The following is a 57,671-nucleotide window of genomic DNA, read 5'->3' as shown; positions in this document are numbered from 1 at the left end:
CGGTACAACATCCTCGTCCGATGGTATGAGAATGCAGATAGGTGTTTCATCGCTACATGCAGATGCAAACCCACATTATGGAACTGGAAAAGGAGCCACCATCTATCGTTTTACAAGTGATCAATTTTCTTCTTATTACACAAAGATTATTCATACTAATTCAAGGGATGCGATTCATGTTTTGGATGGTTTGTTACACCATGAGACGGATCTAAATATAGTAGAGCATTATACAGACACGGCTGGTTACACAGACCAAATATTCGGACTGACCCATTTATTAGGATTTAAATTTGCTCCAAGAATACGAGATTTATCAGACTCGAAATTATTTACAATAGATAAGGCAAGTGAGTATCCAAAATTAGAAGTCATTTTACGTGGACAAATAAATACAAAGGTCATTAAAGAGAATTATGAGGATGTTTTGCGATTAGCTCATTCTATAAGGGAAGGAACAGTTTCAGCATCCCTTATTATGGGGAAATTAGGTTCTTATTCAAGACAAAACAGCTTGGCTACAGCCTTACGTGAGATGGGCCGAATAGAAAAAACGATCTTTATTTTGAATTATATTTCGGATGAATCATTAAGAAGAAAAATACAAAAAGGATTGAATAAAGGAGAAGCCATGAATGGACTGGCAAGAGCTATTTTCTTCGGAAAACAAGGCGAGCTTAGGGAACGAACCATACAGCATCAATTGCAAAGGGCCAGTGCCTTAAACATAATTATCAATGCCATCAGTATCTGGAATACTTTACATCTAACAAAGGCAGTTGAATATCAAAAACGGTCAGGTAGTTTTAATGAAGAATTATTGCACCATATGTCACCTCTAGGTTGGGAACATATTAATTTACTTGGAGAATACCATTTTAATTCGGAGAAAATGGTCTCGTTAGATTCTTTAAGACCCTTGAAACTTTCTTAACGTTGTTAAAACTGGGGGAATCGTCTTGAAAATGGGCTTAGCGTTGTAAATCCGCATTTTCCTGACGCTACCCCTAATAACAAGAAAATTGAAAGAAAAACCGTTGATAAAAGTTTCATCCACTTAAGATTCATCTTACCGCCGCCCTTTCGATTGTAGTAAATTCTAAATTATTTTCTAGGTTGGTTAACAACTAACCAACCTTTTGTCTCGCATAACTATTGTTGTTTTACCTTGAGTTTATTCTTCTTGAACACGTGTTCTTTTATTGTATTACATTACCTCTATATGGATCTTGACTTTGCATGTAGTTAGAAAATTGCTGAACCGATTGTTGAATAGTTTGTGGAGTTTCTTTTTCCAAACCGTACCATCCGTTTTTAAACATTAAGTTATATAGATTGCGGTGACAGTCTTCTGTTTCTTGGGAAACAGACGCTATTGTACGATACAACGATTCATGGCTAGCTTCTTTTAATGCAGTCGAGTATGAGGAAGATATATATTTTTCCGTAGTTAAGGCATCGTTTAGAAAATCTCTATCGTTCATTTGCGGCGTCTTAGGGACTGGTGTTTCAGGATTTTTAATCCTGTTTGGAGTATTATTTTCCACTATAGTTTCCTCCCTCTATAAATGTTGATTTAGCAACAGTTTAACCCGTTGCTGGGGTGTCAAAAAAATATTTTTCGACACGTTCCCTAACAATATTTTTATATTATGTGAATCTATTCCAATACATGGGTACGCTACGCGGTCACTACTGGGTAATAGTGGTAAGTAGTGTTAGGGAATTATTTGATGCACAATGGATCTCTGCGTAACTTATGATGACGTACCCTCCCATGTCTCTGGGCATCAATGTGCCTACATTCCTTCGTTCGGTCTAGTCATAAGGCAGAGGCTAGCGAAGCTCCTTTAGGGACTCAAGGTCGAATGGAAAAAATATTGCCAGCTTCTCCGTGTCATCCTATTGTCTAGGTCTTTTAAGGGGATGTAGAACTTTACATAGCCTCTGCGAGACTAGGAATATCCTTCATCATTCGCTGTGCGTCAAACGCTTTGTGCTTTGTACAGATTCCATGTAACACTTTTAATAGTTTTCCGCATAGTACCACGATGGATTGCTTCTTGCGTAACGGATTTTCCTTACGGTTTGTGTAATACTCATGTAGTTTTCTAAAAGCTTCATTATGGCGAATCATCGGCATCATCACCCGGAAAAGGAGGGCGCGTAGCCTTCTTCTGCCTCTTTTGGAAATGCGCTTCTGTCCTTTGTGTTGCCCAGAGGAATTTTCACGTAATGTTAGTCCCGCAAGTTTCATGATTTGGCGTGAATCTACATAGTGTGAAAAACTACCGATTTCAGCTAATAAATCGACAATTGTAACATCTCCAAGTGCTTGAACTGATGAGAGCCATTCGTACTCTACGGATGTTTGTACAAGTTCAACCAAGTGCTGTGTAATGCTTTCAATATCTTGTTCCAACTGGTGATAACGGCGAACGAGTGTGGCGATTTCAATACGGGCCATCTCACGTCCCTCTGTTACTCCTATGGAGTTAGCAGCGACTTCAATGAGACGCATTGCTTTCGGTCTCTGGGGGGATTTGAGTCCCTCAACCTGACGATAAAGAGTTAAAACTTCATCGGGTTGTTTCTGATGAAGATCACTTGGAAATGGGGTACATTCAAGTACAGCCATAGCCATTTTTCCGAATGATGGAAACACCTGGGTAAACTCAGGAAAATAGCGATCTAACCAGCGAATCATCATATTTTTGACAGCTCCAAGTTCCTCTGTCAATTTACTCCTAAACGTTGCTCCCACACGGAGTTCAGCTTCCTTGTCTTTCAAGATACGTGGATAACTGAAGCGCCCATCTTTTATGAGTCGAGCGATTACCAGCGCATCTTTGCGGTCATGTTTGGTTGGCAGATTGTCATCTAACTCTTTTGACCGTTTGACATGCATAGGATTGGCCATAACTAGGGGGATGCCCCGTTCCTCTAGAAAATAGGCTAAATTGAGCCAATAATGGCCAGTAGGTTCAATCCCTACGATGACTTCCGTTTTCTCGTGTTCTTTCATTTCAGTTAGAATACATTGATAGAAAAGTTCAAACCCATCTCGAGACTGAGAAACAGAGAATGACTTTCGGAGCACCCGTCCGCGATCATCCACAAAGCAAGCGTAATGAATCCTCTTGGCAATGTCGATTCCGACTACAAGTGTTTTTTCGGTGACTTGATTTATTTTATGATTTTGTTTAAAATCCATATGGAGTCCTCCTTGGTTAACTAAGTTAGGGGTCATCTCGGCATACGATTTGACACCCCGTATCATACCAAGAGGGCTCTTTTTTGTTCAAGTCCCCGATAATCCTTCTAACAGGAATGCTCCTTATTGATTCATATTTTGTGAAGGTTGAGTTACATACTGTTGCATCTGTTGAAGCAGCCGTTGATAGTGTCGATCATGCATTTGTCCAGCTTGTTCAAGTGCTGCTCTTACTTCGGGATTTTGACATTGTTGAGCGAAAAAATGCATTTTCTTCATCGCAAGTAAATTCCAGCTTAACATATCGTTTACATAGAGATGATCCTTTGTTGACATTATTTCAGGCGGTTGTGTCATTAAAGCTTGTGCTTGTTGATTATTCATACCCGTCTGCATTTGTTGCATGATGTTTCCTCCTGTTAACAATGTTGTAATCACTTTAGGTAGATTGCCACACAGCGGTCAAAAATATGCAGGTATTTTAGACTAGTTTTAAAGACCCCCCACCTCTAGATAGCATTAAATACTCCCCACCTATACGTAGGTGGGGAGTATTTGTGGCTAAACTAAATATTAATTTATCCTATTCCAGACCCTGTTTAAATCTAAGGGGACATAGACTTTATCACCATGAATTTCCTTATGTATGATAGGATTGGTAAAACTTTCATCTAAATAATTTTCAATTATTTTCTTATGTCTAGCTCGTGGTTTTGTTCCTAAAATATTTTCAGTATAGTCCTTGTACATTACTAATGTATACCTCGCTTTTTTCACCATTTTCTTGTTTATTGAAAAAATATTAATGAGACAAACAAATTGTAAAATACTCCATTGACAAGTCCTTCACTGTGTTTGAAAAGGAATTCCCTGCAATGTAACAATTTCCAAGACACCTAGTAACTACGAATAAATTTTCTGTATTTTAATCCGTTTATTAATAACTTAATTGTCCATTTTCACTATCCTCCTCTCATCGCTTTTTCTTACATGTGTATCTTTTCCAAAAGCAGTGGAAAATTACATATCTAAATTTTTAAATATTTAAAGTCTGATAAAATTCAATGAATAAAAATCTTTTAATACTGCAATCTAATAAAGGTCAAAATAAAATATAGGAGGTGTTATTCATGACAGTCATCAATGACGTTAAAACAGCTTTAGCAGGATTAAAAAGCGCTCAAGCTAGCTTTGAAACATTTGCTCTCAGTACGGATAATCAACAAGCTAAGCAACTTTATCAAGATGCTGCTACACAAACCCAATCTGTTATTGATAATGTTGAACCACGTGTTCAACAAATCGAACAAGAAGAACCTCAATACAAACAACAATAATGAGTATGGCGAAAAGGTTGGTTGAGAGGCCAACCTTTTTTAGCATCCCAATACTGGTAAAACATGGAGGTGATTTCATGAAAGTGAAAATATTATTTTTCATTTTAATCCTTATCGGAATGGGTTCAGGGTGTAACGGAAACCAAAATCAGTTAGATAATTATAATGATTTGAGTATTTCACAAGTACATACAAGTAAACCAATTGATCAATCTGTTGCCAATCATGCTAAAGAAAAGATTATCACTAAGGAAGAAATTTCGGATGTAAAGGCTGTGAATACAAATAATGAGCTTTTAGTAGCGATAAAAGTCAGAAATTTCAACCGTTTCCGATTAAAAAATATCGAGAAGTCAGTTAAATCTGACTTAAAAAAAATGTATCCAGATCACAATGTATTTGTTTCGAGTGATAAAAAAATGTTCTGGGAACTTGAAAACATAGAACAGAGACTGAAAAAAAACGATACGAATGAGAAAAACTTAAAAAAGGATTTAAATAAACTGAAAAGTCTAATGAAGGAACAAACATAAAGAGAAAGGATCGAGTTATGTCTAATAATCAAAAGAAACAACTTACTCCTGTGCAACAGGAATACCAAAAATTGCAAAAACAACGAGAGATTAAAAGACCGGTTGTTAAAAATTGTATAAAGGCCTTTATAACTGGTGGTCTTATCTGTCTGATCGGTCAGTGTATTTCTGACTTCTACATTTATTTTTTTGATTTTACTGAGCAAACGGCCGGAAATCCGACAGTGGGTACGTTAATTTTTATTACGATGCTTCTTACTGGTTTTGGTGTATATGATCGAATGGCCCAATTTGGAGGGGCTGGAACAGCTGTACCCGTAACTGGTTTTGGCAATGCGGTCATATCACCTGCCATTGAGCATCGTTCCGAAGGATTTGTACTGGGCGTAGGCGGCAACATGTTTAAATTAGCAGGGGCGGTTATTTTATTTGGTGTTTTTTCTGCTTTTGTCATTGCCCTCATCAAAACCATTTTAATCCAGTGGGGTGGTTTATAATGCTGGCAGGTCATCGTACATGGATTTTTGAACAAAAACCAGTGATACTTTCAACTGGAACAGTTGGAGGACCATTTGAAGCAAACGGAGCGATCGCAGAAGATTTCGATCTCCTTCATGCTGATTTATGGCTTGGACAGGATTCCTATGAAAAGGCACATAAAGTCCTTTTTGAAGAAGCCTGTCAAAAAGCCATGGAAAAAGGGGGCATCCAAAAAGATCAAGTTCAATTTATCCTAGCTGGGGATCTGATCAACCAGATAACTCCGACAAGTTTTGCTAGTCGAACAATTGGAGCTCCGTATTTTGGTTTATTCGGTGCCTGCTCTACGTCTATGGAAGGACTGGCTCTAGGTGCTTATATTGTGAATACGAAAGGAGCGAAATATTTATTAACAGGAGCATCTAGTCATGATACAGCTGTTGAAAAACAATTTCGTTATCCAACTGAGTACGGCGGTCAAAAACCACCTACTGCACAATGGACTGTTACTGGTGCAGGTGCCGCCCTTTTATGTGATTCTGGGGAAGGACCTCGTGTCACTTCTGCCACAATTGGACGTGTGATTGATATGGGCTTAACAGATCCATTTAATATGGGAGGAGCAATGGCGCCAGCTGCGGTTGATACCATTGAAGCCCATTTAAAGGAACGAAATATTGAGCCATCTTATTACGATTTAATTGTAACCGGGGACCTGGGCCAGATTGGACAGGAAGTTTCCATGGATCTATTTAAAAAGCACGGAATCCCTATTAGTGAAGAACAATACCAAGATTGTGGCCTTATGATTTATCGGGAAGGACAACCCGTTCTTGCAGGAGCAAGCGGTGCAGGCTGTTCAGCAACGGTAGTTTATGGGCATTTATTAAACCGCATGAAAAATGGTGAATTTAAACGCATGTTAGTTGTGGCTACAGGTGCTTTGCTTTCACCATTGTCCTTTCAGCAAAATGAAACAATTCCTTGTATCGCCCATGCAGTGTCAATTGAATACGGAGGTGAACAATTAACATGATCTATTTTTGGGCTTTTGTCGTAGGCGGTTTAATTTGTATCATTGGGCAAATTATGTTTGATGTATTTAAATTGACACCAGGTCATACCTTAAGTGCTCTTGTAGTGATTGGGGCGCTTTTAGATGGATTTGGACTATACGAGCCTTTAATTGATTTTGCTGGGGCAGGGGCTACCGTTCCGATTACAAGTTTTGGGAATTCGCTTGTTCATGGTGCGATGCAGGAAGCTGAAAAACATGGGTTAGTTGGTGTAGTGACAGGAATGTTTGAAGTAACTAGTTCTGGTATTTCAGCTGCCATTGTTTTCGGCATGATAGGAGCTTTAATTTTTAAGCCAAAAGGATAAGGAGAATTAGGATGACAGTAGGATCAGATGTTAAACAGTGTTTTGCCAGTCTAAAAGGGGTAGAAGTAAGTCTCTCAAGTTTAGCATTACGGACTCTTGATGATGAATCGAAGCGAACTTTGCATGAGGCTATGATGGTCGTACACGAAGTAACAAAAGATTTTAAAAAAAGAGTAGGAGAACTAGAAGGAGAGGAACTTCAGTACAAAGGTTTCTAGAAAAACTATATTTACAGGAGGTGTAAGCAGTGCCTGAATGGTTAGATATAGCTGTACGCTCAGCATTTTTTGTTACTGTTTTATTTTTCATTACAAAATGGTTAGGGAAAAAGCAAATTTCCGAACTAACTTTCTTTGAATATGTCACCGGTATTTCTATTGGGAATATTGGTGCAGAAGTGGCTATTGGACTTGAACGGAACATTTTTCACGGAATTATTGGAATTGTCATTTTTGCGGCTATTCCCTTTTTCGGTGGTTTAATTTCATTAAAAAGTAAACGTTTTCGCAATTTTGTAGACGGAAAAGCAACTGTATTTATCAAAGATGGGAAGATTATGGAAGATAATTTAAAAAAGGAAAGATTTACGACAGATGAACTGTTAGATCTCCTTCGCAGGAAGGATGTCTTTCAAGTCTCTGATGTAGAATTTGCTGTTTTAGAGGCAACAGGTGATTTATCTGTGATGCTAAAGAAAGAAAATCAACCTTTAACAGCAAAGGATTTAAACTTATCCGTTCCTTCTATCAAAGAGCCTCAAACTGTCATTATGGATGGGGTCATAATGGATGAACCACTAGCTACAATTGGACGAAGTCGTGCATGGTTACATACAGAGTTAGATAAACTAGGGGTTACGGTTGAAAATGTATTTCTTGGACAAATTAATTCTTTTGGAGAGTTAACGGTTGACCTTTTTGATGATAAGTTGCAAGTTGCATCCCCTCAAGAAAGACCTTTAATTCTTTCAACTCTAAAAAAATGTCAAGCTGACTTAGAGTTGTTTGCTCTTGGAACCGAATCAAAAGAAGCTAAGCAAATGTATAGTAAAAATAGTGAAAAACTACAAGAAGCTATTGATAAAGTGATGCCTATTTTAAAAGGATAATGGTTTATTTCGCTATCTTGGATGATCTTAAGACACATAACAAAAAAGTAGTACCATTTTTTTATATAATATCATTAAGTCGAATCTTGAAAATAAAATCTTTGGAAAAATATTTTTTTAAAATTGATTCGGGTATATGTATATATAGAAAGTTTTTCTTCAGCCGTTAAATTTAAAAACGCTAGGAAATTTTTTCAACTAAATATTCTGCTACAAATGATGTAAATACTCTAGAAGGAAGTCGTGATACCTATTCGTTAGTAGGGAAAGAGCAGAAGTATCAAAATCGTATTTATGTTATCGCCTAGTGTAAAATAAAGGGAGTAAACTGGGAATGCACCTATATCATATATTATAATTGAATAAATTTAATGTCTATCTGCAAAAACTGCCTCACCTCGGGTAGTTTTTTTGTATCATTAATAGACATTTTCCTTTAAACAGGGTTACTTGACCTACAAGGGCTAGGGTTATTAGTTATCGTTTTTTTGCGCTTATGTTGCGTCTACTTGCACTTCAGAAGTTATATTCAGTGAAGTAAAAGTTGTCTATAATGCTAACGTTTTTGGCATATACATAGAACACGTCCATTTAGACAGGAGAGTTCTTAATAAATGCCATATTTTATGAAAGCAGTTGCTATTCTTGTAGGCAGCATGTCAATAGCGTTGGGAATAAATACTTTTTTAATACCAAACAAAGTTTTAGATGGCGGAATTATTGGCCTAGGTTTAATTATTAGTTATTTATTAAATACAAACGCCGGGTTCACGATAATGGTATTGAGCATCCCCATTTTTGCTCTAGCTTGGTTTAAGTATCGTTCATATTTTTTTAATAGTTTGCACGGTATGCTTTTATCATCATTTTTTATTGACCTTTTTCATAACGTTAATCAAGTTCCTATAAAATTTTCACCAATTCTTAGTTCATTTACAGGTGGTGTATTCATTGGTTTTGGCATTGGTCTTATGCTTCGCTTCGAGACAAGCACAGGTGGAACAGATTTATTAGCCCAGTACTTTTCTGAATTCATTAAAATTAATGTTGGGATCATCATTCTCATTATGGATGTTTTTGTTATTTGTCTTGGGGGTTTATTCGTTTCAACAGAAACTTTCTTTCTTTCGGCTATAACTATTTCATCTGGTGGAATAACTACAAGCCTTTGCACTTGGAATTTTAAAAGCAATGATTATTGACCAAGTAATTCCAATTAATAACAATTAGGCAACTGTCTAGTCATTGGACAATCGCGGAGCATATGATGAAATTGTTATTATCAAATAGGTAAAAATCACTAACAAGGATGTTTTAATAAAAGGTTTGTGTCATTTTGAATAATTTACTTTTGATAAGTCTATTATCAATTACCGGAGGCCACTTAACTTTTCATAACCAGAAGTATTAACGAAATTTACCTATTTGTACTTTTAAACATGTCGATTGTTTTTTGAATATTATGGATGAAAATTATGGTCGGGAGATGAAGAGGAGTGGAAGAAGTAGAAGAAATACAATATCGTGAAGAGTTGCTGAAATGGTGTGATAACATTTATTTGCATTGGGAAAGAATGAAACCAAGGTTTTCAAAATTATTTGATTTGAAGACCTTAGAGGAATGGGAAGAGTCATGTCGTGGGTTGAAAGAAAAATTACAGATAGATACAGAAGCTGATCTTGATGAATATCACACAGCAAAAAACTTATATGAACAGTGGGAAATGTTGTATGGAGAATCAATAAGTGGTAAAGAAGACGTTAATTCCGATGTGAGGGAAGGTGTGGAGTTGTCCACTCAATCTGATCGCGAAATCGAATTGTCGGATCGGGAAAGTGATAAAGAGGACGAACTTATACGGGTGACAATTAATTTGGAAATACCGAGACAGGATTTAAGGAAAATTTTATTAGACTATAAAATGGAAGTCTAGCCATCCCAAATAGAGAGGGGTCAATGGCCTATTTGTAATTCGTATAGAGAAAACGCCAAACCCTATGTTCAAGGTGTTGGCGTTTGTTCATTTTTTACTCTTTATAAATAGTTATTTACACAACACTATTATTAAATTCCAAGTATCAAAAACCAGACAAGCAAGATCTCAATCTTCCAGAAAGTCCAGTAGACGTCCCAACATCGTTAAAAATAGATGGGGAAATTTTATGGGATAATTTACATGAACTCGGATTTGATCAACAGTGGTTAGATAACCAATTAACTACTAATGGATATAATAATGTAAAGCGTATACTCTATGCAGATTGGCGAGAGAGTGAAGGCATACATGTAAGTCCTAAATAAAATTTGTTAGGATAAGAGCACATCAATTTTCTTGATGAATATAAACTTTAGTCTTCAACAATCAGGCGCTTTAATGAAGTAACTAAAGCCTAATTTTTCACTTATAACACCGAGAAATTAGACTTTTTATATTTTGATATCCTTAACGTTGTAAATCCGCATTTTCCTGACGCTACCCCTAAGAGTAGATCATTCAGGCATATATGATAGATGTTGAACTTAGTATTTCTTAAAAGCAGCTATGAATTATAGCTGTTTTTTATTTTCTAACCAGCTTTTCTACTCTAAAAATCCTTCTGCACTCTGTTCACCCCTTTTTCCCAAAATCAAACTAAAAACCCAATAAAAAGAAGCAGATAAAAAGTTCATCTGCCTTTCAGCTCCACTCGATAGTCCTTAGGAGTTTTTCCGTATTTGCTTTTAAAAATCCGGTAGAAGTAGCTCATATTATCGTAGCCGACTTCATCAATGATTTTTGTAATGGGCATGTCGGTTCTTTCTAGAAACTCTTTTGCTTTCGTAAGTCTTTTTTCTTGTAGAAGCTCTTTAAAAGTATACTTTGTCGCCTGCTTGATTTGCTTACTGACCGCGTAGTGAGGCTGATTCAATTGCTCGGCTAACTCATAGAGAGAAGCATTTTGGTAATGTTCATCAATATACTTCATCGTCTCGACAAGGATATAATGGTGCTCGGTGCTTAGTTCATTTTGCTTTAACTTATCTGTGTGCTTTAATAGCTCAATCATTAAAAGCCCCATATAAAGCTTTAAGGTCGCCTCTGAAAATAACGATGGTTCCATGATTTCATCGATCATCTTCTTAATTAACTCTTGAATGGCCTCCACATGGGTAACGGCAAAGTACAAGTATTGTCCATTCTGCGTGTGATTATAGAGACTGTTTATAATGAAGTTACTCATTAAATTGGTGGAGGATAAATAGGAAAAAATGAAATCAAAGAATTTTGGCTGAATAATAAAATTAATGATAATATCCTCTTTTGCACAAGCTTCAATTTCGTGTTCAATATGCTGGTTCAAGAATAAAAGTTCACCCTGCTTTAAGTGGACATTCTCCGTTCCAACCTTCTGCTTTAACTCCCCATGGAACACGTAATTAATTTCGATATAATTGTGGCGATGCTTGGGAAAATCAATAAATCGGGTATGCTTTCTCAGCATAATCATCTCGTTTGGATTCAAGAACTTTTCACTTTCAATAATAAAAGACGTTTGATTCGTATAAAGGTCCTTTTTGATTTCACTACTTTGCTCGAGAATCATCTGTTCTTCTTCAGTCATTTCCATCAAGGTTTCAAGAAGATCATTTCCCATATTACACCTCATGAACGTGATTTGTGTTGTCTTTAGTGTAATATAAAAGCTAGTACGGATAAACATTAAAGGTTCTATTTCTACAAATCATGTTGTTTGACATCGTTATTAACACCATTATTATGGGTCTGTCATTTGCTGTGCCGTTTTGAGTACCCATTTTTTTGATCTTCATAAGCTGGTCGATAAAAAGCTGTTGTTTCCCGCATCTAGGATCAAGAGGATGCGCACTTATCGGTTGAGTAATCAGATTAAGCACCCAAGCAGATAGATAGACGGAAAAATTTCGCTTATTTAGTGATTATTATAAAAAATGCTTAAACAGACGGAGAAATTCCGCCTATTGATTCAAAAAACGTGAAAATGGGGAGATTTGCTTTGCATAAACGGAAAATCTCCATTACCATTGCAAAAATATCCACAAGGATACAACGGATTTACTTTTTATGGATTTTATGTATAATTTTTACAGATGTATTTTTCGACTTTGAGCCAAAAAGTTAAGGGGGTTATATTTGAACCCAGTTATCCAAAAAATGGATGTTATTTTCTTTGTTTTTTATATTTTGCCATTGAACTAGTACTTACCCCCACCTGTTTTACAATTGCCACACCTGCATCATGAAGTTCAATTTCATTTGGCGGGTGATGGCTCTTTTGTCTTCCTTTAGATGTTCTTTGTGGTAACCGGTGTAACTCATTGAGAAAACTTTCCCATGTCCTTTCGGCATGGATGCGAAGAAGGGTGAGCACTTTCCAGGTGGTCTTCTTATTATTCTCAACTAACCTAACATATAAAGTGACACAGTACGCCGCCATAGCAAAGAAAATCTGGTTCCAGATTCCTTGAGGTTGGGTACTTTGTAGTTTAACTAGACGTAGATGTTGTTTCATCCACTTAAAAAATAGTTCAATCATCCAACGGTGCCGGTACAATTCAGTTACTTCTTCAGCTTTCAAATCCCACCGATTGGTTACTACACGGTACTCTTTCCCTTCTTCATCCGTGAATTCCACAAGACGAAGGGGCTGTTCCATGGATCTAAAACTACTCCCCATGACGACTAAGGCGTCTAGCTTAACCCTACTGCCAGCGGGAACTTCATAGGATTTTATCATGTTCGCCTTATGCCCAGCTTGGATACGCATGGCGAATGGAATCCGGTTTTCCACCCAATGGTCCATTTTTTTGTAATCCACATAGCCACGGTCCATCACATGGGTCGCATGAGGGTCTACCACGAGATTAAGCATGACTTCACGATCATCCACATTACCTGTAGAAGGAATGACCATGTCGGGATAAGCTGTGCCGGGATCGGTTATCACAATCCGAGTATGTAGCTTCACGCAATTACTATGCTTTGTAAAATACGTCCATTTTCCTAGTGTAGGTCCAAGAAGCAGAGAAGAGGAATCTACGAGATGCAGACGGCCCAAAGAAGGGATCCCTTTTCTGTTACTCGTCAATTTATTCAACTGGGTAACAGCATCAAGAAATAACTGCCGTGGCAGGACCGAAGGTAAGGCATTGACTCGACGACTTAGTTGAGATGCACTTATACTAGTGAGGCCAAACAGTTCTTCTGTACCATCCATGGCACGAATACGTTCTTCTGTTTCCTCGTAGGATTTCCAATTTCCTAGTTGCATAGCGACACAAATCCTCATTAAATTAGCGGTGGTCAGTTTTTTTACTCCGTTGTCTAAGGACGAACCCTTAAATTTTTCAAATGGTAAGAAAGAAAGGCATTTACTAAATACAGTTTGATTTGATATGATGTTATCCATGAAAGTCTCCTTTAGTCGCAGTCACGGATAACGTGGGTTCAGCTTCTACTTTAGGAGATTTTTTTGCTTTCGTCCATAAAAATAGCCCCTTATCAATTGATAGGGGGCTATTTAAATATATTTTTTTGCCTGTGGATACATATGCAATGCTAGTGGAAAATCTCCCCTTATTCACCCCCAAACGAGCCTTTACTCTGCATCTAACCTGAAAAACTCCGCCTATTTGCTGGTTACTAGATTAAGGGCCAATTTAATTCAAAGATCGAATCCTTATAAAGAAACTCGCCCATGTGAGCGAGATTACTTTTTTTAAAAAGCATTTCAAACAGAATCCTCTGGGAATGACCACGTGCTTTATTCTTTACTCGACAATCATCTCAACTTGACGACCTCTATTTTGTAAAAATCTAAAATTCAAATCATCGGTTAACCCTGCTAGTCGTAATGCGAAGCGATCATCGCAAAACGGGATGGCAAAGTCACAAAAGCACACCAAATTTTTACGACAACAGTTATGATGATGCATCTGTCTTTTGTGTTGCTCGTCCTGACAACAAGTACAGTGATCGTGGTGGCCGCGTTGTTCGTGGCAACGGCATGGTTTGTGATCATGGTGGCCATGATGCTCGTGGCAACGGCATGGTTTGTGATCGTGGTGGTCGTGATGCTTGTTGCAACCGCATGGTCTATGATCGTGGTGTCTGTGGTTCTGTTTGCAACCGCATGGTCTGCCATGGTTTGGACGCTTCTTTTTACAACGGCATGGATTCAATCTAGAATGGTAGTTACCACAATGTGGGCAGTGATGCGGATCTCCCTTTACCATTTTCCCTTTTTTACTGCGCTTCAAATTTTTATTCATCTTGTCACCCCTTTTTTCCTCTTCCACAAAACGGTGCAATTCAACACATCTACAGTTTCCTTCGTGTTTGCAGTGTGATACGGCTTCTCTTACTTCTTTGTCTGGCCATTTAACATGTGTAATTCTGTCTGTTAATACTGTGACAATCTTATGATCCTTCTGAAGAACTTCAACAAAATCTAATCCAATAGCAAATATGATTCCTTCAACAAATAATGGTGAATGCTTAACGATTTCATCATCTACATATTTAAACCTAATAGCATCTGGACCTATCTTTATCCCCTTTTCGTTACTCGAGGAATTTGCCACGATTTCCTTATTTACATACATTTTCTCCCCTCCTATAGGTTGGACTATTATAGCTTATGAAAGAGGGAGAGGGTTGGTTCAACATTACGGTGAAAGCCTATCGTTAAAAGGCTTTCAACCACTTTCGATGACAGAAATCATCACGAAGGAATATATATAAGGAAGGGAACAATAAGGAGTGAGTGCGCTTATGAAAAATGAGAAGTCACATAACAACACCCACCCCTCTAATAAAGAAGAGGAAAAGAATGTAGAAGTCTTAAAACTGAAACAACAAATTGCCGTCAATGTTTGGATACAAGCTTTTGGACTAATTTCAGAGGCTATTGCTTTAACCAAATTATCTTTTCTCGAGGAACAAGAACCCGGTTCACAAGAAATCCTTAAAGGCGTTTGGATTCAAGTGATCGGCCAGTTTGCAGAGGCCGTTGGAGTTACTTTACAATTATTATTTACAGACGATTTATCGTTACTCAGAGGGCAAAGAATGGCAACAACAGGCGACTGGCTCCAATCGATCGGTGCAGCAGTTGAAGCGGTTGGAGGGGAAATCGCCATTCAAAGTGGAACCCCTGAAGAATTAGTACCTTAATGATTCAAGCAACAAGAGAGCCTCTCCACTTGGAAAGGCTCTTTTGTTACAATTTTATTCTATTTCTCTTACTAGTCGTTTTTCCTTGATAAAAATGATTCCCATCAACCCAATGATAGAAAAAAGAACAGGCGTGATGAAACCGTAATAGTATCCATCCCCCACATTACCTACTCCAGATGGAAAATGATCCAACACCATTCCAAATATGCTTGGCAGCAGGACGGCACTCAAAAATCCCCCTGTATTCGCAATGCCAGAAACAAGGCCTGATTCGTTTATTGGAAACGTCTGACGAACAAGTGCAAAGGTCAAGGCACTTGCCCCAAATCCAAAGCCAATCATAAAGAACAGCAAGTAAAGCATGATAACAGGCGGATTCCCATGAAAAAGAAGAAAGCAAATCCACCCTAATAAAGTAAGGATATGAATGATCACATACGGCCGTTTAATGGTCCCTAATCGACTTGAAATCCAGCTAGCTAGAGGCGCTCCTATCAATGCCCCAATCAAACCTATCATGATAAACTGACTCGCTTCAGATCTTGTCATCTCATACACCGTCATCCCATACGGTACCGCCCAGGATCCGATAAACCCCACATACGCACCGACAACCCCAAAATGACAACAAAATAAAGCCCATACCTGTCGATTCGAAAAAATTCTCTGTAATAAAGTTCGTATTTTCCCTCGTGATGTCTCATTTTTTACGTATACTGTATCTGTCAAAGACAGTTGCTTTGGTTTTTTTAAAAGAACTAGATAAAGGAGAAAACCACACAGACATAAGAGCAATCCTGCTGAAAAAAAGGTGGGCCTCCAGCCAAGAACGCTAATCCAAGCAGAGAATGGGACGGTTGCCAAAAGGAAACCCAGGCTTCCTGTCATACCCGCAAGACCGATTAAACGAACAAATTCCTTTCGATTAAACCATTGTCCAAGAATCAACACCATATTGACCCAAATGGTTGCATCCCCCGTCCCTGTTAATATTCTTGCAAAAAACAGGACAAATTCATGCGTACCCAGACTATAAATCATCGTTCCTACTCCCGTAAGTAACGCACCGACAATTAGAAAAAAATTCGGACCATATCGGTCTGCCAGTATTCCCATCGGAATTTGTAAGCCCGTGTAGACAAAAAATTGTATACTTGTCAGTAACCCAATCGTTGAGGCTGTCACCTGAAAGTCCCTCATCACTTGGTCTGTGATCAAGCCCGGGGCCGTTCGCTGGCTCGCCATTAATAAATAAGTAAACAGTACAGAAGCAAATACCACCCATCTAAAACTGCTAGTTTGTTTATCCACTGTTTAAACTCCTGTTAACTTTTTATTCTTATTTATATGGGTTAACTATAACAGTCGAAACCCTTTTAAAAAGTTATTTTTATAGGGGCAAGATAAGATCATGTGCCTGGCACTTGTTTTTCCCCCTACAAAATTCATTTATGCTATACTGGAGAAAGTTTGTCTTAATGGAGGATCACTTGATGGAATTACTAAAAACCAAGGCACTTACACATTCAAATTATTTATATTTGCTGATTGCTGGTATTGTTCTTATTTCCTTTAACTTACGCCCAGCCATTACCTCTCTAGGCCCGTTGGTCGGAATGATTCAAGAAGATGTGGGATTGGCACACTGGAGTGCAGGGCTATTGATGAGCTTGCCCTTACTCGTATTTGCCGTCATGTCTCCTCTTGTTCCTAAAATAGCGGCTCGGCTGACAAATGAGCGTACCTTATTGATTGGGTTAACCTCTCTTTTGATCGGCATCACCATTCGCTCGATTGCCATTCCTGTTTTACTTTTTACTGGCACTCTCTTGGTCGGTTTGGGCATTGCGATTGGAAATGTCCTTTTGCCAGCTGTCGTTAAGGAACGTTTTCCCAAAAAGTTTGGTCTGATGACCAGTGTTTACTCTACATCCATGGGGTTGGTCGCCTCTTTAGCCTCAGGAATTAGCGTGCCTTTAGCCGTTGATTGGGATCTTGGTTGGCAAGGAGCCCAAATCGTCTGGGGGCTACCAGTGATTATTGCTCTTATCTTGTGGGGTTTCCTATTTAAATATAGAGATGAGGGGAAAAGTGGAAATCAACAAAAGCAAAGAACGTCTTCCAAGCAGATGTGGCGTTCATCGCTCGCTTGGCAAATCGCGATATTCATGGGGTTTCAGTCATTCTCCTTTTATGTCACGATTTCGTGGTTAACGGAAATCTTACATAGTCATGGGATCAATTTGGAAATGGCCGGTTGGCTCCTCTCCTTTACCCAGCTCGTAGGATTGCCGGCTAGCTTTGTGATTCCTGTTCTTGCGGGTCGATTTCAGTCACAAGTGTGGATCTCTTTTTTCCTAGGGTTGTTTGCTGTTCTAGGGTATAGCGGATTATTGTTCGGTTCAACTTATCCCGTACTCATCGTAAGTATCATCTTTATTGGGATAGCGTTAGGCGGAAGCTTTCCTTTAGCTCTTACTTATATTGGCCTTCGTACGCAAACTGGCCAACAGACGGCAGCTTTATCGGGGATGGCACAATCAACAGGATATGTTCTTGCAGCCATTGGTCCTCTATTTATTGGATATTTATATGACCTCACACATGCATGGACCGTTCCTCTAGTTTTGTTAATTGTCGTATCGGTTGTATTAACGGTATTTGGGATGTTATCTGGGCGGGATCGGTATGTGTAGTGGTTAATGGATAAGGTTACGGTCCAGACTTAGTGCCCTCATTCTACTAATTTTTGGTATCTGAGAATGCTAAATTGAGATTTAGTGCCCTCATTCTACTAATTTCTGGTATTCACAGGTACTAAATTAAAACTTAGCGCCCTCATTCTACTATTTTCTGGTATTCACGGGCACTAAATTAAAACTTGGTACCCGCAGTTTCCAAATTTAATCATGCCCACACACTCTATTACTATTCTATTCACTTTAAGATTTCCCACAACACTTCTTATATTTTTTCCCACTTCCGCATGGACACGGATCGTTACGACCGATTGCCTTCCGACTGTTAAAGTCAATCACATTGGATGCAGGTCCAGGATTAGCAAGAACGGCAGATGGAACCAGCTTTGATTTGCTTCCTTGAGAAATTTCTCTCGGTGTATGACCTTTCAAGATCCACCGTCTAGAGTGATTAAATAATTCTGTCAGATAATAAGCAAGACTCTCGACAAATTCCAAATCAGGAAATTCGAACCGTTGTTCAAAATACTTGACCGCTTGGTTCAAACTACCATCATTAAATATCATGATCATTAACTGATCTGCCAGATCCTCCATTTCCTCAGTAGTCAATTCATAATAATGCTGTAAAAAATGCATCAAGCTGGTCATTTCTCTTGTTTTTTCAACGTATCCCGGTTTACCTGCTTTGACAAGTTGTTGTTTGGTAAAAGGGTAATAGTCTATACTTGGACGTTTTTCGATTTCATTAAAAATCTCCTTCTGGTTCATCACTCTCTTATCTACTAGACCATACGCTGAATAAGCGGTTTGCTTATAATAGTCGCTAGCACTACTAAATACATGTAAAAAATCGAAGAAATCTATTTCTTGCTTCATTAAATCACTAACCCTGTCAACTAGAAGGGAAGTGTTCATGAGCCCATGGTAATAAAGTAACCCGTGGGTAAGTTGAATCCACTCCGTATTTCTGTCAATAATTTGTTGTAATTCCTGTCCCTCTAACGCATGAAATTGTTCTATAATTTCAATAGGGACCGTTAAGCCTTTTCCCCCTTCTAAATGAATGGGAAAAATTACTCCCCAAGCCATCAAAGCCTCCACTTTTTTCACAGACACATTCCTAGGCAACGGGAGCTTCCCTGAATGTTTCACTATATTTTTAAAAAGAACATACCTTTCCTTGTCGAATCTAGAAAGAGTTCTACGTAAATGGCATGGAATGGCAATCACCAGTTCCTTTATTAATTCGCCTTTGTTCAAGCCACTGATTCCTTTTAATTCAAGATTCTTACGGATTCTATCCAATTCACTTTTTGAAAGAGAGTTAAGCACACTTTCTAATTGAAAAGGTTCACTAACATGTCTCCACATCTTCTGCTCCCTTTTTTCTTGTAACTCTCTCTCGTATTTTAATCCTTGAGCGATTCCTTTTCTGATCTTATTCAATGTTTTCAAATCCAATACAGCCACCTCTTATCTATTCTTGCTAATAGTCTTATTTTAACAAAAATGTACTCTTTGGAAGACTCTGTTTGACATTCCTATGTGCTAATAAGTTATATTTTCAACTGTTCCCAGCAAATATCATTCTCATCTAAAACTCCCTATACACTGTTATTCTCAATTATTCTTTCAAATCTTCTTTAAAAAAAGACTTCTTTTGCTTGAAAAAATACATATATATTAAATAGATAATCGTGCTAATTATGATAGAAATTCAAAAAAAATTTATTCTTTAAGAGATATTTCTTTCAATTTAATGAATCTTACTTTATAATAACTATAAAGTAATAATTATATTTTCATAGATGTAATTATTCTAATACAAACATTACAAAAGGAGAGATTTATATAATGGAAGGTTTTAGCACTACAAACGGCGGCAAATGCCCGTTTAACCATGGCAGCACGACTACTCCTAAATCTAGTGGTACAACAAATAAAGACTTTTGGCCAAATCAGTTAAACTTAAATATACTTCGTCAGCATGACAAAAAATCTAATCCACTAGGAGAAGACTTTAATTATGCAGAAGAATTTCAAAAATTAGATTACGAGGCTCTAAAGCAAGATCTTCGCAACTTAATGACAGACAGCCAAGATTGGTGGCCTGCTGACTATGGTCATTATGGTCCAATGTTTATTCGTATGTCTTGGCACGCGGCTGGTACATACCGTTCGGGAGACGGCCGTGGTGGCGGTGGAACAGGCAATCAGCGTTTTGCTCCACTAAACAGCTGGGCTGACAACGTAAACATTGATAAAGCACGTAGACTATTATGGCCAATTAAACAAAAGTATGGTAACAAGATTTCTTGGGCTGACTTATTGCTTCTAACAGGAAACGTTGCACTTGAATCAATGGGCTTAAAGCCATTTGGTTTTGGTGGCGGACGCGCAGACATCTGGCATCCAGAAGAAGACATCTACTGGGGTTCTGAAACTGAAATGCTAGGTGATAACCGTTACACAGGCGATCGCGAGCTTGAAAATCCACTTGCTGCTGTTCAAATGGGACTGATCTATGTAAACCCAGAAGGTCCAAATGGCAAGCCAGATCCGATTGCAAGTGCTCGTGACATTCGTGAAACATTCGCTCGTATGGGCATGAATGATGAAGAAACTGTTGCATTGATCGCTGGTGGTCATACTTTCGGTAAGGCTCACGGAGCAGGAGACGCTGCACAAGTTGGTCCAGATCCGGAAGCGGCTCCTATTGAAGCACAAGGCTTAGGTTGGTTAAGCACTCATGGTAGTGGTAAAGGTGGAGATACCATCTCTAGTGGTCTTGAAGGTGCTTGGACGGCGAATCCAACGCAGTGGGATAATGGTTTCTTTGATTTATTGTTTGGATATGAATGGTGGTTAACGAAGAGCCCTGCTGGAGCATATCAGTGGATGGCCGTTGATCCTGCTGAAAAAGATCTTGCACCAGATGCAGCAGATTCATCGAAGAAAGTTCCGACCGTAATGTTTACATCAGATTTAGCCTTACGTTTTGACCCTATTTATGAGAAGATTTCACGTCGTTTCCATGCAAATCCTGATGAGTTTGCTGATGCATTTGCTCGCGCATGGTTCAAACTTTTACACCGTGACATGGGTCCTAAATCTAGATACCTTGGTCCAGAAGTTCCAGAAGAAGATCTTATCTGGCAAGATCCTGTACCAGCGGTTGATTATGAATTAACGGAAGAAGAAGTAGCGAAAATCAAGGTATTGATCCTTGACTCTGGACTCACCATTGGCGAGCTAGTGACAACCGCTTGGGCTTCAGCTAGTACGTTCCGTGGCTCAGACAATCGCGGTGGCGCAAATGGCGCTCGCATTCGTCTTACTCCACAAAAGGATTGGGAAGTCAACCAACCGGAACAACTACAAAGAGTTCTTTCTGTGCTTGAAGAAGTTCAAAGCAATCTAGAGAAGAAAGTTAGCCTTGCTGACTTAATCGTACTAGGTGGCTCTGCGGCAGTAGAAAAAGCTGCACAAGAAGCCGGTTTTGATGTAACCGTTCCGTTTGCTCCAGGTCGTGGTGATGCGACACAAGAACAAACGGATGCAGAAAGCTTTGACGTACTAGAGCCTGTTGCTGATGGTTTCCGCAACTACCAGAAGAAAGAGTACAGTGTTACTTCTGAAGAGCTTCTTGTAGACAAGGCACAACTTCTAGGCCTTACAGCACCAGAAATGACGGTTCTAATTGGTGGTATGCGTGTGTTAGGTACGAACCATGGTGGTACGGATCACGGTGTATTCACTGATCGTGTAGGAACACTTACGAACGACTTCTTCGTGAACTTACTCGACATGGGTGTAGAATGGAAAGCTGTAGACGGAATTGTATATGAAGGACGTGATCGTAAGACAGGTGAAGTGGCAAGAACTGCAACTAGAGTGGACCTAGTATTCGGTTCAAACTCCATTTTACGTGCGATTGCTGAAGTGTATGCGCAAGAAGATAACAAAGAAAAATTTGTTAATGACTTTATTGCTGCATGGGTGAAGGTAATGAATGCTGATCGTTTTGATCTTAAAGTAACGAAAACGAATGCTTTTGCTGAGCATAGTGCTTAATATATAAATAGAAGCACGTAAAACTCCCTGAATACAGGGGTTTTGCGTGCTTTCTTTAATTCTAGTGAAAAGAATGACTCTATCTCCGATTCATTACATTGACGAATATCAACATGAAAAAGGATATGCCTATCATACTCGACACCCATAACCAAGCCAATTCCATATTTCCTGAATCAATCGCTACATATATAGCCGTTGCAATGGTTTGGGTTTTTCCTGGGATGTTTCCAGCAAACATTAAAGTAGCACCAAACTCCCCTAATGCGCGGGCAAAACTTAATACCGCACCAGATAAAATGGATTTTATTGCAAGTGGTGTGGAAACATGGAGAAATAATTTGAATTCATTTGCCCCATCGACACGCGCTGCATTCTCAATATCCTCATCAATCGCTTCAAAGCCTGTTTTCGCAGACTGGTACATCAGAGGAAAAGCAACCACAGTAGCAGCAATAATCGCCGCCCACCAGGTAAACATGACAGGCTGGTGAAACATCCACTCGATCCATTGCCCAACCATGCTGTTTCTTCCAAATCCAACAATCAGTAAAAAACCGACAACCGTAGGAGGAAGGACTAAAGGCAAAAGAAAAACTGTCTCTACCATCGCCTTCCCTTTGAATCTCTTGCGTGCCATCACTTTTCCAAACACGATGCCTAAAATAACAACTATTACACTGGATACAGTAGCAATCTCAATGGAAAGTCTAACCGGTGACCAAAAATCTGTAGCCATATACTAATTTAACCCTTTAAATCCATACTTTTCTAGCGTTGCCATTGATGATGGGCTTTGAAGGTATTCATAGAATTCTAGAGCCTCTTTTGCATGGGAACTATTCTTAATGACCCCCAAAGGATAAATAATTGGTGCGTGAGAAGTTTCAACTGCTATTGCAACAATCTCTACTTTTTCCGAAATCAATGCATCTGTTTTATAGACGATTCCTGCATCAACATTGTTCGTCTCTACATATGTAAGCACTTGACGCACATCCTTGGCAAAGACAATATTCTCTTCTACAGATGTCCATATATTCAATTTCTCTAATGTTTCCTTTGCATACTTTCCTGCTGGTACAGACTCCGGGGTACCAATTGAAAGTCTCTCCGCTTTCGTCAAATCTTCAAATGACTTAATACCAAGAGTAGCTTCTTTTGGTACTACCAGAACGATTTCATTTCCCACAAGATCAACCCCATTTTCCTTCTCAATCAACCCTTCTTCCACTAGCTGATCAAATTTATCCTCTGCTGCTGAGAAGAATAGATCCACGGGTGCCCCTTGCGAGATTTGTTGTTGAAGTGCTCCGGATGCTCCGAAATTATAGTTTATTTTTACATTGGGATGATCCTTTGTGAAATTCTCCGTAATTTCATTTAAGGCCTCTTGTAAGCTTGCCGCTGCGGAAACGGTTAACTCTACTTCCTCCTCGAGCTCATTCGCTTGATCATTGGTGGAACATCCAGACACCATTAGCATGAACAGCATAAATATGTAAAATAAATTCCATTTTTTCATGATTGTTGTCCCTTCCACTTTATACATAACTAATTATAACTAAATATAATTAATCATAACAAGAATGAAGTGAACTTGATCACTTGTTTATAAAGAAGGCAACCGAGAACTCAGTCGCCTTCTTTTTTAACATGCCTTACCTGCCTCATCAGTCACTACCAAACGCTGCTTTTTTATCACTATAACGAATAAGCTAGCTAATATACAAAACATTCCTGCTAAAGCAAATGCCCATGAATAGGAGTTGAACACTTTGTATATTAATCCTGCTCCACCTGCTGCTACGGCTGAGCCTAATTGATGGGCTGCAAAGATCCATCCGTACACCACCACACTCTTCTCGATTCCAAAGATCTGCCTTGAAATATTAATCGTTGGAGGTACAGTAGCAATCCAATCTAATCCGTAAAACACAGAGAAAATAATTAGAAAAAGATAGGAACCATCCGAAAGAGCAAACGGTAGAAACATAAGTGAAGCTCCTCTTAAACTGTAATACCAAAACAACAGCCAACGATTATCAAATCGATCCGATAACCAACCGGAAAGAGTGGTTCCTATTAAATCAAACACACCCATTAACGAAAGCATAGAAGCTGCCGTTACAGCAGTAAAACCAAAGCCTATACAATAGGAAATAAAATGTGTTCCAATCAATCCACTAGTGGAAAGACCACAGATAAAAAAGCTTCCTGCTAGCAACCAAAATTCCTTTACTTTTACCGCTTCAAATAAAGTTTGAAAGGCAATAGTTATAGGGTTTTTCTTTTGTTCTACCTTATTTTTCGCTGAAGCCTCTTCTTGCCCATATGGAAGAAGCCCCACTTCCTGTGGAGAATTTTTCATAAATAATAGAATGATAGCCAGCATAACGACGCTTAGGAAAAGAATAAGGCCCATCGCCCATTTCCAGGAATAGCTTTCTACCATCACTGCTAACAACGGCAGGAGAATTAATTGTCCTGTCGCTGTGCTTGCTGTTAAAATACCTAGCGCAAGTCCTCTCTTTTTTTCAAACCATTGATTAGCAATGTATGGACTTAAAACGGTTAAGAACAAACCAGAACCCAAACCGATAATGATTCCCCAAATCAAAACCAACTGCCAAGGTTTCTCCATGAAAAGAGTGAGAAGAATCCCCCCTAATAAGGTTACCATGGCTAAAATCATCATTTTCTTTAAGCCGAGGACCTCTATCAAAGCAGCCATGAACGGTCCTGAAATACCGTATAGAAGAAGGCTAATGGCAAATGCAAATGAGATGGTTGATCGTTCCCAACCGAAGTCCGTTTCAAAAGGAACGATGAACACTCCTGATGAGGAACGTATGATACCTGCCGTTATGATAGAAAAAAACGCAATAAATAATATCACCCAACTATAATGAATACGTTTCAAGCCTTCACCCCTTTTTCAATTTTTATTCCTCGATCATTAGCTCTGCCACTGAATATAAAACAGCTCTTCCAGACATTTTTACTCGAGTATCCTCATGTTTACAATATAGCGTACCGCCTCTACTTGATAATTGTCTAGCTACCATTTCTCTTTTTCCTAATCTATTAGCCCAAAAAGGAATTAAACTACAATGCAAGGAACCTGTGACGGGATCTTCATTTACTTTTAGCTTAGGAAAAAAACCTCGGGAAACAAAATCGAATTCGTTGCCTTTTGCCGTCACACAAACACCCAATCCTTCTGGTATTCTTTCTAATTGGGCAAAGTCAGGACTGACCTTTCTTACATCTTCCTCGGATTCTAGTACAAAAATAAGATCCCTATTCAAGTACGCTTCTTTTGGCACCATTCCTAAAGCACTGATCATTTGCTCAGTAATGGAGATGGGTTCTGAAGGAACACAAGGGAAATCCAGTTCAAATAAATCATCTTGTTTATTGACGGTTAATTCTCCACTGATGGTATGAAATTTGACACTCTCTAATTGCATTTCATAATAATTAAAAATTATAAATGCCGTTGCTAATGTGGCGTGCCCACAAAGGTTAATCTCGCCTCCAGGTGTAAACCATCTCAGTCGATAATGCGCACCTTCTTTTACGGCAAAAGCTGTTTCTGATAAATTATTTTCGATGGCGATTTTCTGCATCAGTTCATCTGAAATCCAATCTTTCATGATACATACTCCTGCTGGATTACCTTCAAAAACCTTTTCTGCAAAAGCATCAACAACAAAATACTTCATCTCATTCCCTCCAGTGTTATAATGTGTTAAATAAATTAAGGATAGTTTATATCTGTTTGTATATAACACTCAATACCCTTTTATAACACTTAAAGGAGATCAAGTCATGCACATTGAGATTCAACGGAATGCGGACATTTCCATAACAAAGCAAATATACCAATCTATTCTCGATCATATTCGTTCAGAACTTGTAGAAGAAGAATTACAATTACCTTCTGTGCGTGAGCTCTCCAAACAGCTTGGGGTAAGTCTAGTGACTGTAGTAAAAGCCTATCAAAAGCTCGACCAAGAGGGTTATATCACGTCTGTTCAAGGGAAAGGTACATTTATAAGAAAGACAAAAGTCCAAGAATCTGAACGGAAAGAAAGCACCTGTTCATACGATTGGCAACTTTCCGTTCAAGATTATTTACCAAGGTCTCAATTTGCTCGTTTTCATCAAGTCCCTGAAAGAATTCATCTTTCCTCTTCTATGATAGACCCTGGACTGCTACCTAACCGATACTTAGAGCAAGAAATTCATAAGATGTTTTCCGAAAATCCCAAAGTTCTCTCACAGTATGGAGAAATCCAAGGAGATCAAGCGCTAAGGCAGGCGATGGTGGAGTATTTACAGAGGCTGGACTTGCCAACTTCTCCTGAAAATATTTTAGTTACAAGTGGTTCGCAACAAGGAATTGACTTAGTTGCTCGTACTTTTGTTGGACCAGGGGATGTAGTGGTCATGGAAGCTCCCACCTATCCAGGAGCGATTGATGTGTTTCGCGGGAGAGGGGCTACCATTCTGACCGTTCCTGTTGATAGCGATGGAATGAGAATCGATTTACTTCAAAATTTGTGTGATAAATATAAACCAAAAATCATTTACACGGTGCCCACGTTTCATAATCCAACTGGTGCTGTCATGCCCACCAAACGCCGCAGACAACTTCTTGAGATTGCTAAAAGTACGCAGTGTTTAGTGATTGAGGATGATCCATGTAGTGAAATCTATTTTGATAGAAAGCCTCCAGCATCCATAAAAAGTTTGGACGAAGACGGTCATGTCATTTACCTGAAAGGATTAAGCAAAATACTAGCTCCCGGTTGTAGAATTGGCATATTAACTGCTTCTGGTTCTATATTCAAACGTCTATTAGCTGCCAAGGCAAACACCGATTTAGGGAGTCCGTTACTTACACAAAAAGCCATCCTTCCATTTATATCTTCCAAAAGAATGATGGATCACCTAAAAAAATTAAGAACTGCTCTTAAGATCAGGCGCGACCTGGTTCTAGAGATTCTGACGCAACATGCACCTGAAGAAGTTTCTTGGTTCATACCAAAAGGAGGATTAAACGTATGGATTACTCTTCCTTCCTGGATTCATACCGACCACCTCTTATTAGAAGCAAAGAAAGAGCAAATCACTTTTTTACCTGGATCAGCTTGTTACCCTACCGAACAAGAAAATCATCATTTACGAATCAGCTTTTCTTATATGAAGGAACAACAATTAGAGCAAGGTGTAACCACCATTTGCCATATCCTACAATTAGCTATAGACTCAAAAATGAAACAGGATAGCTCGCCATATTTTTGAGTAGAGATCCTACGGGGTTTGGACTGGTCATGGGGGTTTTAGAACTTGAGAGATCGAATCAAGCGGTTATTCAGACAGGTCTTGTTAGAATTCACATATGAGGGTCCAAATCATGAGGTCATTTAGACAAGTCTTGATGGAATCCGCCCTTGCGAGTCCCTTTCCTGCGGGGTTTTAGACTGGTCTTGATAGTTTTAGAACTTGAGAGTCTGAATCAAGCGGTTATTCAGACAGGTCTTGTTGGAACTCACATTTGAGTGTCCAAATCATGAGGTCATTTAGACAAGTCTTAATGGAATTAGCCCTTTCGAGTCCCTTTCCTGCGGGGTTTTAGACTGGTCTTGATAGTTTTAGAACTTGAGAGTCCGAATCAAGCGGTTATTCAGACAGGTCTTGTTGGAACTCACATTTGAGTGTCCAAATCATGAGGTCATTTAGACAAGTCTTGATGGAATTCGCCCTTGCGAGTCCCTTTCCTGCGGGGTTTTAGACTGGTCTTGATAGTTTTGGAACTTAATAGTCCAATTCCAGAGACTATTTAGACAAGACTTAATGGGATTCGTACTTAGTTGTCCAATTCCTGGGACTACCCGAACTGGCCTTGATGCATTTTTCTCTCGATAGTCCGAATCCTAGGGGGTATCGGCATGACTTGATGGAATTTACCCTAAAATGAAAACTAGCGTGAGAATTCTCACGCTAGTTTATGTGTCCTTTTATACTTATGAACCCGAAATGAGATATTAAGCAACATGATTGATAAAAAAGATAATTGTTCAGGTTAATTTTTAAATCAAATGATATTATAACGCGCTTAACATCCCATCCCATATTCGTTGTCATACAATTAGAACTATACCCCTATTCAAGAGAATTAAACCTCTTATTTATTAATAATAATAGATAATTTGTATAAATCCGTTAGTTGTTCCACAAAGAACCAGTCCCATCAACAAGGAAAAACCCTTGGTATGACTGGTTCCTTTTTATAGATTATGGGAAATCACTTTATACTACTAGATATAAACATCGACGCATCTTGCTTCATAAAAATACGATTTCCATGATGGAATGTCTTAATGCTTGTTGATTTAAAGCCCACTTCAGCTAAACTTTTTATCAGTTCATCATGTGAAAAACCGTTATGTACTTTCGGATGATTTATTTTATCATTTTTGTCAAAATCAATGATTATTAGCTTTCCATCATGATTTAAAATAGTGAACAATTCTTGTAAAATCTTTTTAGTATCCGGAATATGCAGAAGGACTAGGGATAGTAACACGATGTCTGCCTTAAGTTCAGGAGTGTCTTGGGTAAAATCTGAATAAAGGACTTTTGCGTTAGCTATTCCTTTGTGAGAAATTTTAGCTTTTGCAACTTCCAACATTTGTTCTGATGAATCGACTAACAAGATAGAGTCCACTAAATCTGCTAATTCTAAACTAACCAGACCCGTACCACTTCCATAGTCTATTAATGATTTTGATTTACTATTTTGTAATTCGGGTCTTACTTCATTAACAATAACTTTAGCTAATGCCATCCTTTCTTCTGTATCATATCTTTTTGCCATCTCTTCAAAAACGTTATTTTCCATATTCCACTCCCCTATCAAATCATATTTAATTTTATTTCTACTCCATAATGATCAGATACGACTGATTTATTTTTGTTATTAAAAATTACATTTGAGGAAATCACGGGAACTTTGTGATTGGTGAGAATTAAGTCAATCCTTTTTTTCAAAACATTGCCTTCCCATCCAGCAATTTCACCTTCTACCGTCACACCCTCATCTTTATTCACTGCAAGATGATAGGTGTCAATCAGTCCATGACTGAGTAAATATTCATAGCCTTCCCCATCAACGAAGGCATCGTTATTAAAGTCACCCATAAAAAAAGCCATTTTATCCATATTTGCATATTTAAAAAGGTTATCTGCCTGATTTTTGAAGGGTTCTTCTTCATCATGCCACCAGCCCATATGACAAGAATAAAAAGAAAGTGGTTTATCATCGTATTGAATGGTGGCACCAACAATCTTTCTTGTCTTCCAATTAGTTGAATCCAAGCAATTTGAGGCATAGAAAGAATGTTCTTCTATCACAGGATGTTTTGTTATGATGGCCAAACCTTCTTCAAAGTTTTTATACAAATGGGAAAATCTCCAAACAAGTGAGTATTGATCTTCCCCTAGTTTTTTTAGTTCGTTTATTAAGACTAAAGCAAAATTATCTTTTTTTATTTTTCCATATACAACTTCTTCTTCGACCGTCTGGTTTACCTCTTGTAATGCAATAACATCATAGGAATTCTCTTTTATCGTTTCGACCAAATGCATGATTTTCTCGTATTGATTATCTTCCTGCCAAGAATGACAATTTAGCGTTAATAATTTCATAGCTTTATCCCTCAACATCATTTATTTGCTGTTGAACATCATTTCACGAATTTTTTAAGTTCAAGTATCTATCACATAACTTATTAAAGTTATTTAATAAGTCCCTATATTAAATAACATAATACATTATTTCATGCTAGTAAGCTAATTCTTAAGGTAGCTCTAGGAATAATTAAACCACTTTTTTATGGTAAACTTATATAACAAATGTCTTAAAGTGAGGAATATGATGATGAAATCAATGGAAAAACAAAAGAAGTTCAAATTTAAAAAGGTATTACAAGCACTAATGGTCATACTTGGAGGATTGATCGCAGCATATGGATTAGAAGCCGTATTGATTCCAAACAGTGTATCAGATGGAGGAGTGACGGGCGTTAGTATTGTTGGTTCACAGCTTTTCGGTTTACCACTAGGTGTACTAATTGCCATCCTTAACATCCCTTTTGTCTGGTTAGGATATAAGCAAATCGGAAAAAGCTTTGCCTTATTATCTATTTTAGGCATTGCATCACTTGCCGTTGGTACCATTTTTATGCATCACACCCCAGCAATCATTGAGGGAGATACCTTGTTAGTAACAGTTGTTGGTGGAATTATTCTTGGATTTGGAATGGGATTAGCACTACGAAATGGTGGTGCACTGGATGGAATTGATATGCTTGCGGTTTTACTTTCACGAAAATTGCCATTTGGAACGAGTGACCTCATTCTATTCTTAAACATTTTTGTGTTTATTTTTGTTTCAACGGTCTTTGGGTTGCAAGGGGCTTTCCTATCAGCCATTGCTTATTACATAGCATCTAAAGTAATTCATATTGTTGAAGAAGGTTTAAGTGGTTCTAAAACCTTTCAAATTATTACAACCCAACCTGAAATCATGATCGAGACTATTCGTGACCGTTTGGGTCGAGGTGCGACATACAAAGAAGCTTACGGTGGATTTTCGAACGAAAAATTTAAAGAAATCACCTGTGTGATCAACCGCTTAGAAGAAACGAAGCTAAAGGAAATTATTAATGAAATCGATGAAAATGCCTTTGTGACTGTATATGACGTAGCTGAAGTGAAGGGCGGAAATTTTAGAAAGCACAATATTCATTAGATCATATAACAAGAACGAGTTTCCGTTTAAAAGGAAACTCGTTAGTTTTTAAAACTCACTAATTTCAATCATTACATTTTTCAATAGTTCAATAGATTTTATTGGATCTTCATCAAGCTCTAAACTGTGATTTCCACCATCAACTACTTTGAATCTGAGATTAGGATTATCTTTCAATCTTTCAAAACGCTCCACAATGAAACAATGATCTTTCTCTCCCATTATACAAAGTCCCTTATGATCACTATGAACCATTGCGTGAAATACATCATCTCTTTGTAGTAATGGGGTCAACCATACTACTTTCGCTTCCTTAAACATCGTATGTTTTAACAGATAACTTAAAGCGATTGTACCAATTGATTTAGCCACCACATAATAATTACTATAGTTCTTGTTCTTTATTGCATGGTCAATGACAAGTTGTACCCCTCTAGTGAAATCCTCTTCACTGAGTTCAGATAATTCCTGCCTATTATATGTATAGTTAATATGTAATACATCGAAACCTTTATTGTAGAATACGCCCGTTGTAAATCGTAACAGTGGAGCCTGTGTGGTGTAACCAGCCCCAGGTAAGACAATAACTAGATGATTGGTTTCTTCCTTTTGCTCTATCAGACTGAATGGAATCATTTTTGAACTAACATGATCATTATTAGTTACCATTTTCTCACCCCTTAATAGATGTCTATTCTCCACTATTAGAAAATAATCCTTCTTCAAGAAAGCACCTGATGTATAAAAATCTATCAATCTGGAAATAATAAAAATTATCATTATATTCGGAGCGTGATTATATGTTGAAAGGATATTTAGAAACTCGTGGTATTTATAAGGAAACCATCTTAATCTCTCCCATAACGGGTCATACGTTTTCCATTGAAAGATTGATAGAATGTATAGAAAAGATAGGAAAGGAGGAAAGTTTCCTTCATGTTCTTAACATCTTGCCATTTAGAAACGATACAAAATTGCTAATTAACTATTTATCAGGAATCGGAGAAGGCTACTTAAGAAAAATTGCTTTGTAAGTTCGTGAGTGCGCAGTTGGTAAGGTACCCGAATTTTCACTAGGAAGGCTTTTAATAGAATCTGTTAAAAACTAGCTCAATAATATACTGGATTTAGGGTATGTAGACTTATAAATGTCTAGTACCCTTTTATATTTTGGTTAGCGTTATACATGCTTTTATTTTCGCAGATGAAGTACTCTCAACAAAAGAGATATATGGACAATCGTTGTCTTAATAAGTCTTACGTGGCAAAATAGATTTTATGAAGCCTACTAAAGAATAGAAGGAGCTTATTCATGAACAAAAAAAATAAGACATTCCGTATGGTCCTATTAGGAATGCTTTCTGCCATCATCATTATTCAAACGACCATTCCGTTTTTAGGGTATATTCCGATGGGACCGCTTAGCTTGACGATTATTCAGGTAACGGTCATTACTGCAGCAATCGTCCTCGGAACGAAGGAAGGAGCCATTGTAGGCGGCATTTGGGGAATCATCACGTTCATCAGGGCATTTGTCGCTCCGACAAGCGTAATTGCCCCCATTGTTTTCACGAACCCGCTTGTATCTATTTTGCCTCGAATCTTAATTGGTGTGGTTGCTGCATATGTATTCCATCGATTACTCAGTGGAAAGCTCAATGAAACAGTAAGAATGAGTGTTGCCGGTGTGCTGGGTTCTTTAACAAATACGGTCTTAGTGCTTGGATTCATTTATTTATTTTATGGGGAGCCATATGCGAACTTTTTGAAGTTGGACATGGAGCAGCTTTTGCCTGCGCTTCTGACCATAGTGGCCACTAATGGATTGACTGAAGCGATTCTTGCAGGTGTGTTGACGCCGATTATTTCAAAACCGTTATTAAGATGGAGGAAAAAATAGCGCCATTGCTCGATAAGACTGTCGACAAACTCATGTATTTTAAGTTTGTCGTCAGTCTTTTATTTCAGTGGTCTTAGGAATTAGGAGTGGAGTTTTCCGTTCCAGAATCAGAACTTCCACTTTTCAGAATTTCATTGATTTCCCCAACATCGCCTTTGGCATTTATTATTTCAAATATCTGATTTAGTCCTTCGCTAGTTTCCTGCTCTTTGTCTTTCATCCGGGTCCTCCCTATAGAATTCATAATAGGTTTTCCAGCTTATTTTAAAATGATAGTTAAGTATCGTCTTTATGGTGCACCTGGAGGATAGTAATATGGAGGTACCTTTAACCATCCTCGCTTACGCATTAGTGTTTTTAATGTATTTCCAAACATTGACCATTCTAAGTAGTATTGTAACCACATAATCCCTACATCACTACGAACAGAATCAGCTTGACCTTTCGAACAAGCTTGTAAACATGTAACAATCTTGAAGGCTACTCCATTGGCCAGCTCATTATCCGTTAACTTTACAGCTAAAGGAATATGATTGGGCTGAGAGTCTGGATTGGATGATGTTACATCCGATAACGGAATCCCCTCACTTCTCATAAACTTACTTAGGTTTTTCACTTGAGTTTCACATATTCGAATCAAGTCTTTCAGCATTTCCTTTACTTCATCATCAGTTGTTGTGTTTAATCTCATTTCTTCGTAACGTATGAACTCTTCTACCAAAGGGTGATTTAGGTTCATTCGTTGTATCTATTGATATTTTTAAAGCGTTCCAAGCTGCCTCAAAAGGATTAGACATTTATACATACCTCCATACTTTTATTTTTCCAATTAAGTGGAAAAGCATGTGCACTGAAAGTCTGTTTTTTAGCTAATCTGACCTTTAGTACATTTTTTCATAAAGAAAGAAAGTACAAGCAGCAGATGTTGTTTAAAAACGCAGTATTATTTCAATACTGCCCCGTTTGTTTAATAAAAATGGACAGCTTTAAACTCTCTACCAACGAAATTAGAGGATACAGGTTGTAGTTCCACTTCTCTCGACCAAACCGAAAGTTGGCCGATATGATGAATCTCATGTGCAATAAGATGGTGAAGTATTTCATCCACAGTGTATTTTTCTTCATCCCAAGGAACACTGACACTCTGTTCCTTAATGTCATCTAAATTTGTTCTTAAAAATTCAACTATTTCAATACGTAATTTATCTGAAAGAGATTTAACCTTTTCAAGTGTATTATAATCAGCAAACTGAAATACTACATCCTCTTTCCCCTGAATACCACGAATCCAACTATATTCCACATCAATTATATGGAAAAGTGTATATAAAATATTTCCTACTCCACCCTTACGATTCATTAACAATTCCTCAATTGTTAATTGTTTGCACCAGTCAAACCACTCATCTCTTACCTGCCAGTTATATTCAAAGAATTTAATTATTGTAAACACTCCAATCTCAGCTAAATACAATGTATTTCAATGTAATGGAAACCATTTCCTCATTTACCTAACCCACCCTTTTAATCGAATAAGAAAAGCGATTCTCCATTCTTGAAGAATCGCAACCGTTATTTCGAGAAGGAAGTTAGTTTCTATTCCTCTTTAACAGCTTTTTGACTTCTTTCTCTATGGTTACAATTAAAGCAACCTTACTTAAGTTTGAAATATTATCTCCATATCGAAAATCATCTATCATTTCACTAATGTTGTACCATTCTTCTAGACCATCGCAATTATAAAGTTCACGAACTATTTCATAAATATTATAAGCTAAATCAATTGCTCTATTTTCTTCTTGAAGTATCCTTTTTGCTAAGTGCTGAATGTAATATTCAGCACACTCTTCAAAAGTAGGTTCTTGTATTTTTAATTCCCTTAACGCACTTTTAAAATAATCTTCAACCTCAAAAATATTGAGTGGTTCTCTTAGAGATGAAAGTATGTTCAAAGAAAACGATTCATTATTACTTTCCAACATCTTTAACGCCCAATTTATATAATCAACAGGGTCATCTTTACCTTGATTTATTTTATAAAACAAAATTGGAGTATTCATATTTTCATCTCTCATTCTTAACTATCATTAATTAGAAGCTCATAGTCCTCATCGTTCCATTTAAATATTCGGTAGTTATATTCAACAATCCTTCTTCCAGTAACCTGCCCCGTTAGTTGATCAACGAAAAAGACAGCTGCTTGCCGGAATTCCATCTTCACCCCATACTCTAATTACTTTAAGTCCATTTATTCACAATTTAATGTTTTATGATTATTTTTTTAAAGGACCGCAAATTAAGAAGGTAGGTAATGTCTTAACAAAGGAGGAACACCAATGTCCAAAGATAAGCAGACACCTTCATCAGAGGTAGACCAAAAGAAACTTTTAAATGATAAAGTAGAGAAAGCTCGTCAAAACAATTTTGAAGATAACCACATTCGAAGAGTGACTACAAACGGTGCGCAAGGAGAATAAGTCTTTTCTCAGGAGCAGAATATCAATTCACGATATTCTGCTTTATACATTCAGTTAGTCTAATAGGTGTACACTCATTACAATGTTCATAAAATAAGCACGCTATTTGTTATCTGAAAAAACGCGTTCTTTTTTATGAAATTTTCCTCAATCGTTCTTCAAATATCCTGCCTCTTTTGTACAATAAGAAAAAAAGATCACCTGCAGTAATCCCTATCTTTAACTCTATCACCCTATCGTAAAAATTTAGGGGCTTTGCATGACCGAACCAAATTAAAATGGCTGAATTAACGTTTGTTTTAATCTATATTAAAAGGCCAAATCGCAAATGATTTGACCTTTTTGTTCGTTTGGGTTTACCCTCTTCTGTTTCGCTTCCGCAAGAACGATGGAATATCAAGCGAGTCATCTTGCTGCTGGGTACTCCGTTCGTAATTTGCGGGCTCTTCGTAGGCAGGCGGCTGTCTGTGATTGCCGGATTGGCTGTAGTTTCCAGATTGGCCGTAACTGCCGGATTGAATGTAGTTTCCAGATTGACCGTAGCTGCCGGATTGACGGTAGCTGCTGGATTGGCTGTAGTTTTGGGCTTGGTCGTAATTCCAAGATTCTGCATGGGCGACAGGCTCTCGCTGTCTCGAGTGATCATGGTATTGCTCACGGGAATTGGCCATCACGTCCCTAGTACGGCGCGATGTGTTCGACGGGGGAGCTTCCTCCTCATCATGATCGAAGCCGGTCGCAATCACGGTCACCATGATTTCATCGTTCAGGTTTTCATTGATGACCGATCCAAAAATCATGTTAAGCTGGTCATCTGTTGCAGCCGCCACAATGTCGGCCGCTTCCTGAACTTCATACAAACTGAGGTTCATGCCGCCTGTGATGTTCATCAACACTCCTTTCGCGCCGTTGATGCTTGTTTCAAGCAGCGGTGAGGAGATGGCCTTTTTGGCAGCTTCGGCAGCACGGTCTTCGCCTGTAGCCACTCCGATGCCCATAAGCGCCGTTCCTTCGTTGGACATGATTGTTTTCACATCAGCAAAGTCCAAGTTAATCAAGCCTGGCACGGCGATCAAGTCGGAAATGCCCTGGACACCCTGCCTGAGGACATTGTCCGCCTCACGGAAGGCTTCAATCATCGGCGTTTTCTTGTCAACAATTTCTAGCAATCGCTCATTTGGAATGATGATTAAGGTATTAACGGCTTTCTTCATCTCTTCAATTCAAGCTGCAGCATTTTGTGCCCGCTTGCGGCCTTCAAAATGCAGCATTTTGTGCCCGCTTGCGGCCTTCAAAAGTAAATGGACGAGTCACCACCCCAATCGTAAGCGCACCAAGTTCGCGCGCAATATGGGCAATCGCCGGCGCAGCTCCGGTCCCGGTTCCGCCACCCATTCCGGCCGTTACGAATACCATGTCCGCACCTTGTAGGGCATCACTGATTTGTTGCCTGCTCTCCTCGACAGCCTTTCTGCCGATTTCAGGGTTGGCACCGGCACCTAAGCCCCTGGTCAACGTACCACCGATTTGCATCGTGACCTCCGCCTTTGACATGTTGAGAGCCTGCGCATCTGTATTCACGGCAATGAACTCCACTCCCTGCACGCCGTCCTCAATCATCCGGTTCACCGCATTATTTCCGCCGCCTCCAACTCCAATTACTTTTATAGTGGCAAATTGATCGATATTGGTTTCAAATCCTAGCATATATAGTCCCCCCAATTAGCTTCAGATATTGCCCCCTATTTTTCTCTATACCTATAAAATTCGCCACCGGTTTGGAAATTCCGTCATTTTTCTGTTATTTGTTAAAGAACTGTAATTTCTATGTAATAAAGTGTCATTAATGGTGGGACGCACAAGTGGCTCTGCTGGAATTGGAATATCGGCTTTTTAAAATTTGTGGAGATCATCAAGGATTGGCCCCTCAATCAAAAACCGTCTCAATCCAGGGATAAAGACGGTTTAGTTCCATTTCGTTCATTAAAAAACATATGGCCAGAATCCACCTACTGATTGGACAGCTATGATTAATGTAAAAAACCTAAGAAACCCAAATTATACATCTCCTAAAATACGTTATTCCAACTCCATCGTCACAATATCATTCAAATATTTAGTTGTATTATACCCAAAAATATCAAGTCTTTTAGGAACCATGTTGCTATTTTCTAATCTAAGCGTTTGAACTGTGATGAAATGACGTGGTTGTTCAATTTCTTCATAGTTGAAAGGAGTGTTGTTCATGTCGTATATTACCCCGTTTTTGTCCACGATGACTCCTTCTGTCTCCATGTTCATGGAATTAGGTAAACTTTCATCTTCCCCAACAATATTGATATGTAGGGACTCATAGGCTCGATTCTCAATTTCATGGTCGCTTATCACAATCGTCGTTGGCACTCCAACTTCGACCTTATCGATGCTGATCGAACTTCCCGCGTATTCAAAGGTTTGAGGATATTCCTGAGTCACATCCAGTGCGATGGTTTTTTGGTCTTCATATGTTAAATAAGCCGATTCAAATTGAACGCTAACTTCTTTTGGTTTTTCTCCTAAATGAGTATCAAATTGTGCTTGAAAACTATACCAGTTCATATCCGGCTGTGAATTCGTAGGCATGCTCCCAAACATATCTGCTTTGACGATTTGATTGTTGACTTCTAGGTTGCGAAACGTAAGGAATTCTATCCTCTTCTCTATCTGTGTTCGACTGACACTATATTGTAAAGTCGTTGTTGTTGGTGCAACGATCAATTTCTCAAATCGAACCGGTATTCCTTCGATTTCAGTTTCAGCTTTCAATGCAAATTCGGTAGAAGGTTGTTTCGTTACAGGGATTTCAAAACTCCACTCCCCTGTCTTGTACTGATTGTTTCCGTAAGGCCAGTATTCATTCGACTCAGAGGAATCACGAATCAACTGCATAAGCTTGGTAATCTTTAACTCGACGGTCCCTTCATCCGTCTTGAGCGGCAAGAGACTAATCTTCCCTTGATACACGTTCTTTTCTTGATTATTAATATCAGATTCAAGGTCTGGAGGATAGTATTTTGGGTAGGTATCACGGTTCATAATCTCATTTTCGTTTCCTACAAAAACTCCGTCATTATAATTCATAAAATATTGATTATCCTCATTGGAATCAATGATTTCATAAAAAACGAGGGTCTGAACATCGTCAGCAACCACGCCTTTAATTTTAACTGACACCCCTTCGCTTTCCGCCTCCAGGGTTACCCTTTCACCCAGATCCTGTTGCAGAAAAGCACGCAGCTGTTCATCTTCTTCTGTCCATGTATAGTAAAGGTTAGAATAGACCCCCGTGAAAAATCCGATACTCATGAGCGCTGCGAAAACACTTGCAAAAACGAGCCCCCATTTTTTACGCTTCTCGTTTCTTTGACGTCTAATGTTTTCCTCTTCTAACAGCCTCTCTTTAACATTCTCCATTAATCCAGAGGGTACATGTAAATCTTGTAGCCTATCGGTATGGTCTAATAATGATAACCTAGCATCCTGAAAGGTAGACAAATCCTCCTGACATTTCTCACAATGATAGATATGTACTTCAAAATCAACCCTCTTCGGCCGCTCCATCGTTCGTTCTAAATAATCAATGTAATTCTTATGATATTCTGTACAGCCATGAAAGGTTTCCCCAATGCCCATTTGTTTTCTAAGTGATCGGATTCCAGAATACAACAACTCCTTGATCTGATTCACTGAAACTCGAAGTATATGTGCTGCTTCCTCCTGGGAGAATCCTTTTACATAGGTTAGGAGCAACCCTTCTCTCTCATCTTCTTTCAGATGATCAAGCGCGGTAAGTAAATCCGGACGTGGTTCCTTATCCACTACCGCTTGATTGGCTCTATTATGCGAAAAGGTTCGGCAGTGTTGGATGAAAAGGGAAGTTACCCACATTTCGAAGGATGTGTCATGCTTAAATCGCGGTAGCTCTTTATGGACTTGTATCATAGATTGATAGAAAAGTTCTTCCAATTGATGCTGATTACTAAGATAAAAATAACCAAGTGTATACAAGGATTGCATATGCTGTTCGAACCAATCGACGACGTATTCCATGCTTTTCTCTCTTTTTGTAGAGATAGGGTTGGAATCTATTTTTGCCGGGATCATATAAATCCCCCCTCTAACATTTTTTGGAATGACCTACTCTTATTCTAAATCTTTATAGTCTATTTATCTATTTGAAATATGATAAACTTCATGGGAAACAATTTGCTCGACCGGAATTGCCATGAACGTTTAAGAGCTTTTTTTCTCTATAAAAAAATTCAATCAAACGTTTGATTGAATTTTTCTGGGGTAAACAAAAGGACGGTTCCCGCGTTTCATCTGAAAATGAAACAGGAGAACCGTTCCCATGTTATTTTCTATTAAGCAAAACTCTTTCCATTAAGATAATAATCAGACTCCCTAAAGGTATGGAAAGCCACTTCTACTTCAGGTATCCCGAGGGAATGAACCTGTTTCGTTATGATGTTAGCAAATTCATCCTGAATCTCTCTCCCCCGGTCAAACCATTTGACTTCAATAAATGGATATCCAGGAACCTCTTCTCCATCGAAAACAAAGATAGAATTCATAATCTCTAATGTAAAATTATCGGTTCCACAGTCACAAAGGGTAGCCAATTCTTGTACCAGTGGTTCACTAATGGTTTTTACCTGTTCAACGGTTATTCCTCTAATTATTAATTGCGGCACCTTAATAACTCCTCCAAATCTACTTGTATTTAAATCCTTGTTGCTTCAATTTAGGACTAGAGTTTTTGGCATACTGCTCAAATCCTTTGTCATAAAAATGAGCTGCTTTACTGGACCAATTACTTGCATCCTGGCCTTTCGTCCGTTCAGACATATAGAGCGAAGTATCAGTCGATCCATTGTTTCCCTTCATCCTTTATTCACTCTTCCTCAATCACCCTAGCCACATTTTTACCGCAATTTTTACACTTTCCTTTTAACACAATACCAAAATTACTTTCTTCTACTATAAAAGCAGTAATCGTAGTTACATCAGAGCAATTTCCACACCAAACATTACCTAGTAGACTATTTCTCATCTCTTTCGGAATGGAAAGCCATTTTTTATTTGCATCCATCTGTAAAACCCCTTCTATAATTTTTTTACCATTACTTAATTTAGACAAAATAGAATCAATGTAACGTAACCCCCATTACATTCTAATTCAAAACTGTTCAAAAATCCTTCACAAATGCCCAAAAACCACCCTGTCCAATTGAACCGCCCTTCTCTATATAAGCAATGAAGGGACGGTGCCAAGAATGAATTTAAAAAATGGTTGTATTGAACAATTTGAAACATATTCTCTATTTTCTTCTTTAAAAGATTTTAATACTCATATGGAAATGTGGATGGCTATCCATAAACATGATTTCTCTAAGGGGGAACGAGTGGGATTGAAGCGCCTCGTTCGTTATGCTGCGAAAATTCCTGGCGTTTGCAATGCCAAAATTGGGACCGTGTTAAAAGCCATCCATGAGGAACACAACGGAAACGGAATCTCCCGTTCAACTTTTAAACGAATGATTCAAAAGGCGATTAGGTTAGGACTGTTGATCGTTCATGAAACCGAAAGAAATAATGGTTCTCAGTCTAGTAATCTGTATATTTTTCAACCTTTTCCTACAAACGGACTACCCAAGGAAGATGATTTGAACCACCATAATAAAACTAGTAATCCTTCTAAAACTAAAAATATAAAGATTAAAGAACGTAAAGAAACGGAATCACCCGAACCTTCCGAGGCTATGAATGACAAGCCACTAGATTACACTTACACAAGCGATCTGGTTCCTTACTCCTTCTCTCAAGTCGTCAGATACTTCTTTCCAGAGGCTAAAAAGATCGAGGAATTCTGGAAAATGGCCCAAATCGCCGCCTACCGGAATAATTGTGAACGCCAAACCGATCTCGTGGTAAATATGGCCGTGCACTCCTTTAAACAAATGATTAGCAAAATCAAAGCAAGCACCTTACACAAGCCTATTGCCTATTATTACGGAATCCTGAATAAAAAGTTTGAAGAGCTTTATTTTGAAGAGTTATATGAAATGGGGTTTTGATGGAGTCGGTTCTGAATCCCATGAACGCTTGGAGAAGTGCTGTATGGGAACCTGGGTGTGGCTTTGGTTCCCTTGAGCCCTTGAAAATATGCTGCATGGGAATCTAAGTGTGGCTTTGGTTCCCTTGAGCCCTTGAAAATGTGCTGCATGGGAATCTAAGTGTAGGTTTGGTTCCCTTGAGCGCTTGAAAATGTGCTGCATGGGAATCTAAGTGTAGGTTTGGTTCCCTTGAGCCCTTGAAAACGAACTGAACGGGAATCTAAGTGGGGGTTTGGTTCCCTTGAGCCCTTGAAAACGAACTGAATGGGAATGTAAGTGTAGGTTTGGTTCCCTTGAGCCCTTGAAAACGAACTGAACGGGAATCTAAGTCTAGGTTTGATTCCCTTGAGCGCTGGAAGTTGAACTAAACGGGAATCTAAGTGTGGCTTTGGTTCCCTTGAGCGCTGGAAATTGAACTAAACGGGAACCTAAGTGGGGGGTTGATTCCCTTGAGCGCTAAAAAAAAGAGCGCAACGGGAATCTGAACATGCGTTTGATTCCCCTGAGCGCTAGAAAAGGATAAAAAAACCTTCACTTGCTAGGTAGCAAGTGAAGGCACAGTTTCAGTAATAATTGCGATTATTTTAACGTTCGTTTCAAGAATTCTCTTGTACGTTCTTGGCTTGGATTAGTGAAAATTTGCTCTGGAGTGCCTTCTTCGGCAATGACGCCTTGGTTCATGAAGACCACTCGATCCGATACTTCTTTGGCAAATTCCATTTCATGCGTCACGATCAACATCGTCAGACCTGATTCTGCGAGTTCCTTCATGACTTTCAGAACTTCTCCTACCATTTCTGGATCTAGTGCAGATGTTGGTTCATCAAATAGCATCACATCTGGGTCCATGGAAAGGGCTCTAGCAATGGCCACACGTTGCTTTTGTCCACCAGACAGTTGCTTAGGCTTTGCGTTAATATATTTATCCATTCCAACCACCTTCAAGTACTTCATCGCTACTTTTTCGGCTTCTTCCTTGGAGCGTTTGAGTACTTTAACTTGTCCTACCACACAGTTCATTAGAACATTGTGATTGTTAAAAAGGTTAAATTGTTGGAACACCATACCTAAATGCTGTCGGTAAGCCGCTACATCATGCTTGTCATCTAGTATATTTTCGCCATGATAAATAATTTTTCCGCCGCTTGGCTTTTCTAAAAGATTCACACATCGAAGAAGAGTGGATTTACCAGAACCTGAAGAACCGATAATGGTCACTACTTCTCCTTTGTTCACTGAAAAATTAATGTCTTTTAATACTTCATGAGTTCCAAAGGATTTGTTTAAATGCTGAATATCAATAATCTTTTCCAAAGTCTCTCCTCCTTCTCTCATTACTTTTGAGCCACTTCTACTTGTGTTTCGTTAACAATCATCGTATAGCTATCAGAGCCATCTAACTTCTTTTCGATATAAAGCAAGATTCTTGTCACAATAAACGTCATTACAAAATAAATCAGACACGCAACGAAGAAAGATTCAAAATATCTAAAGTTATTGCCTGAAATCGATTTGGTAACAAAAAATAACTCGGTCACGGAAATGACATTCAGAACGGACGTATCTTTAATATTAATAACAAATTGATTTCCTGTTGCAGGTAAAATATTTCGAATGACCTGTGGCAATACCACATTCCACATCGTTTGTAGATGATTCATTCCGATCGCATGTGCGGCTTCAAACTGCCCTTTTTCAATCGAAACAATTCCACCACGTACAATTTCCGCCATATAAGCTCCTGTATTGATCGATACGACAAAAATAGCGGCCACAAACACATTCATATCGATACCGAATGCCAAGGCAGATCCATAGAAAATAACCATGGCTTGTACAATCATCGGTGTTCCACGGAAGAACTCTATATATATAGAAAGAATCAGGTTTATTACTTTTAAAAATATTTTCTTCCCACCACGGTCAGGCATGGGGATCGTTCGTATAACCCCTGCTAATAATCCAATCATTGCCCCAAAAATCGTTCCAACCAAAGCTATTAAAAGGGTTAACCCAGCACCACGAAGGAACATAGGCCAGTTTTCCGCAATGATTTTAATCACCCATTCAAGACTCATCATTTCTCCTCCTTACCGTATAAAACCGACTGTATGCATATATACAGCCGGTTTCTGAATTCTATTTTGCTGCAGGTTGATTCTGAATAGCGCTATCCATGATGCTTGTGCGCTCTTCCTCTGAGATACCTGCTAAAATTTCATTGATTTTCTCTGTTAAATCACTGTCTTTTTTCAAACCGACTGCGATCGCTGTATCATCTTCTGATGTTTCAAAGCCATCTTCAAATTCAACCATCACATAGTTTTCATTGGCAGCAGATGCACTAACTCCTTCAGGACGTTCTGAAACATATCCATCAATGATCCCTGATTCTAGAGCAACTCTCATTGCCGGGAAGTTGTCCATCGCCGTTTTCTTGTTTACACCTTCGATTTGATCAATCACATTGTAGTGGAATGTATTTAATTGAGCTGTGATTTTCGCACCTTTGAAATCATGGATTGAAGTAGCTCCTTCATACTTGCTGCCTTTTTTCACAACCATTACTAAATTTGACTTGTAGTAATTATCCGTAAAGTCTATGGTTTCCTTACGCTCAGCTGTTGGTGACATTCCAGCAATAATCGCATCAATTTTACCTGATGTTAAAGCTGGTACTAAGCCATCCCACTCTGTTTTAACAATCACTAACTCTTTACCTAATCCTTCAGCGACCTTCTTTGCGATTTCCACATCATATCCACCTGCATACTCTGCAGAACCATCAATTTTAACTCCACCGTTAGAATCGTCGTTTTGAGTCCAGTTAAAAGGAGCATAACCCGCTTCCAAACCTACCTTAAATGTATTATCTTCTGATGATCCAGAATCAGAACCATTACTTGATCCACATCCTGCTAATAAAAGAATCGATGAAACCAACAAAACTATGAATAATGATAACTTGTTTTTCATGATGTCTTTCCCCCTGTTATTTTATCGTACTAAAACAAAAAACGACCTGAGATAAACTCAGGTCGCGTTATGCATAGTTGTCCTAAAGTCCCCTCTTTTATCCCAAATGAGATAGCACAACTCAATAAACGACTAAGTTTATCGAGACAGTCCTGCAGCTCTTAACTACAGACCCAGCATGTAATACCGAGAATATTACAAACTTCGGCGACATTTCCTTCTCCTTAGCATCATTGCTTCTCAAACTCCACTAAAGACTGTTAAATATCGCGCCTCTACCCCACTGTTAAAAGTGAGGTTTTATTCAATTATTTTCTTATACTACAATACTATCTTTTAGTTCGTCAACTAGGTTTTTTGTGACAAATTGCATCTGGACCTGTTACGACATATTTAGAGATGGATAATGGCCATGAACCTTAGTTCATGACCACGAATAACTTACAGACTTTTCTTGAGTACCACAAATAAATATTAAGTTGTGGCCAACATTTCATTACCATCTAATTCATCTCGAATTTCTCCAACAATTTCAGATAAAATATCCTCCATCGTAACAAGACCGACGCTAACACCTTGATCATCCGTCACAATGGCCATATGAGTACGAGTTTGTTGCATCTTTAGAAATACATCCTTAATCGAGATCGATTGCTTAAATCGAGGGATGTCATGGATGAAATCACCAATCTCACCCTTTCTTCCAGCCGCAATGCTTGTAAGCATTTCCTTAGTATTGATAAATCCAATAAAATCTTTTGTTTTATCACTCATGTCATTTACTGGATAACGAGTAAAATCATACTTATCAATCACTTCAATTATTTCGGCTAAGGATTGATGCTTTTCAAGTGTAATCATTTCGGATTTAGGAATCATGATATCCTTTAGCTGTCTTTCATCAAACGCAAAGATATTTTTTAAATAGGCAAGCTCTGTTTGGTTGATTTCTCCGCCTGCATAGCTTTGCGCAACAATCAGCTTTAACTCTTCCTCAGAATGGACTGTATCGTGACCGGACGGCTTTACACCGAATAGGTTAAGAAGCTGTCGAGCAGATCCATTTAGGACACGAATCACTGGGCTCATGATATATCCAAACCAATAAAGCGGTGGGGCTAATAATAACGTCATTTTTTCTGAGTATTGAATGGCTAATGTTTTAGGAGCAAGCTCACCAATCACTACGTGTAGGAGTGAAACAACAGTCAATGCAATAAAGTATGAAAGCATTGTTGCTACAGCAGCAGGGATATTGAACTCTTCAAACAAAGGCTGTAGTATTTTTTGTACTGTCGGTTCACCTAATGCACCTAACACCAGAGCTGTAATCGTAATCCCCAACTGACAAGCAGATAAATAGTAATCTAGCTCCTTTGCTACTTTTTTCGCTAACTTTGCCTTCTTATTTCCTTCAGCTATCAATTGATCGATTCTTGACATTCTAACCTTCAAAATTGCGAATTCTGCTCCAACAAAGAATGCTGTCAACAGGATGAATACTGCTATCAAAAATAAATTTAAGATTATCATTCCGTCCAATTATTTCCCTCTTTCTGAGGGATTCACCTCCAAGATGTTTACGTTAATGATAGAGAAGCTTTATTCTCCTCAACTATTTCTTTTTCAATGTTTTGATGAAAGATAACCTGCTTGATTTGATAGTTATCCACTTGATCGACCGTCCATACATGACGACCATGCTTGATTTCATCGCCTTTTTGTACAGCATCGAGATTTTTCAATTGAATCCAACCAGCTATTGTATCAAGATCTTCACTATCAAATTCCAAACCGAATCTGTCTTCTAGTTCAGAAAGAAGCACACGGCCATTGATAATATATTTATTCTCGCCAGTCTTTCGAATATCTGGAACCTCATCTGCATCAAATTCATCTCGAATTTCACCGACAAGCTCTTCTAACACATCTTCAAGCGTTAATATACCTGATGTCCCACCATATTCATCTATTACAACAATCATATGAACTTGATCCTTCTGCATTTTCATAAAGATATTTTGAATACTTGTTGCCTCAACCACATGTGGCACATCACGAATAAAATCTTCAAGTTTGCTTTCTCTACCCGCAACGATATGACTCAACATTTTCCTAGCATTAACAATCCCAATAATACGATCCTTATCTCCGTTTTCTACAACGGGGTAACGTGTATAATTATGCTCATCGAAAATTCGAATAATTTCTTCGTAGCTCATCTCTTTATCGATTGTGACTAGAGCAGTCCTCGGTACCATAATATCTTTCGCGACACGCTCATCAAAAGAGAAAACATTCTCCATATACTTCAGCTCCGTTTGGTCAATTTCCCCACCTCGGAAGCTTTGAGCCATGATTATTTTTAGTTCCTCTTCCGAATAAGCCTGCTCATGGGCCGCCGGAGGAACACCAAGCATACGAAGGAGCACACCAGATGTACCGTTTAATACTTGGATAAACGGGTACATAATCTTACCAAACCAATAGAGAGGTCCCGCTAAGAGCAACGTTGCTTTTTCTGAAAATTCAATCGCAAGTGTTTTTGGTGCCATTTCACCTATTACCACGTGAAGGTATGTGACAACAGCAAGAGAAATCGCATAAGAAATAATTGACGAAACATCATCAGAAACACTTAACCAATCAAATACTGGAGTCATTAATTTCTTCACAAAAGGCTTACTGAATGCACCAAGGCCTAACGCAGTAACAGTGATCCCCAGCTGACAGGCAGATAAATAGTAATCAAGATCAGCTACGACCTTCTTAGCTACAACAGCTTTCTTGTTCCCTTCCGCAATTAATTGATCAATCCTTGACATTCGGATTTTCACAACGGCAAATTCAGAAGCAACAAAGAATGCCGTCAAGGCAAGTAAGATTACTAATAAAGTAATATTTAAAATCGTATATATGTCCAATTATTCCCCTCTTCCCGAGGGATTCACCTCCAGAAATAGTTAAAGCAAACTCAATTGGTAACTCTCTTACTTCAGAAAACAAGCTTCGGAAATTTCTATCAAACTATTACGTTATGGTTTATATAGAACTCATATCGATTCAAGTATGGATTATTCGTCGTCCTGATTTCCTTGAAAAAAAATCATGACAAATTTAATTAATTCGAACAAAGCAACTAATGCACCAGCCACATAGGTTAGTGCGGCTGCATTTAAGACTTTTTTCACACCGTGTTCTTCATCATTAAACAGAATTCCTTCTGTAACCATTAAGTTTCTTGCACGCTTACTTGCGTCAAATTCCACCGGCAAGGTGATCAACTGAAAAGCAACAGCAGCAGAAAAGAAGACAATCCCTACACCAATTAAAGATAACTGTTGCATAAACATTCCAGCAATCAATAACAGTGGTGCAATTCCAGAAGCGACGTTCGCAATCGGAAAAATGCGATGTCGAAGGACAAGGGCACGATAAGACTGTTGGTGTTGAATCGCATGACCAACTTCGTGAGCTGCTACGGATACAGATGCAATAGAGTTCCCATAGTAAACGGACTCAGATAATCGAACTGTTCTTTGAATTGGATCATAGTGATCGCTGAGCATTCCCGGTACAACTTCGATTGGAACATGGGATAGTCCGTTGTTATCTAAAATTTGGCGAGCCGCATCTGCACCAGATAAACCTGTACGCGTTTCGACCTCTGACCACTTTTTAAAATTCCCTTTCACTTTAAACTGGGCCCAAATCGAAATCCCAAACGCCCAAAAAATTAAAATATCCATAGGGTGAAATAGCATTCGCTTGTATCCTCCTTTTAACTAAGAAACAAGAGCAATGTTTGGATTAGTGACATACTTTCGTGTGAAATTTTCCCCTTCAATTCTCCATGTTTCTTTTGATCACTTTTCTCAAGAAGAGCAAGAATATCTGAAACTTCCTTTTCCAAATCTTTCATTTTCAGTCTCAATTCTAATACATCAATCTCTTCTGAGTAATTTTCAATAATTTCTTTCTTAATTTCATCTAAGGATAACCCTTCTTTTTTTCGCTTTTCTATAAAATTAATTCGCTCTATTGAAGAGTGGTCATAGTACCGGTAGTTCGAAGCAGAACGTTCTGCTTTTAATAATCCGAGTTGTGTATAATAATCAACCGTTCTCTTCGTAACACCTGTTATATCAGCTAATTCTCCAATTTTTATTTTCTCAGCCCCAAAGATGCCCCCTCCAAACTATAACGTTATGGTTATGATGAGAATTATACAATCAATTGTATTTGCAAACAACTAATACGCTTGGATTGTAATAAAAGTTTTACATTAAAGATTAATTCCTCTTTAAGTAATACATAAATTAAATTCATGTCCACTTCTTTATTGGAGGTTAAAAGAAAAGTATGATAATAGTTGCTAGCAGTATCCTATTATCTTTTAAATCGATTTACTGTATACTATGTTTGCACTACCGAAACTACTATTTTACTGCAAATCTCTGGTGTTAATTATCCATCGAATTTTGAGAAATAATTAAGCACTTAGAATACATGGAGGATAAAAGTGAATGTTTTTAAGAAAGTACTATGTGTTATAATCCTTGGAAGTCTCTTGTTAGGGCTGTCTGGCTGTATACCAAGTAATAATAACAATAACCAGAATTCATCATTACTGGGGAAAGAAATAACTAATCCCGAGGGATTAAAACTGATCTCCGCTAACGTAACCAATGTCGTTGATGGAGATACCATTGACGTAATGATCAACAACAAGGAAGAAAGGGTTCGACTGTTACTAATTGATACCCCAGAAACAAAACATCCGTCAAAGCCCGTTCAACCATATGGACCTGAAGCTTCAGAATTTACGAAAAAAGCGCTATTAGGCAAGCAAGTGAAATTAGAAAAAGATATTTCTGAACGTGATCGTTATGGTCGTATATTGGCATACGTTTGGTTAGATGGAAAAATGCATAACGAAGCTCTAATTGAAAAAGGATTAGCACGAGTTGCAACCTTTCCACCAGACATTAAGTATGTAGATCCATTCTTAGACCTCCAACAACAAGCTCAAATAAATGGTATTGGCATTTGGAGCCTTGAAAACTATGTTAAGGAAAATGGATTTACAGAACAAAATTCTCAAGTAGAAACCAATATTGGTACAAGTGATTTAAGTTGTATCAATAAAATAAAAGGAAATAAAAACTCAAAAATTTTCCATTTGCCTAATGGAGCTCATTATAATGATGTTGCCGGTAAAAATATTGTTTGGTTCTGTACAGAAGAAGAGGCTCAGACGGAAGGCTACCGAAAATCAAAAAATTGAAATAACCATTAGACATTTGATCTAATGGTTATTTTTTTAACATTTAACATAGTTTCCCTATTCAGTATTTGAATTTCATATCATCTCTCCTCTAAAAACCTGATTTACATTTTTATACAAAAGTGATATCATAATTATATCAAATTGATTTTATAGGAGTGATAAATTTGAAAGAAAAAAGTGCTTTTCATTTTAATGGATTTATTGGTGTACTTTTCATTGCCATCTCACTTTTCTCAGGAGTATACTTTCTCATTCAGGAACGATTTGGAGCTGCTATTCCTCTTCTGTTGATCGCCGTACTTCTTGGAAGCGGCATTACGATTATTCAGCCTAATCAGGCAGTGGTGGTGACATTTTTCGGTCAATATCTTGGATCCATCCGTCATAGTGGACTATTTCTCACCGTTCCTCTTACTTTTCGAAAAACGATTTCTCTAAGAGTCCGTAACTTTAATAGTAAACGGTTAAAGGTAAATGATGTGGATGGAAATCCAATAGAGATTGCGGCCGTTATCGTATTTAAAGTAGTGGATTCAGCAAAAGCCATTTTTGACGTAGATAATTATGAAGAGTTCGTTGAAATTCAAAGTGAAACTGCTATTCGTCATGTAGCAACAAAGTATCCTTATGATACCTTTGAAGATGTTGAATTAACGTTACGAGGAAATGCGGAAGAAGTATCAAACGAGCTAACAGCAGAGTTACAAGCAAGACTAGATTTAGCAGGAGTAGAGGTTGTTGAAGCACGTTTGACCCATCTAGCTTACTCAACAGAAATTGCTCAAGCTATGCTACAGCGTCAACAAGCAACAGCGATTATATCTGCTCGTCAAAAGATTGTAGAAGGTGCCGTAGGAATGGCACAAATGGCCATCCATCAACTAGAGCAAGATCAGGTGATTGAACTAGATGATGAAAGAAAGGTACAATTAGTGAATAACCTCCTAGTCGCGATTGTCTCAGAAAATTCTACAACTCCTGTAATTAATACAGGTACTTTATATTAAAATGAGTGGTTTACATGACAAAAAAAAAGAGCTTTCCCTTACGCATAGATCCTGACCTTTATGAAGTATTACAAAAATGGGCTGCAGATGATTTTCGTAGCATTAACAGTCATATTGAGTATTTATTACGAGAGTCAGCAAAGAAAGCAAAAAGATACCCAAAACCAAAAGAAGACTGAAGAACGGTTTCCGTTTCCTGTCGCCAAATCCGAATGGCTCAGTTCACGATACTGAGCCATTTTGTGTTGCCTGAGCGGACCCTCAAAGATCAAGAGATGAGGGAATCAGCTGGGATTGGCCATTAAGCGGAGAAATTCCGCTTAATTAGGAATTTACAATAAAAATTGCCTAATTAGGCGGAAAGATTCCGTCTATTCACTCAAAAACCGTGAAAATAGGTAATTTTACTCTGCTTAATCGGAAAATCTCCGCTTAAATCCCCCGAACAGAGCTCTACTCTGCCATTTAACCGGAAAACCTCCGCTTAGTTTTTGTAATACCCGGTTATTAAAGTTTTAATGAAAAAGGCAGATCCAACAAGGAACTGCCCGTGACTATTGCGAAAACTTTATTGACTCACACATGTTCCAAAGTCGGAAATATTTTTTGAGTTTACACATTCAACACTATTAATGCCAAGCACTTCATATGCGTGGTGTGTAATTGATAACCAAAAAGGTTTTTCACAAAGCTTCTTTAGTAACTTTATAATTTTTATGATTGACTATGGTTGTAAGTGGTTGGTTTTTTTCTTTATTGTATCCGTACTCTACAATAACAGAATTTTCTCTTACAACCGTAACATTTCCTTTATAGCTTTGCCCTTCACGCTTAAATAATATATTGTCCCCGATTTTAGCAGTTGCCATTTTATCACCCCGATCTTATTATTTTCAGCAAGGATAAAAAAATGCAGGAACAATTAAAATACAAACTGTCATTATTATGAAAAAAAGAAGCCTGCTGCAGAAACCCTTTATTTATACAATAGCACCCGTTCGTTCAATAAATGTGGGAATCTGCGACGAGCTGATAAATAAGCGGAGAAATTTCCCCTATCTTCAAAAATTCTCCATAAATAGCTCAAATAGACGGAGAGATTCCACCTATTGCCTCGAAAAACGCGAAAATACGCGATTATGCTTTGCGTAACCGGAAAACCTCCCCTTATATGCCCTGAAACGAGCTTCATTTTGTATTTAACCGGAAAGTCTCCGCTTATTTAGTCCTGTTGTTTACCCAATTAAGCATAAGACTTTCTATTTTTTTTAAAACCATTCCTTCAGTATCCTGCTTCTTTTCTTCAATAAGAGATTCCATAATAAAAAGCATCTATCTTTCTAGAATTAATGCCCCTGTAAGTTAAAAAGATCGATTCAAATAAGGTGCTACAATTAAGGGCAACACCTATTCCTGTTCCTTATGTTCGTAATCTAATACTTCTACCTTAAAGCCATGACTACATCCAATCTTAGGACTATCACAAGATGGAGATACTCTTACCTTAACCAAGTCTTCTGCATATTCAAATGGTTTATTAGTACTATCAGGAACTTGAATTGTTAAGGAAATATCATAAGAATGATTGTTGTTATAATCAATATTAACAATCCTCCGTTGCTGCCAGCCAAAACCAGATGTTTCTTTACCTCCATACTCTTTTATTACCCTTTTATCAATAGCTGGAAATATAATATCTCGAATAATATCTTCTGGTGTAACATACCAGTCTTCTGCATACGGTTTAATTTCCTTTGGTTCTAAAGGTTTAGCACTAACCATGTTATCCGTATCAAACATTAATAAAATTGTAAAGAGAGCAATTATTTTCTTCACGATACTCACTCCGAAATTTTTTACAGTTAGATTCCGTATTTTCAATTAATATTATTCCTAAATAACCCACCTGTATCTCCGATCTGTTACGCATGTTCGAATGAGACATTAGAATACCAATTGAATGTTCAACAAACCTCCCTTTAGTCAAATAAAAAAAAGCAATCCTTCAATCGTGAAGAATTGCCCCTTTTGTTCAATTACATTTTTCCACAATACTATCAAACTGGAATTGCTTCGCTTAGATTACTAAAATCATGATTAATAATTTCTACTAATTTAAATTCTTCGTTCTCATATTCAAATTTTAAAATGCAACAGTTGCCGATTCTTTCTTTTTGTCTAATAGAACTGGTATGTTCCCAATACTGCATAAATTTTCTACAAGCGGCTCCATGAGATACAGCTAAAACCACTTCATTATCTTCTTCCATGATTTTTTGACAAGTGTCAGCCACTCTTTTTTGAAATTCTTTTTCTTTTTCTCCACCATAATTAGCAAAGAAATCAACGTAAGGAAGTGATGGATTTAAATCTTCACTTTCACCTTCAAAACTTCCGAAATTCCATTCCTTTAATCCTTTTAATCTTATATAAGGTAGATTCGTCACAATTTCTAATGTGTCACTTGCTCTTTCGGATGTGGAACAATAGGCATGGTCAAAGACAATATGGTTCGCTTTAAAATACTTAGCTGCAGTCTCTGCTTGTTTTATCCCTAATTCTGTAAGTGGTGAATCGCACCAACCTTGAATTTTTCTTCTTTTATTAAATAATGTTTGTCCATGTCTCATTAGGTAAAATATCTTTTTCATTTTTTTTCTCCCCCAATAAGGACCCCTCTTAAAAAGGGGCGTCTTCTTATATAGCGCCAACAACTGGATGTGGAACATATGGTTCTTCCAAATAGACTACCTCTTCAGATGTTAACGAAACAGAAAGTGCTCCTACAGCATCTTCTAGATGGCTTACTTTCGTAGCGCCAACAATTGGAGCAGTTACAGGTTCTTTTTGTAGTAACCAGCTAAGTGCTATTTGAGAACGAGACACATTATATTTTTCTGATAGTTCTGCAACTCGATCAATAATAATTTGATCAGCTTCCGCCATAGCATCATATTTTGATTTTTGCGTTTTGTCCGTTTCGGAACGATGTGTTTTTTCTGATTTGTCACGCGTTAACCTGCCTGAGGCAAGCGGGCTGTAGGGAATCACACCAATTCCTTGGTCTAGGCATAACGGAAGCATTTCACGTTCTTCCTCGCGGTAGATAAGATTCAAATGGTTTTGCATGCTAACAAACTTCGTCCAACCGTTTTTCTCTGCTACAGTATTCGCTTTTAAAAATTGCCAAGCGTACATTGCGGAAGCTCCGATATATCTTACCTTTCCAGATTTTACAAGGTCATGCAGCGCTTCCATTGTTTCTTCAATAGGAGTGCTATAATCCCAACGATGAATTTGATAAAGATCTATATAATCGGTTCCAAGACGTTTTAAACTATGATCAATCTCCGTCATAATCGCTTTACGTGAGAGCCCTTTGCTGTTCGGACGCTTACTGTTTAAATCATTGCCCATTGGAAAATATACCTTTGTGGCCAGAACGACTTCATCACGATTTGCATAATCTTTTAATGCACGACCAAGGATTTCTTCACTTGTTCCGTCGCTATATACATTCGCCGTATCAAAGAAATTAATGCCTAAATCAAGTGCTTTTTTGATAATCGTGCGGCTTTTTTCTTCATCTTGTACCCAAGGATGAACCCAACGTTCAGCAACCCCAAAACCCATTGTTCCAAGGCAAATTCTTGAAACATCTAATCCTGTGTTTCCTAATTTTACATAGTCCATTTATATTCACTCCAAATTTAAGATTTAGATTTAAACAATATTAATTATAAGCAATTTAACAAAAAACCTCTTACCTATTCCTCTTCAATGTTTGCCTAATCCTCTTTGGATGCATATTCAGAATACGCACAAACTCCCTTCATGAGTCGAACAAAAAAAAAGAGCCGCAGCTACGACTCTTTGACTCGCTCAAACCTCGTTAAACACTCTTCTTCCGGCTTGATGTTAATCTGTTTCCACTCTTCATTGATGAATTTCCGAAATTGAGCAATTTCTACATCCGTTCCATTCGTCAATGTAACATAAATAAACCAATAATCAGCTCCATCCGTACCTTTAAAATAAATATGTTTAAAGTATCCCTCTCTCACAGTGGGGTAAATTTGTTGTATTAATTTGCACCATTCCCCATATTTCACTTCGACGACTGCTTCCCCATCATGGTCCCAACCATGATACGGTGCACATAAAAAATCCTCTTCAAACTTACTCAAATACGAAATTTTAAAACCCTCTTTTTCATATACAAGATTGATAAATCCATATGAATAACCAAAATACTCCGCCCGTTTCCCTTTAAACCCCTCAATCGTTTCCATTTCGTAAAAAAACTTTAATCCATTTTTTCCATCAGGTACGTAAAAAAGCTTGATTAAACTCGTATGCCCGATCCCAGCAAACGAATCAAAATATTCATCAAAGCTTAATTTTTTTTGATACTCTCTAGACAGGAAATTATAGGCAATTGGAAATGGAGTACGTGCCTGACCTACCGTACCGCAACTCCTCCCTCCTAGATTTTCAGCTTCACGCAGGATGCTAAAATAGTTAAGAAGCGTATCTTCCGGGGTTCGAAACCATTCAGGCGGTAAGTGGATTTGGTCATGAGGCTTTTCAGAAAAAAGGGAATAGAATTCCCCACCGAATCTCAAATTTAAAGCTCTCAAGCAAGATGGACGAAAATACTTTTGATGAATAGTAGAGATGTCCATCTGGTTTTGTTTTTGCATATTCATCACCCTGATTTCAGTTTATGGGTGTTTGAAGGATAGGTGAAAATTCTCTATTTCTTTCGTTTGTTTAGCTGTGAGAAAACAGGTGTGGCCTATTTACGCATACCCTTGACCCACATGAATAATTATCATGATTAATAAAAAATGAGAATACGATAGATATGAATGAAAATGAAAGCGTATAGGAATGGGGGATTTGTATGATCCAAATATCAGGGGTCCCGTTTCAACCAAATGAAAATTGGCAACTTGGGAGTATGGAGAAAACAATAATTCAACAGATGCAGAATGCTTCCTTTTTATATTCTTATTATTCCGAGCATGAATTATGGTTTGAGCTTCAAGTGCGAAAGAACATTATCCAAAGTGCGAAAAAAATGAATAATAGTCAAGCAGTGTTTACAACCTTTGCTTATGCCCGCTGCAACCCCAGGTATTGGCAATTAACAAGGGGAGGCGGGTTCCTATTAAGACCCGATGTGCAACCGTCAGATGCGATTCTGGATATTTATCGGAACAGTTCACTCTATGCATTTGAATGTGCAACAGCTATTCCAATCATCTATTACCATGCCATATTGAATAGCATTGGTAGCCATTTATTTAATTCACTGTTTCGAGATCTATATCTTTACAGCTGGCATACAGATACAGACCTAGGGATCAATACCTTTTATTCCAATCACTTTTTACCTGGAGATGTCCTGTACGTTAATAATCCTGACTTTGATCGAAGAACACCACATTTCAGAGGTGTTAATGCCGTTCTCCTTAATGATGGTACGCTGTTTGGACATGGATTTAATATAAGAACATCCGAAGAAATGATTCGAATTCTTAATGAAAAAAGAAAACCGGGTAGTCATCAATCAGCTTATATAACAAAGTTGGTGACAAGGCCATCTTTTAAGTATTTATACAGAGTGGCCAGTTGGAATAGAAACGGTCGAGCATACAAAATGCAGCGTCCGATCGTGCACCATAACAAAAGCTCTATTTCATATGCTCACTATCTTTATTATTCCATGTAATACACAATCCATGACATTCACCCATTTTTTTATAGACGGGCTCCAAATTCCCCTCCGAGAGTATAATATAGAGAAATTCATTACACGAAGGGAAGTGTAATCATGTATCCAAACGTTAACGCAGCACCGACTCTTGGAGCTAATGTTCCTCCAAATATGGCCCCAATGCCTACCTATACCGCTCCTGCTTTTGATTATGGATGTGCATATCCTGTCTGTCCTGATAATCGAAACGATTTTATCTTAATTGTCGTATTGTTTATTTTACTCATCATTGTAGGTGCAAGTTTTTGCTATAGTAAATGCTAAAATAATAAACAACCTACTGGCTTGAGGAACTATCCTCAAGCCTCAATTTTTATTTTCCAAGCTGTTGATGATAGCAAATAGTGATGATCTGTCCATTTACCATTAATTCTTAGATTTCCTTTAGCTATACCATCTTTTTTAAATTTTTCTAATACACGAATAGATGCTATATTGTCAGGAATAGCTCTGGATGTTTTGGTCCAAATCGTCAATGGTAAACCCATTCATGGCATGATAACTCAACTAAGCTACGTTGAATCTATAGTGAAGCATTTAATCTTACAAAGAATTTGAAAATAAACGGAGCTTTTCCGGTTAGACGGCAGAGTAGAGCTCTTTTCATGGTATATAAGCGGAGGTTTTCCGGTTAAGCAAAATAATATTACCCATTTTCACGTTTTTCGAGTCAATAGCCGGAATCTCTCCACTAGCATTGCAAAATTATCCACAAGAGTATGCCAGGGTTACTTTATATGTAATTTGAGTATAATTTTACCAGTTGGATTTCTTGTCCCAGAGCTAAAAAGTCAATGGGGTTGTAATTGAACCCAGTTATCCAAAAATTGGATATTATTTTCTTGGTGTCTTATATTTTGCCATCGAGCTAGTACTTACCCCCACTTGTTTTACAATGGCCACACCTGCATCATAAAGTTCTATTTCATTTGGCGGGTGCTGGCTCTTTTGTCTTCCTTTCGATGTTCTTTCAGGTAAACGGTGTAACTCATCAAGAAAACTTTTCCACGTCCTTTCGGCATGGATGCGGATAAGGGTGAGTACTTTCCAGGTGGTCTTCTTAGTTTTCTCAACTAACCTCACATATAAAGTGAGACAGTACGCCGTCATTGCAAAGAAAATCTGATTCCAAATTCCTTGGGGTTGGGTACTTTGTAGTTTAACTAGACGTAGATGTTGTTTCATCCACTTGAAAAACAGTTCAATGATCCAACGGTGCCGGTACAATTCGGT

At 38.1% G+C, this 57,671-nt stretch carries 61 protein-coding genes, 4 pseudogenes and 1 riboswitch (2 of these 66 only partly in view); of the genes and pseudogenes, 25 read left to right on the top strand and 40 right to left on the bottom strand.

Annotated features, from left to right (window positions below; all coding sequences use genetic code 11):
- Positions 1-934: pseudogene (locus MKX65_RS03085) on the top strand (Tn3 family transposase) (it extends 1,875 nt beyond the left edge of the window).
- A 265-nt stretch (positions 935-1,199) separates the two neighbouring features.
- Here MKX65_RS03085 and MKX65_RS03080 read toward each other — a convergent pair.
- The 3 genes from MKX65_RS03080 to MKX65_RS03070 form a co-directional block, all read right to left on the bottom strand.
- Positions 1,200-1,547 carry a spore coat protein gene (locus MKX65_RS03080; RefSeq protein ID WP_174752363.1) on the bottom strand — a complete coding sequence of 116 codons (348 nt, stop codon included), beginning with the start codon at positions 1,545-1,547 and terminating at the stop codon, positions 1,200-1,202.
- Positions 1,548-1,936: 389 nt separating this feature from the next.
- Positions 1,937-3,214 carry an IS110 family transposase gene (locus MKX65_RS03075; protein WP_160549947.1) on the bottom strand — a complete coding sequence of 426 codons (1,278 nt, stop codon included), beginning with the start codon at positions 3,212-3,214 and terminating at the stop codon, positions 1,937-1,939.
- 123 nt (positions 3,215-3,337) lie between these two features.
- Positions 3,338-3,610 carry a hypothetical protein gene (locus MKX65_RS03070; RefSeq protein WP_160549939.1) on the bottom strand — a complete coding sequence of 91 codons (273 nt, stop codon included), beginning with the start codon at positions 3,608-3,610 and terminating at the stop codon, positions 3,338-3,340.
- Positions 3,611-4,344: 734 nt separating this feature from the next.
- Here MKX65_RS03070 and MKX65_RS03065 point away from each other — a divergent pair.
- The 10 genes from MKX65_RS03065 to MKX65_RS03020 all read left to right on the top strand — a co-directional run bounded on the left by MKX65_RS03065 (position 4,345) and on the right by MKX65_RS03020 (position 10,357).
- Positions 4,345-4,551 carry a DUF1657 domain-containing protein gene (locus tag MKX65_RS03065; RefSeq protein WP_160549936.1) on the top strand — a complete coding sequence of 69 codons (207 nt, stop codon included), beginning with the start codon at positions 4,345-4,347 and terminating at the stop codon, positions 4,549-4,551.
- A gap of 77 nt (positions 4,552-4,628) precedes the next feature.
- Complete coding sequence (locus tag MKX65_RS03060; protein ID WP_160549937.1) at positions 4,629-5,084, top strand: YhcN/YlaJ family sporulation lipoprotein; 456 nt, start codon at positions 4,629-4,631, stop codon at positions 5,082-5,084.
- A 17-nt stretch (positions 5,085-5,101) separates the two neighbouring features.
- Positions 5,102-5,581 (top strand): stage V sporulation protein AC, encoded by a 480-nt coding sequence (gene spoVAC, locus MKX65_RS03055; protein ID WP_017695333.1) that lies wholly within the window; start codon positions 5,102-5,104, stop codon positions 5,579-5,581.
- Complete coding sequence (gene spoVAD, locus MKX65_RS03050; protein WP_340902256.1) at positions 5,581-6,600, top strand: stage V sporulation protein AD; 1,020 nt, start codon at positions 5,581-5,583, stop codon at positions 6,598-6,600. The genes spoVAC and spoVAD overlap by 1 nt, the downstream gene beginning before the upstream one ends.
- On the top strand, positions 6,597-6,947 hold the full coding sequence (gene spoVAE / locus MKX65_RS03045) for a stage V sporulation protein AE (RefSeq protein ID WP_340902254.1): 351 nt from the start codon (positions 6,597-6,599) through the stop codon (positions 6,945-6,947). Before spoVAD ends, spoVAE begins: the two co-directional genes overlap by 4 nt.
- Before the next feature lie 11 nt (positions 6,948-6,958).
- Positions 6,959-7,165 carry a DUF1657 domain-containing protein gene (locus MKX65_RS03040; protein WP_340902253.1) on the top strand — a complete coding sequence of 69 codons (207 nt, stop codon included), beginning with the start codon at positions 6,959-6,961 and terminating at the stop codon, positions 7,163-7,165.
- A gap of 29 nt (positions 7,166-7,194) precedes the next feature.
- Positions 7,195-8,055, top strand: a complete 861-nt coding sequence (locus tag MKX65_RS03035; protein ID WP_340902251.1) for a DUF421 domain-containing protein — start codon at positions 7,195-7,197, stop codon at positions 8,053-8,055.
- Positions 8,056-8,669: 614 nt separating this feature from the next.
- Complete coding sequence (locus tag MKX65_RS03030) at positions 8,670-9,257, top strand: YitT family protein (RefSeq protein ID WP_116354726.1); 588 nt, start codon at positions 8,670-8,672, stop codon at positions 9,255-9,257.
- A gap of 294 nt (positions 9,258-9,551) precedes the next feature.
- Positions 9,552-9,989: a hypothetical protein gene (locus tag MKX65_RS03025; RefSeq protein WP_160549868.1), complete on the top strand. Its 438-nt coding sequence runs from the start codon at positions 9,552-9,554 to the stop codon at positions 9,987-9,989.
- Positions 9,990-10,096: 107 nt separating this feature from the next.
- Positions 10,097-10,357, top strand: a complete 261-nt coding sequence (locus MKX65_RS03020; RefSeq protein ID WP_340906144.1) for a YetF domain-containing protein — start codon at positions 10,097-10,099, stop codon at positions 10,355-10,357.
- 365 nt (positions 10,358-10,722) lie between these two features.
- Here MKX65_RS03020 and MKX65_RS03015 read toward each other — a convergent pair whose 3' ends face one another.
- The 3 genes from MKX65_RS03015 to MKX65_RS03005 form a co-directional block, all read right to left on the bottom strand.
- The gene (locus MKX65_RS03015) at positions 10,723-11,691 is read right to left on the bottom strand and encodes a helix-turn-helix domain-containing protein (protein WP_160549869.1); all 969 of its coding nucleotides are present in this window, start codon (positions 11,689-11,691) and stop codon (positions 10,723-10,725) included.
- Between the two features lie 543 nt (positions 11,692-12,234).
- Entirely contained in the window at positions 12,235-13,482 is a 1,248-nt protein-coding gene (locus MKX65_RS03010; protein ID WP_340902246.1) for an IS4 family transposase, read from the bottom strand.
- Positions 13,483-13,843: 361 nt separating this feature from the next.
- Entirely contained in the window at positions 13,844-14,677 is an 834-nt protein-coding gene (locus tag MKX65_RS03005) for a hypothetical protein (protein ID WP_160549685.1), read from the bottom strand.
- 169 nt (positions 14,678-14,846) lie between these two features.
- Here MKX65_RS03005 and MKX65_RS03000 point away from each other — a divergent pair, with 169 nt between their 5' ends.
- Complete coding sequence (locus tag MKX65_RS03000) at positions 14,847-15,248, top strand: DUF6944 family repetitive protein (RefSeq protein ID WP_160549684.1); 402 nt, start codon at positions 14,847-14,849, stop codon at positions 15,246-15,248.
- A gap of 54 nt (positions 15,249-15,302) precedes the next feature.
- Here the strand turns inward: MKX65_RS03000 and MKX65_RS02995 are convergent, their stop codons facing one another.
- Entirely contained in the window at positions 15,303-16,562 is a 1,260-nt protein-coding gene (locus MKX65_RS02995; protein ID WP_340902243.1) for an MFS transporter, read from the bottom strand.
- Positions 16,563-16,744: 182 nt separating this feature from the next.
- On the opposite strand from MKX65_RS02995, the gene MKX65_RS02990 reads away from it, so the two are divergent.
- On the top strand, positions 16,745-17,947 hold the full coding sequence (locus MKX65_RS02990) for a CynX/NimT family MFS transporter (protein ID WP_340902242.1): 1,203 nt from the start codon (positions 16,745-16,747) through the stop codon (positions 17,945-17,947).
- 246 nt (positions 17,948-18,193) lie between these two features.
- Here MKX65_RS02990 and MKX65_RS02985 read toward each other — a convergent pair whose 3' ends face one another.
- Positions 18,194-19,414: a YecA family protein gene (locus MKX65_RS02985; RefSeq protein WP_340902240.1), complete on the bottom strand. Its 1,221-nt coding sequence runs from the start codon at positions 19,412-19,414 to the stop codon at positions 18,194-18,196.
- Between the two features lie 393 nt (positions 19,415-19,807).
- Here MKX65_RS02985 and katG point away from each other — a divergent pair, with 393 nt between their 5' ends.
- Positions 19,808-22,027: a catalase/peroxidase HPI gene (katG, locus tag MKX65_RS02980; protein ID WP_160549681.1), complete on the top strand. Its 2,220-nt coding sequence runs from the start codon at positions 19,808-19,810 to the stop codon at positions 22,025-22,027.
- A 79-nt stretch (positions 22,028-22,106) separates the two neighbouring features.
- Here the strand turns inward: katG and modB are convergent, their stop codons facing one another.
- From modB to MKX65_RS02960, 4 genes are all read right to left on the bottom strand, one after another.
- Positions 22,107-22,766: a molybdate ABC transporter permease subunit gene (modB, locus tag MKX65_RS02975; protein WP_340902237.1), complete on the bottom strand. Its 660-nt coding sequence runs from the start codon at positions 22,764-22,766 to the stop codon at positions 22,107-22,109.
- A gap of 3 nt (positions 22,767-22,769) precedes the next feature.
- Positions 22,770-23,555 (bottom strand): molybdate ABC transporter substrate-binding protein, encoded by a 786-nt coding sequence (modA, locus tag MKX65_RS02970; RefSeq protein ID WP_377057757.1) that lies wholly within the window; start codon positions 23,553-23,555, stop codon positions 22,770-22,772.
- Positions 23,556-23,678: 123 nt separating this feature from the next.
- Entirely contained in the window at positions 23,679-24,950 is a 1,272-nt protein-coding gene (locus tag MKX65_RS02965; protein ID WP_340902232.1) for an MFS transporter, read from the bottom strand.
- Between the two features lie 22 nt (positions 24,951-24,972).
- Entirely contained in the window at positions 24,973-25,755 is a 783-nt protein-coding gene (locus MKX65_RS02960; RefSeq protein WP_340902229.1) for a PhzF family phenazine biosynthesis protein, read from the bottom strand.
- A 106-nt stretch (positions 25,756-25,861) separates the two neighbouring features.
- On the opposite strand from MKX65_RS02960, the gene pdxR reads away from it, so the two are divergent.
- Positions 25,862-27,340, top strand: a complete 1,479-nt coding sequence (gene pdxR / locus MKX65_RS02955) for a MocR-like pyridoxine biosynthesis transcription factor PdxR (RefSeq protein WP_340902225.1) — start codon at positions 25,862-25,864, stop codon at positions 27,338-27,340.
- 1,003 nt (positions 27,341-28,343) lie between these two features.
- Here the strand turns inward: pdxR and MKX65_RS02950 are convergent.
- Both MKX65_RS02950 and MKX65_RS02945 read right to left on the bottom strand, forming a co-directional pair.
- Positions 28,344-28,940, bottom strand: coding sequence for a methyltransferase domain-containing protein (locus MKX65_RS02950; RefSeq protein WP_160549677.1), 597 nt, complete (start codon positions 28,938-28,940; stop codon positions 28,344-28,346).
- Between the two features lie 14 nt (positions 28,941-28,954).
- Positions 28,955-29,746, bottom strand: coding sequence for an endonuclease/exonuclease/phosphatase family protein (locus MKX65_RS02945; protein ID WP_340902221.1), 792 nt, complete (start codon positions 29,744-29,746; stop codon positions 28,955-28,957).
- A 232-nt stretch (positions 29,747-29,978) separates the two neighbouring features.
- Between MKX65_RS02945 and MKX65_RS02940 the strand changes: the two genes are divergently transcribed.
- Complete coding sequence (locus MKX65_RS02940; protein WP_340906143.1) at positions 29,979-30,851, top strand: YitT family protein; 873 nt, start codon at positions 29,979-29,981, stop codon at positions 30,849-30,851.
- 48 nt (positions 30,852-30,899) lie between these two features.
- Here the strand turns inward: MKX65_RS02940 and MKX65_RS02935 are convergent, their stop codons facing one another.
- A complete protein-coding gene (locus MKX65_RS02935; protein WP_160549766.1) occupies positions 30,900-31,520 on the bottom strand; it encodes an alpha/beta hydrolase in 621 nt (206 codons plus the stop codon).
- 131 nt (positions 31,521-31,651) lie between these two features.
- Here MKX65_RS02935 and MKX65_RS02930 point away from each other — a divergent pair, with 131 nt between their 5' ends.
- Both MKX65_RS02930 and MKX65_RS02925 read left to right on the top strand, forming a co-directional pair.
- The gene (locus MKX65_RS02930) at positions 31,652-31,885 is read left to right on the top strand and encodes a hypothetical protein (RefSeq protein ID WP_160549767.1); all 234 of its coding nucleotides are present in this window, start codon (positions 31,652-31,654) and stop codon (positions 31,883-31,885) included.
- 278 nt (positions 31,886-32,163) lie between these two features.
- The gene (locus MKX65_RS02925; RefSeq protein ID WP_160549768.1) at positions 32,164-32,751 is read left to right on the top strand and encodes an ECF transporter S component; all 588 of its coding nucleotides are present in this window, start codon (positions 32,164-32,166) and stop codon (positions 32,749-32,751) included.
- Between the two features lie 73 nt (positions 32,752-32,824).
- Here the strand turns inward: MKX65_RS02925 and MKX65_RS02920 are convergent, their stop codons facing one another.
- From MKX65_RS02920 to MKX65_RS02900, 5 genes are all read right to left on the bottom strand, one after another.
- A complete protein-coding gene (locus MKX65_RS02920) occupies positions 32,825-32,971 on the bottom strand; it encodes a hypothetical protein (protein ID WP_340902220.1) in 147 nt (48 codons plus the stop codon).
- Between the two features lie 69 nt (positions 32,972-33,040).
- The gene (locus tag MKX65_RS02915; protein WP_340902219.1) at positions 33,041-33,490 is read right to left on the bottom strand and encodes a DUF3231 family protein; all 450 of its coding nucleotides are present in this window, start codon (positions 33,488-33,490) and stop codon (positions 33,041-33,043) included.
- Positions 33,491-33,718: 228 nt separating this feature from the next.
- Positions 33,719-34,195, bottom strand: coding sequence for a DinB family protein (locus tag MKX65_RS02910; protein ID WP_340906142.1), 477 nt, complete (start codon positions 34,193-34,195; stop codon positions 33,719-33,721).
- Positions 34,196-34,340: 145 nt separating this feature from the next.
- On the bottom strand, positions 34,341-34,811 hold the full coding sequence (locus MKX65_RS02905) for a hypothetical protein (RefSeq protein ID WP_160549770.1): 471 nt from the start codon (positions 34,809-34,811) through the stop codon (positions 34,341-34,343).
- A 17-nt stretch (positions 34,812-34,828) separates the two neighbouring features.
- The gene (locus MKX65_RS02900) at positions 34,829-34,966 is read right to left on the bottom strand and encodes a hypothetical protein (RefSeq protein ID WP_160549771.1); all 138 of its coding nucleotides are present in this window, start codon (positions 34,964-34,966) and stop codon (positions 34,829-34,831) included.
- 121 nt (positions 34,967-35,087) lie between these two features.
- Here MKX65_RS02900 and MKX65_RS02895 point away from each other — a divergent pair, with 121 nt between their 5' ends.
- Positions 35,088-35,228 carry a hypothetical protein gene (locus tag MKX65_RS02895; protein ID WP_169800445.1) on the top strand — a complete coding sequence of 47 codons (141 nt, stop codon included), beginning with the start codon at positions 35,088-35,090 and terminating at the stop codon, positions 35,226-35,228.
- A 356-nt stretch (positions 35,229-35,584) separates the two neighbouring features.
- On the opposite strand, the pseudogene ftsZ reads toward MKX65_RS02895, so the two are convergent.
- From ftsZ to MKX65_RS02870, 5 genes and pseudogenes are all read right to left on the bottom strand, one after another.
- Positions 35,585-36,935, bottom strand: a pseudogene (gene ftsZ, locus MKX65_RS02890) (cell division protein FtsZ).
- A 372-nt stretch (positions 36,936-37,307) separates the two neighbouring features.
- Positions 37,308-39,371, bottom strand: a complete 2,064-nt coding sequence (locus tag MKX65_RS02885; RefSeq protein ID WP_340902216.1) for a DUF4179 domain-containing protein — start codon at positions 39,369-39,371, stop codon at positions 37,308-37,310.
- A gap of 260 nt (positions 39,372-39,631) precedes the next feature.
- On the bottom strand, positions 39,632-39,961 hold the full coding sequence (locus MKX65_RS02880; protein WP_340902214.1) for a DUF1904 family protein: 330 nt from the start codon (positions 39,959-39,961) through the stop codon (positions 39,632-39,634).
- Between the two features lie 19 nt (positions 39,962-39,980).
- The gene (locus MKX65_RS02875) at positions 39,981-40,154 is read right to left on the bottom strand and encodes a hypothetical protein (RefSeq protein WP_340902213.1); all 174 of its coding nucleotides are present in this window, start codon (positions 40,152-40,154) and stop codon (positions 39,981-39,983) included.
- Positions 40,155-40,161: 7 nt separating this feature from the next.
- The gene (locus tag MKX65_RS02870; RefSeq protein ID WP_160548294.1) at positions 40,162-40,359 is read right to left on the bottom strand and encodes a hypothetical protein; all 198 of its coding nucleotides are present in this window, start codon (positions 40,357-40,359) and stop codon (positions 40,162-40,164) included.
- Between the two features lie 184 nt (positions 40,360-40,543).
- Here MKX65_RS02870 and MKX65_RS02865 point away from each other — a divergent pair, with 184 nt between their 5' ends.
- A complete protein-coding gene (locus tag MKX65_RS02865) occupies positions 40,544-41,344 on the top strand; it encodes a hypothetical protein (RefSeq protein WP_160548293.1) in 801 nt (266 codons plus the stop codon).
- 618 nt (positions 41,345-41,962) lie between these two features.
- Here the strand turns inward: MKX65_RS02865 and MKX65_RS02860 are convergent.
- The 8 genes and pseudogenes from MKX65_RS02860 to MKX65_RS02825 all read right to left on the bottom strand — a co-directional run.
- Positions 41,963-42,697 (bottom strand): amino acid ABC transporter ATP-binding protein, encoded by a 735-nt coding sequence (locus MKX65_RS02860; RefSeq protein WP_340902212.1) that lies wholly within the window; start codon positions 42,695-42,697, stop codon positions 41,963-41,965.
- A gap of 20 nt (positions 42,698-42,717) precedes the next feature.
- Positions 42,718-43,461, bottom strand: a complete 744-nt coding sequence (locus MKX65_RS02855; protein WP_340902211.1) for an amino acid ABC transporter permease — start codon at positions 43,459-43,461, stop codon at positions 42,718-42,720.
- 61 nt (positions 43,462-43,522) lie between these two features.
- The gene (locus MKX65_RS02850; protein WP_340902209.1) at positions 43,523-44,359 is read right to left on the bottom strand and encodes a transporter substrate-binding domain-containing protein; all 837 of its coding nucleotides are present in this window, start codon (positions 44,357-44,359) and stop codon (positions 43,523-43,525) included.
- A gap of 104 nt (positions 44,360-44,463) precedes the next feature.
- A riboswitch (Lysine riboswitch) is annotated at positions 44,464-44,645 on the bottom strand.
- Between the two features lie 188 nt (positions 44,646-44,833).
- On the bottom strand, positions 44,834-45,901 hold the full coding sequence (locus MKX65_RS02845) for a CNNM domain-containing protein (protein WP_160548289.1): 1,068 nt from the start codon (positions 45,899-45,901) through the stop codon (positions 44,834-44,836).
- A 38-nt stretch (positions 45,902-45,939) separates the two neighbouring features.
- Positions 45,940-47,283, bottom strand: coding sequence for a hemolysin family protein (locus tag MKX65_RS02840; protein WP_160548288.1), 1,344 nt, complete (start codon positions 47,281-47,283; stop codon positions 45,940-45,942).
- A 150-nt stretch (positions 47,284-47,433) separates the two neighbouring features.
- On the bottom strand, positions 47,434-48,123 hold the full coding sequence (locus MKX65_RS02835; protein ID WP_340902206.1) for a zinc metallopeptidase: 690 nt from the start codon (positions 48,121-48,123) through the stop codon (positions 47,434-47,436).
- Between the two features lie 17 nt (positions 48,124-48,140).
- A complete protein-coding gene (locus MKX65_RS02830) occupies positions 48,141-48,281 on the bottom strand; it encodes a hypothetical protein (protein ID WP_340902205.1) in 141 nt (46 codons plus the stop codon).
- A 66-nt stretch (positions 48,282-48,347) separates the two neighbouring features.
- Positions 48,348-48,521 (bottom strand): annotated as a pseudogene (locus MKX65_RS02825) (MerR family transcriptional regulator); the annotation flags it as partial.
- Between the two features lie 360 nt (positions 48,522-48,881).
- Between MKX65_RS02825 and MKX65_RS02820 the strand changes: the two are divergent.
- The 3 genes from MKX65_RS02820 (at position 48,882) to MKX65_RS02810 (ending at position 50,835) form a co-directional block, all read left to right on the top strand.
- Positions 48,882-49,646, top strand: coding sequence for a thermonuclease family protein (locus MKX65_RS02820; protein ID WP_340902203.1), 765 nt, complete (start codon positions 48,882-48,884; stop codon positions 49,644-49,646).
- Between the two features lie 167 nt (positions 49,647-49,813).
- The gene (locus MKX65_RS02815; RefSeq protein ID WP_340902201.1) at positions 49,814-50,656 is read left to right on the top strand and encodes an SPFH domain-containing protein; all 843 of its coding nucleotides are present in this window, start codon (positions 49,814-49,816) and stop codon (positions 50,654-50,656) included.
- Positions 50,657-50,670: 14 nt separating this feature from the next.
- On the top strand, positions 50,671-50,835 hold the full coding sequence (locus MKX65_RS02810; RefSeq protein ID WP_160548285.1) for a toxin-antitoxin system HicB family antitoxin: 165 nt from the start codon (positions 50,671-50,673) through the stop codon (positions 50,833-50,835).
- A gap of 504 nt (positions 50,836-51,339) precedes the next feature.
- Here MKX65_RS02810 and MKX65_RS02805 read toward each other — a convergent pair.
- The 5 genes from MKX65_RS02805 to MKX65_RS02785 all read right to left on the bottom strand — a co-directional run bounded on the left by MKX65_RS02805 (position 51,340) and on the right by MKX65_RS02785 (position 55,359).
- Positions 51,340-51,525, bottom strand: coding sequence for a DUF2187 family protein (locus MKX65_RS02805; protein ID WP_340902199.1), 186 nt, complete (start codon positions 51,523-51,525; stop codon positions 51,340-51,342).
- A 538-nt stretch (positions 51,526-52,063) separates the two neighbouring features.
- Positions 52,064-52,492: a hypothetical protein gene (locus MKX65_RS02800; protein ID WP_340902198.1), complete on the bottom strand. Its 429-nt coding sequence runs from the start codon at positions 52,490-52,492 to the stop codon at positions 52,064-52,066.
- 221 nt (positions 52,493-52,713) lie between these two features.
- Positions 52,714-53,307: a histidine phosphatase family protein gene (locus MKX65_RS02795; protein WP_160548281.1), complete on the bottom strand. Its 594-nt coding sequence runs from the start codon at positions 53,305-53,307 to the stop codon at positions 52,714-52,716.
- A 46-nt stretch (positions 53,308-53,353) separates the two neighbouring features.
- A complete protein-coding gene (locus MKX65_RS02790; protein WP_340902197.1) occupies positions 53,354-54,349 on the bottom strand; it encodes an aldo/keto reductase in 996 nt (331 codons plus the stop codon).
- A 170-nt stretch (positions 54,350-54,519) separates the two neighbouring features.
- Positions 54,520-55,359 carry a hypothetical protein gene (locus MKX65_RS02785; RefSeq protein ID WP_340902196.1) on the bottom strand — a complete coding sequence of 280 codons (840 nt, stop codon included), beginning with the start codon at positions 55,357-55,359 and terminating at the stop codon, positions 54,520-54,522.
- A gap of 203 nt (positions 55,360-55,562) precedes the next feature.
- Here MKX65_RS02785 and MKX65_RS02780 point away from each other — a divergent pair, with 203 nt between their 5' ends.
- The gene (locus tag MKX65_RS02780; RefSeq protein ID WP_340902193.1) at positions 55,563-56,393 is read left to right on the top strand and encodes a protein-glutamine gamma-glutamyltransferase; all 831 of its coding nucleotides are present in this window, start codon (positions 55,563-55,565) and stop codon (positions 56,391-56,393) included.
- Positions 56,394-56,558: 165 nt separating this feature from the next.
- The gene (locus MKX65_RS27000) at positions 56,559-56,702 is read left to right on the top strand and encodes a YjcZ family sporulation protein (RefSeq protein ID WP_160548301.1); all 144 of its coding nucleotides are present in this window, start codon (positions 56,559-56,561) and stop codon (positions 56,700-56,702) included.
- A 42-nt stretch (positions 56,703-56,744) separates the two neighbouring features.
- Here MKX65_RS27000 and MKX65_RS02770 read toward each other — a convergent pair.
- Both MKX65_RS02770 and MKX65_RS02765 read right to left on the bottom strand, forming a co-directional pair.
- Positions 56,745-56,887 (bottom strand): annotated as a pseudogene (locus MKX65_RS02770) (GNAT family N-acetyltransferase); the annotation flags it as partial.
- 385 nt (positions 56,888-57,272) lie between these two features.
- On the bottom strand, positions 57,273-57,671 hold the 3' end of the coding sequence (locus MKX65_RS02765) for an IS4 family transposase (RefSeq protein WP_340901828.1). The gene runs 849 nt beyond the window's last position; 399 of the gene's 1,248 nt are visible here — the last part of the coding sequence; its start codon lies beyond the right edge, outside the window; its stop codon occupies positions 57,273-57,275.

This window comes from Robertmurraya sp. FSL R5-0851 (genome assembly GCF_038002965.1).
Lineage (GTDB): Bacteria > Bacillota > Bacilli > Bacillales > Cytobacillaceae > Robertmurraya_A > Robertmurraya_A beringensis.
This window is presented reverse-complemented; position numbering and strand designations above follow the sequence as displayed.

What these genes read in the sequence shown, in the direction of transcription:
- modB (WP_340902237.1), bottom strand. Translation starts at nt 22,766, where the DNA reads ATGGCTACAGATTTTTGGTCACCGGTTAGACTTTCCATTGAGATTGCT.
- MKX65_RS03015 (WP_160549869.1), bottom strand. Translation starts at nt 11,691, where the DNA reads ATGGGAAATGATCTTCTTGAAACCTTGATGGAAATGACTGAAGAAGAA.
- MKX65_RS02805 (WP_340902199.1), bottom strand. Translation starts at nt 51,525, where the DNA reads ATGGCAACTGCTAAAATCGGGGACAATATATTATTTAAGCGTGAAGGG.
- MKX65_RS02885 (WP_340902216.1), bottom strand. Translation starts at nt 39,371, where the DNA reads ATGATCCCGGCAAAAATAGATTCCAACCCTATCTCTACAAAAAGAGAG.
- MKX65_RS03070 (WP_160549939.1), bottom strand. Translation starts at nt 3,610, where the DNA reads ATGCAGACGGGTATGAATAATCAACAAGCACAAGCTTTAATGACACAA.
- MKX65_RS02835 (WP_340902206.1), bottom strand. Translation starts at nt 48,123, where the DNA reads ATGCTATTTCACCCTATGGATATTTTAATTTTTTGGGCGTTTGGGATT.
- MKX65_RS02920 (WP_340902220.1), bottom strand. Translation starts at nt 32,971, where the DNA reads ATGAAAGACAAAGAGCAGGAAACTAGCGAAGGACTAAATCAGATATTT.
- pdxR (WP_340902225.1), top strand. Translation starts at nt 25,862, where the DNA reads ATGCACATTGAGATTCAACGGAATGCGGACATTTCCATAACAAAGCAA.
- MKX65_RS02945 (WP_340902221.1), bottom strand. Translation starts at nt 29,746, where the DNA reads ATGAAATTATTAACGCTAAATTGTCATTCTTGGCAGGAAGATAATCAA.
- MKX65_RS03000 (WP_160549684.1), top strand. Translation starts at nt 14,847, where the DNA reads ATGAAAAATGAGAAGTCACATAACAACACCCACCCCTCTAATAAAGAA.
- MKX65_RS02855 (WP_340902211.1), bottom strand. Translation starts at nt 43,461, where the DNA reads ATGAGTCTTGAATGGGTGATTAAAATCATTGCGGAAAACTGGCCTATG.
- katG (WP_160549681.1), top strand. Translation starts at nt 19,808, where the DNA reads ATGGAAGGTTTTAGCACTACAAACGGCGGCAAATGCCCGTTTAACCAT.
- MKX65_RS03030 (WP_116354726.1), top strand. Translation starts at nt 8,670, where the DNA reads ATGCCATATTTTATGAAAGCAGTTGCTATTCTTGTAGGCAGCATGTCA.
- MKX65_RS02865 (WP_160548293.1), top strand. Translation starts at nt 40,544, where the DNA reads ATGAATTTAAAAAATGGTTGTATTGAACAATTTGAAACATATTCTCTA.
- MKX65_RS02915 (WP_340902219.1), bottom strand. Translation starts at nt 33,490, where the DNA reads ATGAACCTAAATCACCCTTTGGTAGAAGAGTTCATACGTTACGAAGAA.
- MKX65_RS03065 (WP_160549936.1), top strand. Translation starts at nt 4,345, where the DNA reads ATGACAGTCATCAATGACGTTAAAACAGCTTTAGCAGGATTAAAAAGC.
- MKX65_RS02780 (WP_340902193.1), top strand. Translation starts at nt 55,563, where the DNA reads ATGATCCAAATATCAGGGGTCCCGTTTCAACCAAATGAAAATTGGCAA.
- spoVAE (WP_340902254.1), top strand. Translation starts at nt 6,597, where the DNA reads ATGATCTATTTTTGGGCTTTTGTCGTAGGCGGTTTAATTTGTATCATT.
- MKX65_RS02790 (WP_340902197.1), bottom strand. Translation starts at nt 54,349, where the DNA reads ATGGACTATGTAAAATTAGGAAACACAGGATTAGATGTTTCAAGAATT.
- spoVAD (WP_340902256.1), top strand. Translation starts at nt 5,581, where the DNA reads ATGCTGGCAGGTCATCGTACATGGATTTTTGAACAAAAACCAGTGATA.
- MKX65_RS02870 (WP_160548294.1), bottom strand. Translation starts at nt 40,359, where the DNA reads ATGGATGCAAATAAAAAATGGCTTTCCATTCCGAAAGAGATGAGAAAT.
- spoVAC (WP_017695333.1), top strand. Translation starts at nt 5,102, where the DNA reads ATGTCTAATAATCAAAAGAAACAACTTACTCCTGTGCAACAGGAATAC.
- MKX65_RS02950 (WP_160549677.1), bottom strand. Translation starts at nt 28,940, where the DNA reads ATGGAAAATAACGTTTTTGAAGAGATGGCAAAAAGATATGATACAGAA.
- MKX65_RS02810 (WP_160548285.1), top strand. Translation starts at nt 50,671, where the DNA reads ATGACAAAAAAAAAGAGCTTTCCCTTACGCATAGATCCTGACCTTTAT.
- MKX65_RS02900 (WP_160549771.1), bottom strand. Translation starts at nt 34,966, where the DNA reads ATGGAATTCCGGCAAGCAGCTGTCTTTTTCGTTGATCAACTAACGGGG.
- MKX65_RS02990 (WP_340902242.1), top strand. Translation starts at nt 16,745, where the DNA reads ATGGAATTACTAAAAACCAAGGCACTTACACATTCAAATTATTTATAT.
- MKX65_RS02935 (WP_160549766.1), bottom strand. Translation starts at nt 31,520, where the DNA reads ATGGTAACTAATAATGATCATGTTAGTTCAAAAATGATTCCATTCAGT.
- MKX65_RS02925 (WP_160549768.1), top strand. Translation starts at nt 32,164, where the DNA reads ATGAACAAAAAAAATAAGACATTCCGTATGGTCCTATTAGGAATGCTT.
- MKX65_RS03040 (WP_340902253.1), top strand. Translation starts at nt 6,959, where the DNA reads ATGACAGTAGGATCAGATGTTAAACAGTGTTTTGCCAGTCTAAAAGGG.
- MKX65_RS02795 (WP_160548281.1), bottom strand. Translation starts at nt 53,307, where the DNA reads ATGAAAAAGATATTTTACCTAATGAGACATGGACAAACATTATTTAAT.
- MKX65_RS03075 (WP_160549947.1), bottom strand. Translation starts at nt 3,214, where the DNA reads ATGGATTTTAAACAAAATCATAAAATAAATCAAGTCACCGAAAAAACA.
- MKX65_RS02875 (WP_340902213.1), bottom strand. Translation starts at nt 40,154, where the DNA reads ATGAAGGGAAACAATGGATCGACTGATACTTCGCTCTATATGTCTGAA.
- MKX65_RS03005 (WP_160549685.1), bottom strand. Translation starts at nt 14,677, where the DNA reads ATGTATGTAAATAAGGAAATCGTGGCAAATTCCTCGAGTAACGAAAAG.
- MKX65_RS03060 (WP_160549937.1), top strand. Translation starts at nt 4,629, where the DNA reads ATGAAAGTGAAAATATTATTTTTCATTTTAATCCTTATCGGAATGGGT.
- MKX65_RS27000 (WP_160548301.1), top strand. Translation starts at nt 56,559, where the DNA reads ATGCCTACCTATACCGCTCCTGCTTTTGATTATGGATGTGCATATCCT.
- MKX65_RS02905 (WP_160549770.1), bottom strand. Translation starts at nt 34,811, where the DNA reads ATGAATACTCCAATTTTGTTTTATAAAATAAATCAAGGTAAAGATGAC.
- MKX65_RS02940 (WP_340906143.1), top strand. Translation starts at nt 29,979, where the DNA reads ATGAAATCAATGGAAAAACAAAAGAAGTTCAAATTTAAAAAGGTATTA.
- MKX65_RS02785 (WP_340902196.1), bottom strand. Translation starts at nt 55,359, where the DNA reads ATGCAAAAACAAAACCAGATGGACATCTCTACTATTCATCAAAAGTAT.
- MKX65_RS03010 (WP_340902246.1), bottom strand. Translation starts at nt 13,482, where the DNA reads ATGGATAACATCATATCAAATCAAACTGTATTTAGTAAATGCCTTTCT.
- MKX65_RS02960 (WP_340902229.1), bottom strand. Translation starts at nt 25,755, where the DNA reads ATGAAGTATTTTGTTGTTGATGCTTTTGCAGAAAAGGTTTTTGAAGGT.
- MKX65_RS02830 (WP_340902205.1), bottom strand. Translation starts at nt 48,281, where the DNA reads ATGAAAGATTTGGAAAAGGAAGTTTCAGATATTCTTGCTCTTCTTGAG.
- MKX65_RS02850 (WP_340902209.1), bottom strand. Translation starts at nt 44,359, where the DNA reads ATGAAAAACAAGTTATCATTATTCATAGTTTTGTTGGTTTCATCGATT.
- MKX65_RS02930 (WP_160549767.1), top strand. Translation starts at nt 31,652, where the DNA reads ATGTTGAAAGGATATTTAGAAACTCGTGGTATTTATAAGGAAACCATC.
- MKX65_RS02895 (WP_169800445.1), top strand. Translation starts at nt 35,088, where the DNA reads ATGTCCAAAGATAAGCAGACACCTTCATCAGAGGTAGACCAAAAGAAA.